At 67.3% G+C, this 43,144-nt stretch carries 45 protein-coding genes and 1 pseudogene; 26 read left to right on the top strand and 20 right to left on the bottom strand.

Going from position 1 to position 43,144, the window contains the following annotated elements:
• The 4 genes and pseudogenes from ACFTWF_RS23675 to ACFTWF_RS23660 form a co-directional block, all read left to right on the top strand.
• A pseudogene (locus ACFTWF_RS23675) lies at positions 1 to 563 on the top strand (hypothetical protein); the annotation flags it as partial.
• The gene (gene gvpJ / locus ACFTWF_RS23670) at positions 560 to 931 is read left to right on the top strand and encodes a gas vesicle protein GvpJ (RefSeq protein ID WP_378463602.1); all 372 of its coding nucleotides are present in this window, start codon (positions 560 to 562) and stop codon (positions 929 to 931) included. The pseudogene ACFTWF_RS23675 and the gene gvpJ, both read left to right, overlap by 4 nt.
• Positions 931 to 1,731, top strand: a complete 801-nt coding sequence (locus tag ACFTWF_RS23665; RefSeq protein ID WP_378463601.1) for a GvpL/GvpF family gas vesicle protein — start codon at positions 931 to 933, stop codon at positions 1,729 to 1,731. Before gvpJ ends, ACFTWF_RS23665 begins: the two co-directional genes overlap by 1 nt.
• A gap of 193 nt (positions 1,732 to 1,924) precedes the next feature.
• Positions 1,925 to 2,413, top strand: a complete 489-nt coding sequence (locus ACFTWF_RS23660) for a hypothetical protein (RefSeq protein ID WP_378463600.1) — start codon at positions 1,925 to 1,927, stop codon at positions 2,411 to 2,413.
• Between the two features lie 155 nt (positions 2,414 to 2,568).
• On the opposite strand, the gene ACFTWF_RS23655 is transcribed toward ACFTWF_RS23660, so the two are convergent.
• Entirely contained in the window at positions 2,569 to 2,787 is a 219-nt protein-coding gene (locus ACFTWF_RS23655; RefSeq protein WP_378463599.1) for a hypothetical protein, read from the bottom strand.
• A gap of 667 nt (positions 2,788 to 3,454) precedes the next feature.
• A complete protein-coding gene (locus ACFTWF_RS23650; protein ID WP_378463598.1) occupies positions 3,455 to 3,712 on the bottom strand; it encodes a Rho termination factor N-terminal domain-containing protein in 258 nt (85 codons plus the stop codon).
• A 597-nt stretch (positions 3,713 to 4,309) separates the two neighbouring features.
• Here ACFTWF_RS23650 and ACFTWF_RS23645 point away from each other — a divergent pair.
• Positions 4,310 to 4,432, top strand: coding sequence for a hypothetical protein (locus ACFTWF_RS23645; protein WP_378463597.1), 123 nt, complete (start codon positions 4,310 to 4,312; stop codon positions 4,430 to 4,432).
• On the opposite strand, the gene ACFTWF_RS23640 is transcribed toward ACFTWF_RS23645, so the two are convergent.
• Positions 4,419 to 5,177 carry a TetR family transcriptional regulator gene (locus ACFTWF_RS23640; RefSeq protein ID WP_378463596.1) on the bottom strand — a complete coding sequence of 253 codons (759 nt, stop codon included), beginning with the start codon at positions 5,175 to 5,177 and terminating at the stop codon, positions 4,419 to 4,421. The two genes, ACFTWF_RS23645 and ACFTWF_RS23640, sit on opposite strands and share 14 nt — an antisense overlap.
• Before the next feature lie 371 nt (positions 5,178 to 5,548).
• Positions 5,549 to 6,196 carry a phosphate signaling complex protein PhoU gene (phoU, locus tag ACFTWF_RS23635; RefSeq protein WP_378463616.1) on the bottom strand — a complete coding sequence of 216 codons (648 nt, stop codon included), beginning with the start codon at positions 6,194 to 6,196 and terminating at the stop codon, positions 5,549 to 5,551.
• A gap of 289 nt (positions 6,197 to 6,485) precedes the next feature.
• On the opposite strand from phoU, the gene ACFTWF_RS23630 reads away from it, so the two are divergent.
• A complete protein-coding gene (locus ACFTWF_RS23630) occupies positions 6,486 to 6,869 on the top strand; it encodes a hypothetical protein (RefSeq protein ID WP_378463615.1) in 384 nt (127 codons plus the stop codon).
• A gap of 15 nt (positions 6,870 to 6,884) precedes the next feature.
• Here ACFTWF_RS23630 and ACFTWF_RS23625 read toward each other — a convergent pair whose 3' ends face one another.
• Positions 6,885 to 7,211: a MerR family transcriptional regulator gene (locus ACFTWF_RS23625; protein ID WP_378463595.1), complete on the bottom strand. Its 327-nt coding sequence runs from the start codon at positions 7,209 to 7,211 to the stop codon at positions 6,885 to 6,887.
• A 275-nt stretch (positions 7,212 to 7,486) separates the two neighbouring features.
• Here ACFTWF_RS23625 and ACFTWF_RS23620 point away from each other — a divergent pair, with 275 nt between their 5' ends.
• From ACFTWF_RS23620 to ACFTWF_RS23600, 5 genes are all read left to right on the top strand, one after another.
• On the top strand, positions 7,487 to 7,630 hold the full coding sequence (locus ACFTWF_RS23620; protein WP_378463594.1) for a hypothetical protein: 144 nt from the start codon (positions 7,487 to 7,489) through the stop codon (positions 7,628 to 7,630).
• 51 nt (positions 7,631 to 7,681) lie between these two features.
• Positions 7,682 to 7,828, top strand: coding sequence for a hypothetical protein (locus tag ACFTWF_RS23615; protein WP_378463593.1), 147 nt, complete (start codon positions 7,682 to 7,684; stop codon positions 7,826 to 7,828).
• 44 nt (positions 7,829 to 7,872) lie between these two features.
• Complete coding sequence (locus ACFTWF_RS23610) at positions 7,873 to 8,787, top strand: SigB/SigF/SigG family RNA polymerase sigma factor (protein ID WP_378463592.1); 915 nt, start codon at positions 7,873 to 7,875, stop codon at positions 8,785 to 8,787.
• An 803-nt stretch (positions 8,788 to 9,590) separates the two neighbouring features.
• Positions 9,591 to 10,097, top strand: coding sequence for a DUF4383 domain-containing protein (locus ACFTWF_RS23605; protein WP_378463591.1), 507 nt, complete (start codon positions 9,591 to 9,593; stop codon positions 10,095 to 10,097).
• A 94-nt stretch (positions 10,098 to 10,191) separates the two neighbouring features.
• The gene (locus ACFTWF_RS23600) at positions 10,192 to 10,818 is read left to right on the top strand and encodes a TetR/AcrR family transcriptional regulator (protein ID WP_378463590.1); all 627 of its coding nucleotides are present in this window, start codon (positions 10,192 to 10,194) and stop codon (positions 10,816 to 10,818) included.
• Here ACFTWF_RS23600 and ACFTWF_RS23595 read toward each other — a convergent pair.
• The 5 genes from ACFTWF_RS23595 to ACFTWF_RS23575 form a co-directional block, all read right to left on the bottom strand.
• A complete protein-coding gene (locus ACFTWF_RS23595) occupies positions 10,768 to 11,847 on the bottom strand; it encodes a PDR/VanB family oxidoreductase (protein WP_378463589.1) in 1,080 nt (359 codons plus the stop codon). The two genes, ACFTWF_RS23600 and ACFTWF_RS23595, sit on opposite strands and share 51 nt — an antisense overlap.
• A complete protein-coding gene (locus ACFTWF_RS23590) occupies positions 11,844 to 12,749 on the bottom strand; it encodes a metal-dependent hydrolase (RefSeq protein ID WP_378463588.1) in 906 nt (301 codons plus the stop codon). The genes ACFTWF_RS23595 and ACFTWF_RS23590 overlap by 4 nt, the downstream gene beginning before the upstream one ends.
• On the bottom strand, positions 12,733 to 13,671 hold the full coding sequence (locus tag ACFTWF_RS23585) for an alpha/beta fold hydrolase (RefSeq protein ID WP_378463587.1): 939 nt from the start codon (positions 13,669 to 13,671) through the stop codon (positions 12,733 to 12,735). The genes ACFTWF_RS23590 and ACFTWF_RS23585 overlap by 17 nt, the downstream gene beginning before the upstream one ends.
• 343 nt (positions 13,672 to 14,014) lie before the next feature.
• Positions 14,015 to 15,682, bottom strand: coding sequence for a SulP family inorganic anion transporter (locus tag ACFTWF_RS23580; protein ID WP_378463586.1), 1,668 nt, complete (start codon positions 15,680 to 15,682; stop codon positions 14,015 to 14,017).
• A 1-nt stretch (position 15,683) separates the two neighbouring features.
• Positions 15,684 to 15,941, bottom strand: a complete 258-nt coding sequence (locus ACFTWF_RS23575) for a hypothetical protein (RefSeq protein ID WP_378463585.1) — start codon at positions 15,939 to 15,941, stop codon at positions 15,684 to 15,686.
• 284 nt (positions 15,942 to 16,225) lie between these two features.
• Here ACFTWF_RS23575 and ACFTWF_RS23570 point away from each other — a divergent pair, with 284 nt between their 5' ends.
• Together ACFTWF_RS23570 and ACFTWF_RS23565 are read left to right on the top strand one after the other, a co-directional pair.
• Positions 16,226 to 18,565: an arylsulfatase gene (locus ACFTWF_RS23570; protein WP_378463584.1), complete on the top strand. Its 2,340-nt coding sequence runs from the start codon at positions 16,226 to 16,228 to the stop codon at positions 18,563 to 18,565.
• Between the two features lie 285 nt (positions 18,566 to 18,850).
• Complete coding sequence (locus tag ACFTWF_RS23565; protein WP_378463583.1) at positions 18,851 to 19,780, top strand: recombinase family protein; 930 nt, start codon at positions 18,851 to 18,853, stop codon at positions 19,778 to 19,780.
• Positions 19,781 to 20,045: 265 nt separating this feature from the next.
• Here ACFTWF_RS23565 and ACFTWF_RS23560 read toward each other — a convergent pair whose 3' ends face one another.
• Positions 20,046 to 20,951, bottom strand: a complete 906-nt coding sequence (locus ACFTWF_RS23560) for a LysR substrate-binding domain-containing protein (RefSeq protein ID WP_378463582.1) — start codon at positions 20,949 to 20,951, stop codon at positions 20,046 to 20,048.
• A 71-nt stretch (positions 20,952 to 21,022) separates the two neighbouring features.
• Between ACFTWF_RS23560 and dapA the strand changes: the two genes are divergently transcribed.
• On the top strand, positions 21,023 to 21,940 hold the full coding sequence (gene dapA / locus ACFTWF_RS23555; RefSeq protein WP_378463581.1) for a 4-hydroxy-tetrahydrodipicolinate synthase: 918 nt from the start codon (positions 21,023 to 21,025) through the stop codon (positions 21,938 to 21,940).
• Positions 21,941 to 22,056: 116 nt separating this feature from the next.
• On the top strand, positions 22,057 to 22,836 hold the full coding sequence (locus ACFTWF_RS23550; protein ID WP_378463614.1) for a GntR family transcriptional regulator: 780 nt from the start codon (positions 22,057 to 22,059) through the stop codon (positions 22,834 to 22,836).
• A gap of 63 nt (positions 22,837 to 22,899) precedes the next feature.
• On the opposite strand, the gene ACFTWF_RS23545 is transcribed toward ACFTWF_RS23550, so the two are convergent.
• The 3 genes from ACFTWF_RS23545 to ACFTWF_RS23535 all read right to left on the bottom strand — a co-directional run bounded on the left by ACFTWF_RS23545 (position 22,900) and on the right by ACFTWF_RS23535 (position 26,416).
• Entirely contained in the window at positions 22,900 to 24,222 is a 1,323-nt protein-coding gene (locus ACFTWF_RS23545; protein WP_378463580.1) for an MFS transporter, read from the bottom strand.
• A 272-nt stretch (positions 24,223 to 24,494) separates the two neighbouring features.
• Positions 24,495 to 25,217 carry a phosphonatase-like hydrolase gene (locus ACFTWF_RS23540; protein ID WP_378463579.1) on the bottom strand — a complete coding sequence of 241 codons (723 nt, stop codon included), beginning with the start codon at positions 25,215 to 25,217 and terminating at the stop codon, positions 24,495 to 24,497.
• A gap of 53 nt (positions 25,218 to 25,270) precedes the next feature.
• Positions 25,271 to 26,416 carry a TIGR03364 family FAD-dependent oxidoreductase gene (locus ACFTWF_RS23535; RefSeq protein ID WP_378463578.1) on the bottom strand — a complete coding sequence of 382 codons (1,146 nt, stop codon included), beginning with the start codon at positions 26,414 to 26,416 and terminating at the stop codon, positions 25,271 to 25,273.
• A gap of 747 nt (positions 26,417 to 27,163) precedes the next feature.
• On the opposite strand from ACFTWF_RS23535, the gene ACFTWF_RS23530 reads away from it, so the two are divergent.
• Entirely contained in the window at positions 27,164 to 27,547 is a 384-nt protein-coding gene (locus tag ACFTWF_RS23530) for a DUF6292 family protein (protein ID WP_378463577.1), read from the top strand.
• Positions 27,548 to 27,973: 426 nt separating this feature from the next.
• On the opposite strand, the gene ACFTWF_RS23525 is transcribed toward ACFTWF_RS23530, so the two are convergent.
• A complete protein-coding gene (locus ACFTWF_RS23525) occupies positions 27,974 to 28,414 on the bottom strand; it encodes a MerR family transcriptional regulator (protein WP_378463576.1) in 441 nt (146 codons plus the stop codon).
• 132 nt (positions 28,415 to 28,546) lie between these two features.
• Here ACFTWF_RS23525 and ACFTWF_RS23520 point away from each other — a divergent pair, with 132 nt between their 5' ends.
• The 9 genes from ACFTWF_RS23520 to ACFTWF_RS23480 all read left to right on the top strand — a co-directional run bounded on the left by ACFTWF_RS23520 (position 28,547) and on the right by ACFTWF_RS23480 (position 34,735).
• Complete coding sequence (locus ACFTWF_RS23520) at positions 28,547 to 28,972, top strand: Hsp20/alpha crystallin family protein (protein WP_378463613.1); 426 nt, start codon at positions 28,547 to 28,549, stop codon at positions 28,970 to 28,972.
• 67 nt (positions 28,973 to 29,039) lie between these two features.
• Positions 29,040 to 29,348 carry a hypothetical protein gene (locus ACFTWF_RS23515; RefSeq protein WP_378463575.1) on the top strand — a complete coding sequence of 103 codons (309 nt, stop codon included), beginning with the start codon at positions 29,040 to 29,042 and terminating at the stop codon, positions 29,346 to 29,348.
• Positions 29,349 to 29,930: 582 nt separating this feature from the next.
• Positions 29,931 to 30,092, top strand: a complete 162-nt coding sequence (locus ACFTWF_RS23510; protein WP_378463574.1) for a DnaJ domain-containing protein — start codon at positions 29,931 to 29,933, stop codon at positions 30,090 to 30,092.
• Positions 30,093 to 30,466: 374 nt separating this feature from the next.
• Positions 30,467 to 31,066: a GAF and ANTAR domain-containing protein gene (locus tag ACFTWF_RS23505; RefSeq protein WP_378463573.1), complete on the top strand. Its 600-nt coding sequence runs from the start codon at positions 30,467 to 30,469 to the stop codon at positions 31,064 to 31,066.
• A 140-nt stretch (positions 31,067 to 31,206) separates the two neighbouring features.
• Entirely contained in the window at positions 31,207 to 31,818 is a 612-nt protein-coding gene (locus ACFTWF_RS23500; protein WP_378463612.1) for a phosphate uptake regulator PhoU, read from the top strand.
• A gap of 44 nt (positions 31,819 to 31,862) precedes the next feature.
• Positions 31,863 to 32,243: a recombinase family protein gene (locus tag ACFTWF_RS23495; protein ID WP_378463572.1), complete on the top strand. Its 381-nt coding sequence runs from the start codon at positions 31,863 to 31,865 to the stop codon at positions 32,241 to 32,243.
• Positions 32,134 to 32,808 carry a recombinase family protein gene (locus ACFTWF_RS23490; RefSeq protein ID WP_378463571.1) on the top strand — a complete coding sequence of 225 codons (675 nt, stop codon included), beginning with the start codon at positions 32,134 to 32,136 and terminating at the stop codon, positions 32,806 to 32,808. The genes ACFTWF_RS23495 and ACFTWF_RS23490 overlap by 110 nt, the downstream gene beginning before the upstream one ends.
• A gap of 330 nt (positions 32,809 to 33,138) precedes the next feature.
• Positions 33,139 to 33,864: a GAF and ANTAR domain-containing protein gene (locus tag ACFTWF_RS23485; RefSeq protein WP_378463570.1), complete on the top strand. Its 726-nt coding sequence runs from the start codon at positions 33,139 to 33,141 to the stop codon at positions 33,862 to 33,864.
• 628 nt (positions 33,865 to 34,492) lie between these two features.
• Positions 34,493 to 34,735, top strand: a complete 243-nt coding sequence (locus ACFTWF_RS23480) for a hypothetical protein (RefSeq protein WP_378463569.1) — start codon at positions 34,493 to 34,495, stop codon at positions 34,733 to 34,735.
• Between the two features lie 48 nt (positions 34,736 to 34,783).
• On the opposite strand, the gene ACFTWF_RS23475 is transcribed toward ACFTWF_RS23480, so the two are convergent.
• The 4 genes from ACFTWF_RS23475 to ACFTWF_RS23460 all read right to left on the bottom strand — a co-directional run bounded on the left by ACFTWF_RS23475 (position 34,784) and on the right by ACFTWF_RS23460 (position 38,630).
• Positions 34,784 to 35,551, bottom strand: a complete 768-nt coding sequence (locus ACFTWF_RS23475) for a GAF domain-containing protein (RefSeq protein WP_378463568.1) — start codon at positions 35,549 to 35,551, stop codon at positions 34,784 to 34,786.
• A 28-nt stretch (positions 35,552 to 35,579) separates the two neighbouring features.
• The gene (locus ACFTWF_RS23470) at positions 35,580 to 36,293 is read right to left on the bottom strand and encodes an ANTAR domain-containing protein (RefSeq protein WP_378463567.1); all 714 of its coding nucleotides are present in this window, start codon (positions 36,291 to 36,293) and stop codon (positions 35,580 to 35,582) included.
• Between the two features lie 786 nt (positions 36,294 to 37,079).
• Positions 37,080 to 37,724 (bottom strand): PAS and ANTAR domain-containing protein, encoded by a 645-nt coding sequence (locus ACFTWF_RS23465; RefSeq protein WP_378463566.1) that lies wholly within the window; start codon positions 37,722 to 37,724, stop codon positions 37,080 to 37,082.
• Between the two features lie 558 nt (positions 37,725 to 38,282).
• Entirely contained in the window at positions 38,283 to 38,630 is a 348-nt protein-coding gene (locus tag ACFTWF_RS23460) for an Lsr2 family protein (protein ID WP_378463565.1), read from the bottom strand.
• Positions 38,631 to 39,237: 607 nt separating this feature from the next.
• Here ACFTWF_RS23460 and ACFTWF_RS23455 point away from each other — a divergent pair.
• Positions 39,238 to 40,665: a zinc-ribbon domain-containing protein gene (locus ACFTWF_RS23455; protein ID WP_378463564.1), complete on the top strand. Its 1,428-nt coding sequence runs from the start codon at positions 39,238 to 39,240 to the stop codon at positions 40,663 to 40,665.
• Between the two features lie 1,704 nt (positions 40,666 to 42,369).
• Here the strand turns inward: ACFTWF_RS23455 and ACFTWF_RS23450 are convergent.
• A complete protein-coding gene (locus ACFTWF_RS23450) occupies positions 42,370 to 42,813 on the bottom strand; it encodes a pyridoxamine 5'-phosphate oxidase family protein (RefSeq protein ID WP_378463563.1) in 444 nt (147 codons plus the stop codon).
• Between the last annotated feature and the right edge of the window lie 331 nt (positions 42,814 to 43,144).

Here is a 43,144-nt window from a genome sequence, read left to right as displayed (position 1 = left end):
ATGAACCGGAGGACGAGGGCGAGAGCGAAGACACCGCCGAGTACGAGGACGAACAACCCGAGGACGAAGAACCGGAGGACGAGGGCGAGAGCGAAGACACCGCCGAGTACGAGGACGAACAACCCGAGGACGAAGAACCGGAGGACGAGGGCGAGAGCGAAGAATCCAGCGACGAGACCGATGAGGGCGAGAGCGGCGAGGAACCCGACGAGGCGGAGGAGGAGCCCGAACCACCTCGGCGTCGTCCCCGTAAGGCCGCCGCGAAGAAGGCCGCCGTGAAGTCGACTCGGACTCCGGCAAAGCGCACCCGGACCGCGTCGAAGTCCACCGGGGCCACGAAGTCGACCCGGGGCGCGGCGAAGTCCACCGGGGCCGCGAAGTCGACTCGGGGCGCGGCGAAGTCCACCGGGGCCGCGAAGTCGACTCGGGGCGCGGCAAAGTCGACTCGGGGCGCGGCAAAGTCGACGCGGACCGCCGCGAAGTCGACCCGTAGCGGGACGAAGTCGACCGGGGCCGCGACGAAGAAGGCACCTGCGCGGCGCAGGAGAGGAGCATCGGCATGACTACGGCAGGTGGACCCAGCTCGAGCAGTCTCGCCGACGTCATCGACACCATCCTCGACAAGGGCCTCGTGATCGACGCGTACGTGCGGGTCTCGCTGGTCGGCATCGAATTGCTGACCATCGACGCCCGCGTCGTCGTCGCGAGCGTCGACACCTACCTGCGGTTCGCGGAGGCGGTGAACCGGCTGGAGATCGGTAGTGAACCGAAGGGGTTGTCCGAAATCGTCTCGGGCGGCTCGGAGCACAAGACGAAGGGGGCACTCGAAGCGGCGGGGGACAAGCTCGGCGGCCTCCTCGGCGGCGACGACGAAGAGGAAGAACCGGAACGGGAACGAGTGTCGCGCAAGTCGACTCGAGGTGACAGGTGATGGCCGCATCGGAGAAGGCCGACAAGGCAGGTGCGGGGGAGAAGAAGAAGACCACCGGGGTGTACGTCTACGGCATCGTCCCCGCAGACCTCGAACCCGAACAGGACGCGACCGGCGTCGCGGACGGCACGGTGAGCGTGGTCGCGCAGGGTGAGATCGCGGCGCTGGTCAGTGAACTGTCGGTCGACCGCGCCCTCGGCACACCCGAGGACCTGCAGGCCCATGCGGACGTGCTGGACGGGACGGCCCGGGTGGCGCCGGTGCTGCCGCTGCGGTTCGGTGCGGTGCTCAGCGACGCCGACGCTGTGAAGGAGGAACTGTTGTCGGCGCATGCGGACGAGTTCGCGTCCGCCCTCGAGCAATTGGAGGGTAAGGCCCAGTACGTCGTCAAGGGTCGGTACGTGGAGAAGGCGATTCTGCGGGAGATCATCGACGAGAGCGACCAGGCCGCGCAACTGCGGGACGCGATCCGCGACAAGTCGGAGGACGCCGGCCGGGACGCGCGGATGGCCCTGGGTGAGCTGGTGAGCAACGCGATCGTCGCCAAACGCGACGAGGACACCCGCAAGACACTCGAGGCGCTCGAGGATCTCGTCGAGTCCGTCAACATGCGCGACCCCACGCACGAGGTGGAGGCGGTGCAGGTGGCGGTGCTCGCCGACGTCGAGCGTCAGGACGAGCTCGAGAAGGCCGTCGGGCAACTCGCCGAGAACTGGGACGGCCGGGTGGAGATGAAGCTGCTCGGACCGCTCGCGGCGTATGACTTCGTGGTGACACAGAAGCCGGACGGGCAGGGCTGACCTCGTCGAACAGGAAGACGCCGATTTCCGTGACCGGGTCACGCGCGACCGTGGGGTCCGGCAACGTGTCGGTCGCGCGCGGCGGGGCGGCCTCGTCCGGCACCGAGTGGGTGGCGGTTCGCGAGAGGTCTGGCTGCAGCGCGGGGCACCGATACCCGGTGTGCTGTGCAGGGTCGCGGGGAATCCGATAGTTATGGGCACAAGCGGCGCCGACGGGGCCACGGCCACGATGGGGGGCAGGTTGCTGCGACTGGCCGCCGACCGCGACATCGACCACCTCTCCCGCGAAATCTCCCTGTTGTGCACCCGGCCCAGCCCGGGCGCCGGCGATACCTCGCCGTCGTATGCGACCGTGCTGGAATGGGTCGTCCGGTCGATCGTCGAGGTGGTGCTCGCGCGTCTCGGCGCGGTCGGTCCGGGGGAGATGTTCATTCTGGAGGTGCGGGGGCAGGACGGCAGCACCGTCGATCTGGACGCGTTACCGGCGTCCGGAAGGTGGGTGCTCTCGATCATGTCGGCGTTTCTGGCCGAGTACACCGCCGAGGGGCGACGGCAACTCGCCGCCGCCACCGCTCATCCCGACCCGTACTGGCGCGCGGAACTCCTCACCGACACCCTGATATGGCTCGACTACGTCCTCGGCCTCGATCTGCCCGACCCACCGGATGTCCCCACCCGGTGAGCATCTGGACCTGTGCCCCGATTCACGCCGCCCGCGGGGGCATCGACACGATGCGTGAGGCCTGCACCGACCCGCGAAACCGCCGTCGAACGGGATGGACGCGATGGCGTCGCCGGACCGGCGATGTCCGCCGTGCCGAAGGATATGGGGTGAGGTCAGTTCAGTCGCCGCATCTCGAGGACGGTCAGCCCGAGGGCGTCGAACCGGGCGAGCATGCCGCGCAGGTCGGTGGGACTGTCGATCCGCCCGTACAGGGTGGTGGTCTCCCCGGTGGTCCGATCGCCGACCTGCAGTTCGGGAAAGGCCGCCACGATCTTCTCCGAGAGGACACCGCCGATCCGGAACGCATACCTGACATTGTCGGCCCGGTCCACGACGTCATGGTGGGCTCCTTGTCCGGTCGAGTCTCCCGCCGGCGACAGCAGCTACCCATGTTCATGAAGGACGGTCGGCGGTGCGTGTTCGTCGGCGCTGTCCACACTGGCCGAACCGACACGCCCGCGCCTCACCCGGCGGGAGTGAACCTCCCACCGCTACCGCATCGGGACGAATCTGTCCCCTGACCGTCCGGAAACCAGTCGGCGCCGCGAGGCAGAAGGGATATGAGGACGGCGACGGTGGAGGTGAAGATCATGCGCTCGAGGCATTGCGGGTGGCGCGCACACCCACAACAAGCGGGCTCGGACCGAGAGGCATTGCGCAGCAACCGGTTCAATCTCCGAATCTTCCGTGGTGACGTGAACGGCAACAGCGTGAAGCCACTGCACCGAGGTGCCGGGCGGGCGCCCGTCATGGCCGGATGTGTCCGGCTTACCGTCCGGGATTACTCCGTCGCCTTCCTGCGGAGACCGGGTGGCGTGGTGTCGAGCCTGAACCGGGCCGGATTCGCATGCTCGCGCCTCCGCACAGGTCACGGTGGCGGCGGGTCACCTGCCGCATCCGGTTCCTCACGGACGGCGGCATGCTCTGGACCGCGGACGGGTCCGGGAGGCTGAGGTGGTGCTGCCGGTAGGGGCGATGGGCGCTGCTGCGGATGCTGACTCAGTGGTTGCGCAGCGCGTCGATCAGTTCACCCTTCCTCTTGGAGGAATACCCCGACAGGCCGACCTCTTTCGCCTTCTTCTTCAACTCGTCGACGGTCCAGTCCTCGTACGACGAGGACTTACCGCCCTTGCGGCCGGTACCGGACCGGCCCCGCTTGGCGGCCGTATTCGCGATCCGCGCCGCCTTCTCCTTCGACGCACCATCCTTCCGTACTTCCTGGTACACCTTTTCGTCCTTGATCGATGACCGCGGCATGGTGTGTCCTCCCTCGCGTGGATCGGCCTGCGTACCGGATACCCGCTTCGTCGCGCCTGTACCTGGCCCGGTTCGCTGACTTCAGTCGTGCCGCAACCAGGAAAAACTGATGCCTCACGCGCTGCCAGCGGATACCCGCCACCCGATATCGGTCCCCGGGGTTCCGGGGACCATGCGCCCGGGCATCCCCTTTTGCGCGAATGTGCTCACATCGCGGGGTCTCGACGAGCGAGGGGCGAGGAACCGCTACCTGTCCCGGACACCGAGCCATTCCGCACCGCGCCGAGGAGCGGCGTGGAGAGTGCGCGCCCCGATATCGTCCGGTCAGCGACGCATCGTGTCCGACGGTGACTCGCCGAACCGTTCCTTGTACTGCTGATCGAAATGCTCCGCCACCAACCGTCGCGGCTACCCGATCGTCGGCACTCCGGAACAGTGCGCCGGAACCACGGAGGGTCGACGCGGCCCGGACCGACCAAGCCTTCCTCTCGAACTGCGGAAACCCGCTCTCGGTGACGGCGGCCACCAGGGCCGTCGCCGGACACGATCCGGCGGCCTGCTCGTCCACGCCAGGTTTGCCTCGACGGGACCGCCGACATGGACATCGACCCCGCCACCTTCACCGAGTTCGTCGCCGGCCGCGTCGGTGTCCTCGACCATCGCGTCAAGGACGACATGAAACGGTTCAAAGACGTGGTGGAGAACCCTAGTGGTGCATGACCGTCGGCGGCTCGCCCTGTCGGCGCGGGCGGGTCAGCGGGGCCGGCCGCTTTCCGTTGTTCGGCTGGCGTGGGCTACACGGTGATGCCGACAGCGGTGATGCCGGGCCGCGGCCGCGAGCCCGCGCCACGTGCCGGGTGACGAGGCGCCGGAAGTGGTCGAGTCTCGTGGGCTCGACCAGGCCGGGCAGCAGCAGTCCCCAGGCCCCGGTCAGACGGGCGGGCAGATCATCGACCCGGCCGGTGACGGCGGACAGCAGGTAAACCCCGACGAAGGTGTCCACCAGCAGCGACGCGATGGTGTCGGGGTCCTCGGCGCGCAGATCGCCCTCGGCGAGGGCGCGGCGGGCGAGTTCGCGGTAGTCGGATAACCAGGTGGCCAGCAGGGTCGGGTTGCCGCCGGGACGGTCCGGGTGTTCGGTGAGCAGGTGGAACGTCGCCTGAAACGTGACGTCGGTGACGGCCGGATCGAGCAACAGACACGAGATGCCGATCAGCGCGTCGAACGCCGGAACCGGTGCCTGGAGAAGGGGTCTGCACGCGATCCGGAAACGGGTGCTGCCCGCCTCGATGACCGCGCGGGCGAGTTCGTCCTTGGAACCGAAATGGTCGTACAACGCGCCCCTGCTGACATTCGCACCGGTGACAATGGTGTCCAGCCGGGCATGCGCGTAACCGACACGGATGAATTCCGTCGCCGCCGCGAAGAGCAGCGCCTCACCGGTGATTTCCGCCCGCTTCTGCAATTTTCCTGGCCTTCGACCCGCGTCCGCCCTCGTCACCGACCCCGTCGGCACACACCCCGCAGTGCACGAGCGAGCCCGGCAGGCGTCGTGATGCACCCCGCACCAGGGGGATACCCGGGCGGGCCCGCGTCAACCGCGCAACCAGACCAGACGGTCGGCTCCCGCGGAGATCGGAGGCTGTCAGTGTGCTCGGGAAGCGCGACGTTCGGGGTGGCGCCGCTCGATCAGCGGCGAGACGGCCTCGAAGCCCGGGGGGTGGACCACCAAAAGTCCGTGCCGCCACCACGAGCCGCCGATCGACGACGACAGAGTCGAACCCTGCTGCCACCGTCGCTCTGCCGGCAGGTTCGGCGCAGCGTCGCCTGGCGGACCTACTGGGGCAGCTGTTGTCCGGTCGCGAGGAAGATGACCCGCCGGCCGACCTCGACGCAGTGGTCGCCGAAACGTTCGAAGAAGCGGCCCAGCAGGGTAGCGTCGACGGCCTCGATGGTGCTGCCGCCCCAGCCCGGTTCCTGGATCAACGTGAGAACGTCGCGATGGAGGTCATCGAGGCCGTTGTCGGTGACATCGAGCGCGAGAGCCAGGGCCGGGTCGCGGGTCTGCAGCACCAGGGCGGCGGCGGTGGCGAGTACGCCGGCGAGGCGTCCCATGGAGATGAGAAGATGCTGCGTCCGGTCCTGCGCTACATAGTGGGGGTGTCTCCGGCGCACGCTGTCGGCGATGTGTTCGGCGAGATCACCCATTCGGCTCAGGTCCGACACCAGGAACACGCCGGTGACGACCTGCCGCAGATCCCGGGCGACGGGCGCCTGCAACGCCAGCAGGGCCATCGCCTGGTCCTCACACGGCCCGCGCAGGGCGCCGATCCGCTCGTTGAGGCCGAAGACCTTCTCGGCCAGGGTCAGGTCGGCCGCGCTGAGGGCGTCGGTGGCCGTCGTGACGGCGTCACCGGCCAGCCGGCACATCGCGGTGAGCTGGTCGAACAGTGCGTCGAGCTGATCGTGAAACTTCGTCCGCATCCACTCATCATCACGCACGATTCCGCGCAGCTTCGCATTGAGCACTGTGGCGGCCGCATCGATGGTCACAACGGGCTCCCTTCTGCTGGTATCACATGAACGAAATGAATCTGCAACGACAGATATAGATTTTGCGGCTCGCGCCCCTCATGCCTGGTCTGCGGCGGCGGGAACGTGCGCGTGACGTAATCTCGGATCCGAACCGAACACGAACGCCGCCCCGGGCCGGGTTCGTGGAGGTGTCGTGGCCTCCCATCGCCACGGCCTCTGCGCGAGAGACGAGAAGACGGTGCCCCGCACGCAGGAACACACCGACCGGTACCGCGACGCGCTGACCGCGCTCGCCGCGGCCACCCAACGGCCGGCGAATGTGGTCAACACCGGTGCGGGCTATGCGATCCGGGTGGACTTCGAGTTCAACCGGTACCTTCTCGCATCCAACGCCGCCGACGGACTCGACGACAGCGCCGAGGACGCGTCCGAGTGGCGGGTCAGCCTGTTCCAGGGCGGTACGGACGGCACGTCCGACGAATTGCTGGCCACCGCCGGGCACGGGTGGCTGGTCGACGCATTCGACCTCGCGTTCGCCGACGTTCGGGCCCAGGGTAAGTGGCAGTCGGCCGACGTCTCGTTCGACGAGTTCACACCCGCCGACGACCAGTCCGCGAGATAACCGGGACTGCGCCGCTCAGGCGCGGTCCGGGACTTCGGATCGGACGAGTTCCTCGAGTTCGGCGTTGCGCGCCGCCAGGGCCGCGTTCTCGGCTTCGAGCCGGAGGATCTGGCCGATGCCGAGGAGATTGACTCCGGCGGCGACGAGTTCGGTGATCTTCTGGAGGCGCGCAACATCGTCCTCGCTGTAGCGGCGGGTTCCGCCGCCCGTCCGGGTGGGCGTGATCAACCCGCGCCGCTCGTACAGGCGCAGCGTTTGCGGTCCGATACCGGTCAGCTCCGACGTGACCGAGATCCCGTACACACCTCGCTGCGAACGAAGCAGCATCGGGGAAGACGTCACCGGGACTCCCTTCTTCTCAGGGCGCATCAACCTTAGCAAGGTGTGGGGGACACAATGTGGCGCGGGGGGCGCAGGTTCTCTCCTGGAATGCGCGCACCGCCGTACCCTCCGCCGTCACTCTTCCTGTGGTCCGGCACTCGATTCGAGTCGACGCTTCGGGCCAGACCCACAATCTTGCCGATTCGGCTTGAACTTCCCGCCCGACCTCTGTAGAACAAATCTATATTCGCCAACGCAGATTAGTTCTCACGCCGAGCTCGCACGAAGGAGAACAGATGTCCACCCACGACCTGCAGACCACTCCCCACGACGGCGACGTCCTCGTTCTCGGCGCCGGCAGCGGCGGAGCGATCGCCGGTGGCCTGATCGCCACGCTGGCCCTGAGCGCGTTGACCCTGCTCTCGTCCCTGCCGACCTGATCGGCCCACGCTCCCGCGACCATTCCCCCTTCACGACAGGACATCGCGTTCATGCCCGCCCACTTCGCATCCCACACCTCCACCACCGGCACTGCCGCGCGAGGCGGAGCAACGATGAGCACCGAGGAGATCAAGGCCCGGATCGAGGCGATGTTCGCCGACGAGGCCACCGACACGTCCCCCGCGCTCGTCGAATAGCGGCGCCTCTAGCCGATGACGGCCGATCCGAGAAGGGTAGAGCCATGACTGCGACCATCCCGCTCGTCGAACCCTCGCTCGACATCCGAGCCATCCCCACGCAGTCGAAGCCGCCGCATCGCCCGAAGCCCGTCGCCGCCCCGCCGCGAGAAGAACGACGGCAGCCGCGACCGAACACCGGACGTCGCGAGCCGGACCACTACCGGGACGTGCCCACGCAATGTGCGGCCCTCGGCAAGCTCGCGGCCACCGACCCCCGCCGCGGAGTACTGCGGCAGCGGCTGATCGAGCGGTGCCTGCCGCTCGCCGAGCACATCGCCCGGCGGTTCCACGGCCGGGGAGAACCGCTCGACGACCTGATCCAGGTGGCCCGGCTCGGCCTGGTCAAAGCGATCGACCGGTTCGACGGCCGGTGCGGGACGAGCTTCCTGTCGTACGCCGTGCCGACGATCACCGGCGAGGTGCGCCGCCACTTCCGGGACACCGGCTGGACCATGCGGGTGCCGCGCAGCATGCAGGAACTGCACCTCTGCCTCGCCAAAGCGACCACCGAACTCACCACCACCCTCGGACGGGCGCCCACCGCAAGCGAATTGGCGGAGACTCTGGGAATCGACAAAGACGACGTGGCGCAGGGACTCCGGGTCTCCGACGCCTACAGCACCCTGTCGGTCGACTTCCCGCTCGGCGAGAACGAGCGTCCGTTGTCGGAGACGATCGGCGAACTCGACCCGTCCCTCGCCCACGTCGAGGACCACGTGATCCTCGAGCCCCTCCTGAGATCCCTTCCCGACCTCGAGCGGACCGTCCTCGTCCTGCGCTTCTTCGGCGACATGACCCAGTCGCAGATCGCCGCGCGGGTGGGAGTCTCGCAGATGACGGTGTCCCGGCTACTGACCAAGACCCTGGCGGACCTGCGCGGCAAACTCGCCGACGCCGACGGCCAGATGCTCGGGTAGCCGGACAGGGAGTCCGAATTGAGCGGATTGAGGACCTTCCAGTCTCCCGGCTGGACGAGAATCGATCCTTTGAGATCACGCATCCTGACAGCTGTCCTGCCGCATTGAACATGAGGGACGACCTGCCGGTTCTGCGTCCAGGTCCTGGCGCCGCAATCGGACTCGGGTTGGTCGGGACGCTGGTGTGGACCGCCGTGAGCGTTCTCGGCGCGGCACCGCCCCCGACCCGAGAGCGAAGCGTGAACGAGAAAGCCACCGAGCGGACGCGCGCGCTCGCGGCGGCGATGAAGAAGCAGGAGGGTGATCTGTCCGGAGAACCAGGAACGGGCGGCCGCATACCCGATCCCGGATCGGGCGACACACGAGGACCCGGCTGAGCTTCGCACCATCGCCTCGACAACGCGTGTCGAAAAACCCTCCTTCAGGGGCATTGTCGACACATGCCGCACGGCCCTGCACCGCGTGTCCAGCGCAGGCCAGAACCCGGCCACGACTGCGGCACTGCGAGATCCACACCCCTGACGTGGACTGCGGACTCGTGTTCGAGGTGTGTGTCGCGATCGCTTCGAGATGGCGAGGGATTCATCGCGTCGTGTTCATCGAACTGTGTTGATACCCGGCACGTCCTCGGATTGTGGCGTTCGGGTCGTGGTGTCTGATTCGTCAAGGTCTTGCCACCCTCGCCGATGAATGACAGTATATGTAACTAATAGTTACATATATGGAAAGGCATCCAGCTATGACGATCGCTGCTCGCTCCCGGGTGGAATTGTTCCGGGCGCAACCCGAGAGGCGGTCGTGACGTGCTGTTCGTTCCTTTTCGTGCCGGGGCGCTGCGATATGTTCACGCGGTCTTCGACACCCCTGTGCAGTTCGTGGCGTTTTTGTTCGGGGCGTGGTTCACCGCGAACGGGGTGATTGCCTTCGGCATCTACCCGGACATGGCGTTCGGCGGGTCGATGCACTCGTGCACCATTGATTTCCTCGGGTTCATCCCGGTCACGGTGAACGGCTGGCATGCCTTGTTCCATCTACTCACCGGCCTGGCCGGGCTCGTCCTCGCGACCCGCCGTGTGCGCGCAGTGACCTATCTGCGGCTGTGCGGGCCGTTCTACCTGATCGTCGCCGCACTCGGTTTCACCGGCGGCTATCACGTGCTGGGCATGATGGCCGTCGACACTTTCGGCAACGTCGTCCACACCGTCGAGGGCATCGTGATGCTCACCGCGGGCGCACTCGCCACACTCGGGCCGACACCGTCGTCGGCCGCACGTGCACAGTCCGCCGCGGGCCAACGCGACCGGGGCTGAACGGACGGCTTGATCGGACGGTCGTCCGCGTGCAGAGTGGCTCGGTGTGACGACGAGTACCGGCAGGGCGCGTGACCCGCAGCAGGAGCGGGGCGTGGCGACGCGGTTGAAGCTGCTCGACGCGGCGGTGCAGTGTCTGGCCGAGCTGGGGTGGCGCGACACGACGGTCACGGTGGTCACCGACCGGGCCGGGGTGAGCCGGGGCACGGTCCAGCACTACTTCGGTGACCGGAACGGGTTGTTCGAGGCCGCGATCGAGCATGTCGCACAGACGCGGTTGGTCGAATTACGTAGCCGCGCGGCAACATTCCCTACCGGTACGGGGCGAACCCGGGCGGTGGTGGAGGGTTTCGTCGAGCTGCATCTGGGACCACTGTTCGGGGCCACGCTGCAGTTGTGCGTCGCCGCGTCGGCCGATCCCGTGCTGCGGCCGAAGGTCGCGGCGATGGAGGAACAGATGGGCAGGCAAGCGTTCTTCGCCGCCGCCGAGTTGCTCGGTGTCGATCCGCGTGACGAGGCGGTGCGGACGACGATTCAGGCGTTCCTGGATTCGGCGCGGGGACTGGGCCTGGCGAGTTTCCTCGGCGACGACGCCGCACGACGCGCCGGGGTGGTCGCCCGGTGGGCCGAGTTGTTCGACACCACCCTGCGCCGGCCCGACGGCGACCGGTCAGAGGTCGAGGACGAGCCGACCGGCGGCGCTGCGGGACACACAGGGTAGAAACGCTCCCTCTTCGAGGTCCCGGTCCGACAGTGCCCGGCCGCGGTGATCCGGGGTCCCGGCGACCACCCGGACGCGGCAACTGCCGCAGAAGCCCTGCCGGCACGAGTAGGTGACGTCGCGGCGCACTTCCCGGAGCACGTCGAGGGCGCTGCGATCGGCGGGGACGTCGAGCACGGTGCCGTCGGCCAGTTGAACCTCGAACGGGGCGCCGTCGACGATCGGTGGGGGTGAGAATCGTTCGTAGTGCAGCCCGATCGTGCGGCGCGGGGCGAGGACGGTGCGCAGCGACTCGATCATCGGGGCCGGACCGCAGCAGTAGACGCTGGACGAGTCCGGGAGGTCGCCGAGGAGGTCGGCGGCGGAGGGGATGCCGTCGTCCTCGTCGCAGCGCACCCGCACCCGGTTGCCGAAGTCGGTAAGCCGATCGAGGAACGCGAGTGAGTCGCGGGTGCGGCCGGTGTAGAGCAGCGACCACTCGACGCCGAGCCGGTCGGCGGCGGTGACCATCGGCAGGATCGGTGTGATGCCGATGCCACCGGCGACGAACCGGACCGCGCGGGGCCGGAAGGTGTGACCGCCGAGGGCGAGGGGGAAGGCGTTGCGGGGTGGGCGGGTGCGCAGCTCGGTGCCGACCCGGACACCGTCGCGGATTTCCTGGGACCCACCGCCGTCGGGGATGCGCCGGACCGCGATGCGGTAATGGCTCGGGTCGGCGGGGTCCCCGCACAGCGAGTATTGGCGGACCCGCCCCGACGGCAGCGTCAGGTCGAGGTGGGCACCGGGATACCAGGCCGGAAGCCGTTGGCCCGCTGTCGGTTCGAGGCGCAGGCTGACGACGTCGCCGTCCGCGGTGACGACCGTGCGGTCGGTCACCACGACGGGGACGACGGTCGGCGTTGCGGGCGCGCGACGGTCCGGGACGGGGATGCGGTGCAGGAGTTGCACATACCGGTCCGAGAGTCGATCGATCGCCTTCACCAGCCGATCCTCGCGGTGGTGTCGGATGCCGGTGGGCAGGCGCGTCACGGCGTCACCGTCCGGGTGTCGATCTGCGCGAGGTACGCCAGCGCCTGGCTCATGGACCCGGTCTGTTCGGGGGTGTAGGACGGACGGAGGTATCCGGTCATCGCGCCCAGGACCTCCCGCCAGGTCGGTAGCAGGCCCAGTCGGCCGCCGCGCAGGATGTCGCGGACGGTCCTCAGCCGCGAGCGCGGGGCGCGTGGGTCGGAGGTGATCAGGAACCACATGCACCGTGCCGACAGCAGCACGGTGACCGGCACCGTGACCGCCATGGCACGCAGCCGACGCCGGTACGAGGGGTCGAAATACAGCGCGACGTCATGGGCGACGTTGCGGTGTTCCATCTCCTCCGCCCCGTGCCAGCGCAGCAGGTCGGTGAGGTTCGGGTCGGCGCCGAACTCGTCCCACGTGTTGTTCAGTGCGTAGTGGCCGAGGAACGCGGTGACGTTCTCCAGTGCCGCGACGATCGCCAGGCGCTCGATCAGGTATTGCCGTTGCGCGGTGGGGTCGGCCAGCGCGCGTGGTCCCATCGACTTCCGCAGGATCCACTGTGTCTGGGCGACAACGGGTGTGGCGTCGATCCCGTGGGTGAGCAGGAAGTCGCGGATGGCACGGTCGTGGGCGTCGGCGTGAATGGACTCCTGTCCGATGAATCCGAGGATGTCTTCGCGCAGCCGGTCGTCCTCGACGAGGGGGAGTGCCTCCTCGAAAGCGGTGATGAAGAACCGCTCCACCTCCGGGAACAGCAGATGGTAGGCGCTGACCGCGTGGGAGGCGACGGGGTGCCCGGGGATCCAGTGGAGCGGGCTGGCAGACAGGTCGAACTCGACGTGCCTGGCGCGCAGGGCAATCGGGCCGGGGTCGATCACGTCGACCGGTGGGCTGGATTTCCTAGAGGCGAAGGCCATGGGTGCTCCTGGTGTCGAGAGGCGCGGTGCCGATGAAGTCGGTGACGAGTGCGCCCACGGTGTCGGGGTCTTCGAGGTGGAGGAAGTGCCCGGTCGCGGGCACGATGTGGGTGCGACTGCCGGCGGGCAGGACGGCGCCGGCCCGCGCTCCGAGGTCGACCACCCCGCAGGTGTCCGTCGCGCCGTGCAGGTACAGGGTGCGCACCCGTGCCCGGCCGAACGCGGACCGTTGCTCCTCGGCGTACTTGCCGATGCGGTAGAACGGATTCCACAGGGCGCGGTAATACGCGAACACGGCCCGGCGATGATCGGCGTCGGGTATCGCCGCGAGTGCGGCCGTCAGATCGGACCGGTGGTCGTATCCCGGCGCCCACAGCCGCCACAGGATGCGGATCAGTCGTTCCCCGAAGCGGCGGGGGAGTCCCGGAATCTGTGCGGCGGCCATGTACCAGCTGCGCGGCAACTGGCGGAAGATCAAGGGGGCGTTGCGTGGCCGCGGCGGCCAGAACACCGCGCGTACCGCGGGCAACGGGGGCACCGCCAGCAGCACGACCGCCGCGAATCGGTCCGGGGCGCGGTGCGCGACCCCGCTCGCGATCGCCGCACCCCAGTCGTGCCCGACCACGACCGCCCGGTCGTCGCCGCCGAGCGCGTCGTGCAGGTCGGTGACGTCCCCGATGAGCCCGCCCAGCTGGTAACTGTCGTCGGCCGGGACCTCGGTGGGGGCGTATCCACGGTTGTACGGGGCGACCACCCGCCATCCCCGGTCGGCGAGCTGCGGCCCGAGGTGGCGCCAGGTACCGGCCGAATCCGGAAAGCCGTGAAGGAGAAGGGCGAGCGGGCCGTCGTTCGGTCCCCAAGTCAGTGCGCCGAACGTCAGCTCCGGGGTCCGGATCGTGATCGTCTCGGGGTGGCGGGTCATCGGTACTCAGGCATCGGCGCGGTGACGCCGGCGCCGAAAGCTGCGTCTGCCATGGGTTTACTCCTCGCGTCGGTCCCACATCAACGAACCATGCATGGGTGAATGGTTTTGCCGAAGTGTAGTGCACTCGGAGTTACATGTAAATTGGGCGGAGTGGCTCGCTCGGGCGCCCGTAAGTCGTTTCTGTACCGTGAGGGAAATGCCGCACCCCGAGGCCAAGAGCGCACAGGTGCCTGCCGTTTTCAACAGCCATCTCGTCGGCATCGACCTCGGTGACAACCGACTCGTCTCCATCGCCGAGTAACAAACCCAGGCGTGGCTCGCGTCGACCTGACCGAACGCATCACGGGTGTGCCGCCGCGACGGCCTCGTCGATCGTGGCGAAGATTCGGCCCTGCGCCTCGAATGACGTTCCCTGTCCGGTGCGTCGCACGGTGTCGAGGTTCGAGGGCGGCAGTTCCGCGTAGTACGTGCTCACCCCGGCGTCGGACAGTTCCCGGTCGAGGTCGAGGAAGTTGCGCATGACGGTGACCGAGAGCTTCTGCAGTCGTGAACAGTCGAGGATCAGGGTGCGAGGAACTACCGTCGGGTCGCCGCCCTCGACCACGCCGAGGCGCTGACGGATGGCGATCGTGTTCGCCCGTACGTTCGCCGTGTAGAGGCCGACGTTCACTCGCAGCACCAGCGGGTCGGCGGGCGCCGTCGGGGCGTCCTCGTCCCCTGCCCGCCATTGCCCGTGCGCATCCTTTTGCAGTTGCACCACGTGTGGTCGGTTCAACTCGCGGAGCACGAGATACAGCGTGAACGCCACTCCGACCGCGACCGCGGGCAGGAGCCCGGCCCCGAGGCCGACCAGTGCCGTCGCCAGCGCCACCCAGAATTCGGTGCGATCGATCTTCCAGAACCGGACGAAGGCCTGGAGGTCGACTAGGCCGAGCGTGGCTACGACCACCATCGCGCCGAGGGTCGCCTGTGGGAGATCGCTGAGCACCGGGGCGAAGAACAGGGCGACGAGCACGGCCAGTGCCGCGGTCACCAGCCCCGCCAGCTGTGTGCGCCCACCCGCCCGCACCGCGACCGCGGTCTGCGAGAAACCGCCCGCCGGCGGCAGCGTGTGGAAGAAGGCGCCGGCGACGGATGCGGCGCCGTTGGCGAGCAGTTCGCGGTCGCTGTCGATCGGCGGTTCGTTCTCCCGGCGCACCCCGCGTGCGACGGATACCGTCTCGAGGAACGCCATGACCGCGATTGCCAGCGCCCCCGGGAGCAGGGCGGCGACCTCGGCGAGCGGTGGGATACCGGGAACGGGAATCCCGCGCGGCACCTCCGGAATCAGTGCCACTCCGCGATCGTCGATGCCGGCGAACGCGACCAGAAGAATTCCGGCGGCGGCGACGACCAGCGGCCCGGGCACCCGCGGTACGAATTTCGCCATCGCGTACAGCGCCGCGATCGATGCGATCGACAGGATGACCGTCGCCGGATCCGTGTCGCCGAGCTGCCGCAGCACCGACCTCACGACTGCGAGGAACCCGGTGGCGTCCGGGTCGGACGCCACCCCGAGAAGCTTCGGAAGCTGGCTCGCTGCCACCGTCAACCCGACGCCGGCCTTGATCCCGGACAGCGTGGCCTCACTGATGTTCTCGATGATGGCACCGAGCCGGAAGGCTCTGGCCGACAACAGGATCACACCGACGAGGAGGGTTAGGGTCATCAGTGCGGACTGGGCGTCGTCGGAGCCGGCAGCGATCCCCGCGCCGACCAGGGTGGACGCGGTCAGGGTGGCGATCGTCGAGGTCGTGGTGACGCTCGCGGTCCGCGACCCGCCGAGTAACGCGTAGACGACCACCGGAACCATGCACGTGTAGAGGCCGATCTGCACCGGCATGTTCGCGATCGTCGCGTACGCCATCGCCTGCGGTACGACTACCGCACCCGCGCTCAGGCCCGCGACGACATCGGCGCGCAACCACTGCTTCCGGTAACCGACCAGAGTCGGTGCGAGGACCGCCACACTAATCCGAACGTTCGGACGCGACCACCACCAGGCACGCGCCGTCGGAGTTACCGGCCGCCAGCAATGCCTTGCCACCGTAACGACCCCACACCCCGCCGAAGCCTCTTCCTGCGCTCCGTCTCCGAGGAGGGCCGTTCAGATCTGCACTGACGGGGAGCGCGACCAGCCAAATGTCACCCACCGCGATGCGCATCGCCGGGTGACGTCCCGGCGCCGACTCGATGTCCAGGTGGGTCCGGCGATTCTGTTGATTCATGACACCCTCCAACCGGATCGGAGACGTCGCCTGGCAGATGTCCCGCACCCCATCGTCGTATCTCGGGCCCATCACAGGGTGCCCTCTCCAGCATTGAGCGGCCTTTCCTTCGACACCTCACCCTCACCAGGTGAAGTCACCGTGGCGTGCAGGTGGGGAGTGATGCGTTGCCCGGTTCACCCGTGGCGGGTGATTCGAGGTTCATGTGCGGAGGGAAACGTGGCAGGTACGCGTCCGGTGGGACACGTCATGGGTGGGTTGCCTGCGGTCGAGGGGACAAGGTGATGAGTCATCAGTTCAAGGGCACGATCAATCTCGACGTCAAGGATTCGACCGAGGACTGGGGCGCATTTCTCGCGAAGAAGGCTCCGCAGGGAGCGCCGAACGTCCTCGTCGTGCTATACGACGACACCGGGTGTGCTGCCTGGTCCCCGTACGGTGGCCGCGTGCAGATGCCGACGATGGATCGTCTCGCGCAAAACGGGCTGACCTACACCCAGTGGCATACCACCGCGCTGTGTTCGCCGACGCGGTCGACATTCTTGACCGGCCGCAATCATCACCAGAACGGATTCGCGTCGATCTCCGAGACCGCGCTCGGCTTCCCCGGCTACAGCTCGCACATTCCGCCGGAGAACGCGCCGATGGCGACGGTGCTCCGTGACGCCGGCTGGAGCACGTTCTGGGTCGGGAAGAACCACAACGTGCCGGTGGACGAGTGGACGATGGGGGCATCGAAGAAGAACTGGCCGCTGGGGATGGGGTACGACCGGTTCTACGGATTCATCGGCGGAGAGACCAACCAGTGGTATCCGGATCTGGCCGAGGACAACCACTACACAGCTCAGCCGTATCAGCCTGAGGACGGGTACCACCTGTCGAAGGATCTGGCCGACAAGGCTCTGGAGTTCATCCGCGACAGCAAGCAGACCGAACCGGACAAGCCGTGGTACCTGTGGTTCTGCCCGGGTGCCAACCATGCACCGCACCACGCTCCACAGGACTACATCGACAAGTACAAAGGCGTCTTCGACGACGGCTACGAGGCGTATCGGGAGTGGGTGCTGCCGCGGATGATCGAGCGCGGGATCCTGCCCGACGGAACGGAACTCACCCCGCTCAATCCGATGCCGGAGGGCACCTTCACCCCCGGGGACCTGGTCCGCCCGTGGGATTCGCTGTCGGAGGAGGAGAAGTCCCTGTTCTGCCGGATGGCGGAGGTGTTCGCCGGGTATTCCGAGTACACCGACGCCCAAGTGGGGCGAATCATCGACTACCTGGACAAGTCCGGACAACTCGACAACACGATCGTCTTCTACTGCGCCGACAACGGTGCCTCGGGTGAGGGCAGCCCCAACGGTTCGGTCAACGAGAACAAGATCTTCAACTCCTATCCCGACCGAATGGAGGACAACCTGCCGCTGCTCGACAAACTGGGCAGCCCGGACACATACAACCACTACCCGACGGGGTGGGCGGCAGCGTTCTCCACGCCGTACCGGATGTTCAAGCGCTACACCTACCAGGGCGGGATCGCCGATCCCCTAGTGATCTCCTGGCCGGCCGGCATCTCCGCCCGCGGACAGGTGCGCCACCAGTACCACCACTGCACCGACATCGTCCCGACCATCCTCGACTGCTGCGGCGTCCCGATGCCGAAATTCGTGGCCGGTGCCGAGCAGACTCCGCTGCCGGGGATATCGATGAAATACAGCTTCGACGCCGATCCGGACACACCGACGCGCAAGGTCACGCAGTACTACGAGATGTTCGGCCAGCGGGGAATCTGGCACAAGGGATGGAAAGCAGTCACCGAGCACGGTCCGATGAGCGGTCGAGGCGATTTCGGCACCGACACCTGGCAGCTGTTCCACACCGACGCCGACCGCTCGGAAGCACACGATCTCGCGGCCCGACACCCCGACAAGGTCGAAGAGATGAAGGCCCTGTGGTACGCCGAGGCGGGACGCTTCGATGTGCTCCCCCTCAATAGCTATCCCATGACCGGACCCGGCGTACTGGAGTTCTTCTCCCGCCAATACCACGTGGCCACACCGAAAACCGGAACCTACACCTACTACCCAGGTACCTCCGAAGTTCCCGAACACTCCGCCGCCAACACCCATCTCGGGTCGTTCAAGATCCTCGCCGAGGTCACCATCGCCGACGCCGCCGCGCAGGGGGTGATCTTCGCTCAGGGATCGCGGTTCGGTGGCCACGCGATGTTCCTCAAAGACGGCAAGCTCGTCTACACCTACAACTTCCTCGGCATCGGTGATGAGCAACAATTCGTTGCCGATGCCCCCGCGCCCGGGACTTACATCCTCGGAATGGAATTCATCAAACAGGGTGTCGGTACGTATCAAGAGCCGACCGGCACCACCAGGCTCTATATCAACGACACCATGGTCGCCGAGGGTCCCATGAAGACGATGCCCATCCAATTCTCCCTGTGTGGTGAAGGACTGTGCATCGGCTACGACGGCGGTGACGCCGTCAGCCGGGCCTACACAACGAAATTCGACTTCACCGGAGGCGAGATCGCCCACGTAACGTTCGATGTCGCCGACGAAACCTACCTCGACGCCGAAACGCGGCTCGCAGCACTACTCTCCCGCGACTAACCCCGCTCACGCCTACGCCACACCGCCCGCCCACGAGCACTTGCCCCATAGCGCGCGCCAGCACAGCTGACATCGCAGTGCTGTGGGTTTGATCCCGATCCGGGATCACCGCAGAACGGTCCACACTCACGGACTCGACGAGCCGGCCCCTCCTGTCCACAACTTGTCGAGAATCGATCATTTCTCGACACCCGCACTGAGCAGTGGTTTCGCCACCAAAAGTGCGTCGACAACTCGTGTCGAGAAAGTATGTCGAAAAACCTCCGAAAGAAGTATTTTCGACACATGTTGATCGGCTACGCACGCGTGTCCACCGCAGACCAGAACCCCGACCACCAGGTCGACGCGCTGCGCCGCGCCGGGGTGGCTACCGCGGACATTCACGTCGACCACGCGGGCGGGGCGAAGGCCTCACGTCCGCAACTGGATCTGGTGTTGCGGCGGCTCCGCGAGGGCGACGTCCTCGTGATCACCCGGTTGGACCGGCTGGGGCGGTCGATGCTGCACCTGATCACCCTTGGCGCCGACCTGCGCGAGCGCGGCATCGGCCTGCAGGTGCTCGAGCAGGGCATCGACACCGCCACCGCCGAGGGCCGCGCCATGTTCGGGATGCTGTCGGTCCTGGCAGAATTCCAGCGCGAGCTCATCGTCGCGAACACCCGCGACGGCCTGGCTGCCGCCCGGGCCCGCGGCCGCAAGGGCGGCCGGCCCTCGAAGCTCAGCAGCGACCAGATCGCACTCGCGCAACGCCTCTACGCCGCCGGTGAGCACACCGTCGCGCAGATCGCCGCCATGCTGAAAGTGCCGCGCACCACCGTGTACGGGCATCTGAACACGCGGCGTGCACCCGCACCGACCGAACCGGAACCCGCAGCGGTGCCGGCGACGCGGTCCTCCCGCGCCTGTCCGACGTGTGGGCACGAACCGACGACCCGCGCCGAGGCCGCGCACCAGCGCGTCGACCTCGCGGTGGACTGGTTGCATCCCGATCCGGATGGTCAGGGCACACCGATCGGCCGACACCACTGTCGGCATTGCGAACCCACGGATTCGGCCTTTGACGTCGCCTGCTCGATCTGCGGCGACGGTCCCATCCTCACCGGATCCCTCGCCGATAGCGCATCCACCGGCGGCATTCCGGATTCGGTGCTGCACTGGTTAACCAACTCCGGGTGGGCCACAACCCCGGTGCTCCGGTGTCCCGATCACATCTGACGTGGGCTTCGGGCCAAATTCAACAAGCGTGTACTGATACCGCTGCCGACCTGACGGTCTCGATCCGGTTCTCGACAACGGTGAGGGCGACCTCGTGCAGGGGTGTGTTGGCGTGCTGGGGACCGCTGGGGTGGGGATGGTCATGGCCTGATCTGCTCCCGCCGTTCGTCAGCTTCACCGAGGTCGCGCCGGTGACGATGTTTGATCGGCGCGGGTGGAGGGGCCAGAGGAAAGCCGCCGGCACCTTCCCCGGTGCCAGCGCTCCTTATCCCGCCCGTGAACGCTGGTGGAGGTGGTGGGTTGCGTGGTGTAGTTCGGCGCTGACGGCGGCGTATGCCGGGTGGGAGCGACTTCCGTCGCGGTAGGCGATCCGGGTTCGTCTGCCGATGGGGAGGGGGGTGAGTGCAACGTCGATGGGGGCGTCGGTTGCACCGAGTTGGGGGATCAGCGCCACGCCGGCTCCGGCGGCGACGAGGTGCAGGGTCGTGGGGTAGTCGTCGATGTGGTGGGTGATGTGCGGTTCGAATCCGTGGGATTGGCAGCTGCGGATGGTCATGGTGTGGCAGAGGGTGCCGGGGTTGCCGACGATCCAGTGGCTGCGGGAGTGGCTGCGGATCGCGGCGTCTTCTGCTGCTGTTGCCGGGGTGGACGCCAGGTACACGTGTTCGTCGAGGAGTGGTTCGAGGTCGATGCCAGACCCCATGGTGGAGGGGACGTTGTCGTATTCGTGCACCAGAGCGATGTCCAGATGGCCTCCGCGGAGCAGGTCCGGCACGTCGGCGGGGTCGACCTCGGTCACCGTCACCGCCACGTTCGGTGCGGTGCGGCCGATTTCCCGGAGTGCGGGGAGCACGATCGGCCGCAGGGCGCTCGGGAAGGCGCCCAGGCGAACGGGTCCGGACGGGTGTGCATCACTGCCGGCGAGTGCGGCTTCGGCTCGTTCGAGGTCGGCGAGCACCTGCTCGGTGTGTTCGACGAGGACAGTCCCGGCCGGGGTGAGATGGACCCGGCCTCCGGTGCGGGTGAGGAGGGCGCGGCCGGCCTCGCGTTCGAGTGCGGAAATCTGTTGCGACACCGCGGATGGGGTGTACGAAAGTGCTTCTGCCACTGCGGCGAGGGTGCCGCGGTGGGCGAGTTCGCGGAGAAGTCTGAGCTTGCGAATGTCGAGCATCAGAACAGCTTACGGGCGGCATCATAAAGAGTAACTGGATCTTTGATGGAATGGCCGGAGAGACTGGGTGCATGACCTTCGCTCCGTCAGGAATTTTCGTCCCCGTCATCACGCCCTTTTCTGCCAGTGGTGAACTCGTCGCCGTCGACTTGGAACGCCTTGCGCACCAGGTGATCGAGGAGGGGGCGGCCGGGGTCGTCGCGTTGGGGACGACGTCGGAGTCGTCCACCCTGAGCCCGCGGGAACGTCGGGAGGTGGTGCGGATCTGCGGTCGGGTGTGCCGGGAGCACGGTGTCCCTTTGGTGGTGGGGGCGGGTTCGAATGACACGGTCGGCACGGTCCGTGCGATCGAGGAGCTCGGTGAGAGCGCCGATGTTGCGGCTGTTTTGGTGGTGGTCCCGTACTACACCCGTCCGTCCGAGGCGGGGGTGGTGGCGCATTTCGAGTATGTTGCGCAGCGGAGCCCGCTCCCGCTGATTGTGTACAACGTTCCGTACCGCACCGGCCGGCAGTTGGGCTGGCGGTCGATCCTGAGTCTGTCGGAGCATCCACGGATTGTCGGCATCAAGCAGGCGGTCGGCTCGGTGGACACCGACACCGCCCGGCTGCTCGCCGGGTCTGCGGATACGTTCGCGGTGCTCGCGGGGGAAGACGCCCTGGTCGCGCCTTTGCTGGCGATGGGCGCGGCGGGAGCGATCCTGGCGACGGCGAACGTGTGTACACGGGAGTTCGTCGAATTGTTTCAGTTGTGGCGCAGCGGGAGCCTCGCGGAGGCGCGGGCTCTGGGGAACCAGCTGGTCGCTCCCGCGTGTGCGCTGATGTCCGAGCCCAATCCCACCGTCATCAAGGCCGTTCTGCATGCCCAGGGCCGGATATCGAGTGCGACCGTCCGGTTGCCGTTGCTGCCGTCGGGAGAGTGCTCGGCGATTGTCGGCGCGCTCGACCAGCTCCGCCGCAGATCGGCGGAGCGCACTGCCGCGGCGCGGTAGAAGCCGGTGGGGGCCGGCGGCCGGTGTGTGTTCGGCACGGGCGCTGAGCGTGTCGATACACTCTGGGGCACGGGTCGGGCGGGTGCCCGTGCGGCGGAGGGGAGGGATTTGCTGTGGTGGTTCCCTCTCGTCACGAGTACGTCGCGGGGGAGCTGCGGGCCCAGATCTTGCGTCGGGAGTTCGCGGTGGGGGATTCGTTGCCCAGCGAGAGCGCGTTGGGTGTCCGGTTCGGGGTGTCGAGGGGGCCGGTGCGGCAGGCGTTGGGGACACTGAAGAACGAGGGCCTGATCGAGCTCAGCCGGGGTAAGCCGGCAATTGTGCGCAGCGGGGATGTCATGCAGACGCTCGATACGTTCACCCCGTTTTCGCAGTGGGCGCGCCGGACGGGCCGTGCGGCGGGGAGCAGGACCGTCGAGGTGTCCCGGCGCCGGGCGACCGGTGCGGCGGCGGCCGCGCTGAATCTGACCGGGGACGATTTCGTGGTCGAGGTACTCCGGGTTCGGCTGCTGGACGGCGAGCCGACGATGGTCGAGCGCAGCAACTTCACCGATGCGGCCGGCTCTCTGTTGTTCGAGTTCGATACCGATTCCGGGTCGATCACAGATTTTCTGGCGTCGCGGGGGGTGCGATTCGAGTCGATGCGGCACGTGCTCGATGCCGTCGCCGCCGATCGTGGCGATGCCGAGAACCTCGGCATCGACGAGGGCGCTCCGTTGCTGCGTGAGCGTCGGACGTCGTTCGACGAGCACGGTGTCCCGTTCGAGTATGCGGACGATCGGTATCGTCCGGACCTGGTGGCGTTCAGCATCGTCAATGCTCGCACGATCGATCCCCGCACGGTGGATGTGGATGTGGCGGAGTGGGATCCCGCTGCCGAGGACACGGTCCGAACCTGAGGTGTGACTCGACGGTCAGGATCGCCGAGGCGGTGGCCTCGGCGATCCGATGGCGTTCGGGTGTCACTCGGCGGCGGGCATCCGGTTCCAGTGCGGCAGCAGCAGGAGCATCGCGAGGAATGCGGCGACCGCGAATCCGTAGAACAGTGTCGACGTCGTGAGGTAGCCGGGGAGCAGGCCGCCGAGGATCGCCCCGACCGAACCGCAGCCGTTGATGATGCCGCTGGCGGCGCCGGCGTGCTTGGAGGTACCGAAGTCGACCGCCGACACGCAGGAGATCATCGCGTCGGCGCTGTAGATGGTCAGGCCGATGACGGCGAGGACCGCGACCATGACCCACGCCTTTCCGGTGCCGGTCAGGGGAGTGAACAGGGCCAGGATCGTGACCAGCGCGGCCAGGCTCAGCACACACGCCGGGATGCGCCGGGCGTGGAACAATTTGTCGGAGATGCGGCCGATCACCACCGGGGCGATGACCCCGGCGACGCCGAAGGCGATCGGGATGACGACCGCCTGGAGGTGGCCGGTGTTGTGCAGCCGTTCGGCGACGATTACCGGACCCCACAGCAGGATCGCGTAGCGGGCCGGCTTGAGGAGGAAGTAGGCGGCGCCCAACGTCACGACCATCCGGTCCTGGATCACGGTCAGGAAGGTTTGTCGTACCGATCGTGCGGGTTCGGCGATGGCCTCGGAGGAGGACTTCTCGTCGACGAGCTGCGCGGCATCCTGCGCGTGATATTCCTCGATCGGGGGCAGCCCGACATCCTCGGGACGGTTCCGCTGCAGGAAGAACACGAGCAGGAACACGATCAGCACGGTGAGTGATCCGGTGAAGAACGCGGACCGCCAGTTCCCGAACACGCTGTACGCGACCCAGCCGAGCACCGGAGCGGCGACGAGGCCCCCGAAGGCGTAGTTGGTGCTCCAGATGCCGAGGATGCGGCCACGTTCTCCGATGGAGAAGAACTGGGCCATGTTGTTCAGCGTCCCCGACCACCCGGTGGACTGGGCGAGGCCCTGGACGATCATCAGCGGAAGGAGGAAGAGCAGGGTCGGGGCGAGGCCCATGAACATGGTGGCGATCGCCGAGATGGCCAGGCCGCCGAGCAGTACGACCCGCGGGCCGTACCGGTCCGAGACCGAGCCCCAGGCGAATTGCCCGCAGGCGTAGGCGGCGAGATATACCGCATCCAGATTCGCGAGGGCGCCCTTGGTCAGCGTGGTGTTGACCAGGGGGTCTTCGAGGATGCCGAGTTTGGCGACGGAGAACGCCTGGCGGCTGAAATAGAAACCGGCGTAAGCGATCCAGGTGATGGCGAAGATCTGAATGCGCCAGCGCCGATAGAGGGGGACGGTCTCTTGTGGGGTCACGAGTGTTGGCGTCATGATGTGCACCTCGAGGTGAAGGTGAACCGGCCCGGACGAGGCCGGTGCACGCGTGTATGACCTGCCGAGAGGGAACCGATCAGGGGCGGTAGGTGGCAGGTTGCCGCCGGATCGGGTGGTGCCCGTGATGGGACGGGCGGCCATCGAGGGATGGCGGGTGCGGGGTCCGCTGGCGCAGGTGGGGCCATCGGAGGGACGAGGACCGTGCCGTCGGGACGGGCTGGGTGCCGGCGGCACGGTCGTCGTCAAGGGGAGGGGAAGTACCTGGCAGATCAGGAACGCATCGACAGCAGCAGGCGGGGAAGGTCCGCCACGCTGTCGAGGATGTGAGTGGCGCCGGCGGCGGAGAGCTGCGCGGCGTCGTGGGCCCCGGTGAGCACACCGATCGAGGCGCGGGCACCGGCCCTCAGCCCGCTGGTCACGTCCGAGGCGGTATCCCCGAGAACGACCATGGACTGCACCGATTCGGTGCCGGTGCGCATCAGGGCGGCCAGCGGCATGTCCGGATGCGGGCGTCCCCGGAGCCCGCCGTCCGGGCAGAGGACGACGTCCGCGAGGTCCTCCCATCCCAGGGCGGTGATGATCGCCGTCTGCGTCGTGTGCGCGAAACCTGTGGTCAGCGCGGTCTTGATGCCACGCTCGCGGAGCCGGGTGATGACGTCGACCGCGCCGGGGATGGCGGAGCAGTTGCCGTCCTCGACCAGTTCGGCGTAGCACCGCTCGAACTCCTTGTTCGCGGCCTGGGCCTGCTCCTCGTGTCCGCCGCTGAGGTGGCGGAACACCACGATCTTGGACTGGCCCATGGTGTCGGACACGTACTGCATCATCCGCGCCTGGTCCTCGGGGGTCTTCGACAGCCCCGCGTACCGGTCGGCGGCCTGGAAGGAGCGTTCCACCAGCCCGCTGTCTTCGACCGTGGTGCCGGCCATGTCGAAGACGACGAGGGTCACCTCCGGCTTGGTCGGTGCTGCGGCGTCGGTTGTGCGTGTAGTCATCGGTACAGTCCTCTCGGGGTTATGTGATGAGTTGTGTTGTTTAACAGGTGATTTCATGCCGGGACCGCGGCTCCATCGGATGCGAACGCGCGCTCGACGCTGGCCTCGGCCAGGCCCATGCTGGTGGTCATGCCGATTCCCGTGGTGACGGTGACGACGTGGACTCCGTCCATCGGCTCCTCGAGGAGGAATTCGGACTCGGGGGCCGAGCAGTACACCCCCTGCCACCGTTCGATGACCTCGATGTTGCTGACCCCGAACAGGTCCCGTGCCCGCTCGAGGAGGGCATCGAATCCGGCCTCCGACTGGAACGGGGAGGTGGAGACTTCGCGGACGTGGGTGTCGCCGATCAGGATCGAGCCGTCGGGCTGGGGGGTGTACATCTGGTGCAGGTCGAGATCGACGTACTCGGGATATTCCTGCTGCAATCGGTGCGCCACCGCCGCCGTGCCGGCGAGTCCCTCGAAGCCGGAGTACCGCAGCAGCGACCACCCGGTGAACAACGGCGCCGGCAGGGTGGACGACGGGGGGAGTACCGCCCGGAGCATGTGCAGCCGGCACCGCAGCAGGCCGTCGCGACTGGCGGGTTCGGGGAAGAGCCGGTCGATGTCGTAGTTGACGGTGACGAACGTGGTGCCGGCGCGCAGATCACCCCGCGTCGTGTGCACCACCCCGGGCTCGAAGCCGGATGCCGCAGTGCGCCAGAAGAAGTCGACCCCGCACGACTCCAGCCAGCGGGCAATCGAGGGGGCGGCCTGCCGGGGATCGACTTGCAGGTCCGTGGGAAGGTACATCCCACCGGTGACGCCGCCGGGTGCGATGGGTAGCCGGGCAAGGGTCTGCTCCCGGGACAATATCTCGACCTGGCTGGGGCCGCGCAGGTCGGCGAACTCCCGCATCACCGCCAACTCGTCGTCGTGGCGGGCGACGCAGAAGGTGCCCGATTCGGCGGACCAGAACCCCGCCTTTCTGGACAGGTCGAGCCAGTGCCGCCGCCCGGCTCGGGCGTAGTCGTAGGCGACCCCGGACTGGGCGGTGATGCAGGCGTGCCCGAAATTCTGGACGGACGCGCCGGAGACCCGGTCCGCGTGATCGACGACGGCGACCGAGAGGCCGCGGTTCAGAGCATGGTAGGCGTGGGCGAGTCCGACGATGCCGGCTCCGACCACGACCACGTCGTAGGTGTGTGGATTTCCCATGTCGATACTGTGATCCACACAACACCAACTTGTCAATACAAGTCGATAGTTTTCTTGACCTATCTATATAAGAAGGGTCGCTTCAGCTCGCTGCGGTTCGCTCGGATTCCTGGTACCCCGTCGTGACCGCCACCGGGTGCGGGCCGGTGGACACAGGAAACCGACAACATCCCTGTGCGTGCCTCCGTCCTGGAGGCCGCGCACCAGCGCGCCGACCTCGCTGTGGACTGGTTGCATCCCGATCCGGCCCCGGAATCCTGAAGCTGTCAGGAAGTGCAAAGTGCAGCGCTACGTCAAACCCGGACTGGCCGCCGTGCACCAGCCACAGAAACACTGTCCACCCCACGGCGCCGAGAGTAGCCACACGCCGCTGGCAACACGCAGCCATCCGGTCCCCGGCCACCCTGCCTGGCCACTACCGGACCCCCAGACGCCACGTGACCAGCACTTTCGGGTCCACTTTGCACTTTATGACAGCTTCAGGAGATCAGGGCCCTCACGGGAGGTACACACGGTCCGGTGCACCGCGCAACCCCCTCGGAGCGGCGAGCACCTCTCGCGGCACGATTTGTCCTGTATGCCCGGAGGTACGCAGCGCGGCAGTAGCAGACCCGAGGACGACCACCGGGTACCCATCCCCACCGAGGCACACGCCGTCACGGAACCGGTCGATTCGGACTTGACCAGCACCGAGGGGTACTTTCGACGTCACCGCGGGGTACGTGTTCCGCGACGGAGGTGTTCACGATGAGCGTCGGCGTCGGCGCCGGCAACGATCCGGACAGCAGCGCATATGTGTTCGCGGTCGCGCGGGCAGTGAACGCCGAGACGATCCGCCGATGGGACGAGGTCAGCTTCGATGCGGTGATCGTGGTGTCGAAGCAGTTCCGGTACTACGGCGGGCGCCGCATCCTTCTCGCCTGGAACCGGCACTTCGGGTGGTCGTTGGGCATCGAGGGACAGTGCCCCGATCGAGTCCTGATCATCTGCGGGCTCGGGCTCGGCCGGCAGCCGCAACCTGAGTGCATTGCGGATCGAACCGATGAGGTGATCGCCGATCTGCTACACCTCGAATGCCGGTCTCCGGACCGTTTTCCGGTCCCGACCGTGGTCCACCGGCGCGGCGCTTAGGGCGCTTCCGCATATCCGGGTCGGCGTAGCCGCACCGGGGCAGCGGCGCTCGTCGGCCGCATGGGTGTGGGGGCGGTGGGGACAGCTCGCCGATGCGCGACACCGCCTGCTGCCGAACACCGCCCGTCAATCGCCCGCCCCTCGTGGCTGCATCGTCGTCGGGCAGTGGGGTCGGTTCGGGCAACAGCTCATGGTTGAGCGCCTCCACCGCACATGACTCCCCGTCCCGGTCATCTCTCACGCGCTCACGCTGTTCCTCGACAGCCCCTCCGAGTCCGGTTTTCGAGGAACCGGGCCACGAGGTGGTGGGTGCACTCGGTTGCGACCCGGCCGACCGTTCGCGGCTGCCGTCTTTCAGATGCCGGTTTCACTTCAGCGGGGGTCGCCGTCGGGTCGTTTCGGGGCGGGGGCGTCCCCCGATCCGGTTCAGCCGCGGGCTGCCGGGCGCCGGCGCCGCCCGCGTCGGGTGGTCTCCGGTGCCGGTGCCGCCTGCTCGGCGGGTTCGCGGACGGGTGCGGGGGCGGCGGTGGGGTCCTGTTCGGCGCGCAGTTGCGCGTTGTCCGCTTCCAGGCGGAGGTTGTCGCGTTCGAGTTCGCCGGTACGGGTCTCGAGGTCGAGAACCCGGCCGATGCCGACGAGGTTGACTCCGGCGTCGATGAGTTCGGCGATGCGCCGCAGCCGGGCCAGGTCGAAGTCGCTGTAGCGGCGGGTGCCGCCGCCGGTGCGGCCGGGGGTGATCAGTCCGTAGTCCTCGTACAGGCGCAGCGCCGCGACCCCGAAACCGGACAGCTCGGCAGCCACAGAAATTCCGTAAACTCCACGCACCGATGGCGATTCGGAATCCCGACGATCGGAGTCTTCCGGCATCTTGTCGCTCCGATCGGGATTTTTCTCGCACATTCTCTTGCCATAGTCTACGGCAGATGCTATAACGAATCTACAGCATCTGTAGGAAGTTTACCTGATGGGATGAAAGGATTCTGGAGGTAGGTGGACATGATGTTGATGCGCACGGATCCGTTCCGCGATCTGGACCGACTCACCCAGCAGATCCTCGGTACCGCGGCCCGTCCGGCGGTGATGCCGATGGACGCCTGGCGGGAAGAGGACCGATTGGTGGTGGAGTTCGATCTGCCCGGAGTCGACGCCGACTCGCTGGATCTGGACGTCGAGAAGAACACCCTGACGGTGCACGCCGAACGGGCCGCACTGAACGAGAACCGGGAGATGGTCGCCGCCGAACGCCCGCGCGGGGTGTTCAGCCGGCAGCTGTTCCTGGGGGAGAACCTCGACGTCGACAAGATCGAGGCGAACTACGAGGCCGGGGTGCTGCGGGTGACGATCCCGATCGCGGAGCGGGCCAAGCCCCGCAAGATCGAAATCAGCAGCAACGGTCGTTCCGAACAGAAGGCCGTCACCGCCTGACCCGACTGGATGACACGACCGGCTGCACCTGACCGAGGTCGACGGTGTGGGAGGGGGTGAACAGACGATGACATCGACACATATGGTCGCCGAGGTGAACGCCACCGACCCAGGGGAGCCCGCCGAACGCGAGACGGTGTGGCCGTGGCACGAGCTGGACTACGCACTGCTCGTAGCTGATTCGGACCGCATCCTCGCCGACGCGCTCACGCCGCAGGCCGTGGTCCTGCTCCGCCGGGTGGCCACCGCACCGGCCGGACCGCCGCGTTCGTCTCCTCCCGCTCCGGTGTGGTGGACGGCGCTCGCCCCGCCGCTGCCCGAGATCCGCGCCACCCAGCGCTCACCACCGACACCGGAAAGGCCGAGCACCGTCTGAGATGGCGAAAGGAGTGAGAAACCAGAGAAGGAACCAACGGACGGGGTTCCGCCGCCGCCTCCCTCACCTGTCACTGTTTCGCGGTGCGGCGCGGCGGACCCCCGGGGGCACATCCGCCCGCCGCCGATCCCCGAGACGAAAAGTGAGGGCGCCGACCGAGAATCCGAGCATGCGTTCGGGAGCGGATTCGACCGGGGCGCAGCGCCAGTGACTGGCACCCGCAGTCTCGTCGGCCGTCCGGGCGGGCAGTGCCCACCCCCAGTGAACCCAGCGCCGGCGACGGCGTGAGAACGCGACCGGAGGATACCGCGGATGGAATTGAGGACTCCGTCGCGCGAGTGTCTTAACTGACCTGATCGGAAGTCCTTCGCGCCCTTCCGAACCCGACCTCCGTATCGAGATCGCATGCGCCGCCGGGATTGCACGAGTCCGACGATGGCGCGCGACGCCTGCCGGCGGGCCGTACAGCCGACCAGCGGGGGCGGGTCCCCCTGGTGCGGGCCGGGCCCGCCCCGCCCTGGTGGTTCCGGCATCCCGAGCCCGGAACCACCGGTTCTCGTGTCCCCCGAATGAGGCGAGGTGATGGCCACCGAACGCGATCCCTACCGGGTGCTGGGCCTGTCCCCGTCGGCATCCCAGGCCGACATCGCCAGCGCCTACCGGCGGCTGCTGCGCCGCCGCCACCCCACCCGCACCCCCATCGGGCCGACCCGGCGGCGGACGAGCACCTCCAACACATCCTGACCGCCTACGCCCAGCTCCGCGACACCGCACACCGCACACCGCGCCGACCACGACCAGGCAGAAGCCCACCGGCAAGACCCCGAGGCGGTAGTACCCGAACCCGGGGACGGCCCGGGCGAACACCTCCGGCCGCGGCTACAGCTGTCATTCACGTGCACCCCGGCGCGGCGACAATAGGAGACCGCCGGGCTCGGTGAACGGACGATCCCCGTACCTGATCATCGTGGGTTGTCCTTTCGGCCCGTGGGTACACCGCCCACGGGAAAGGAAGTGGCGACTGTGAGTGAACCTGCCGATCCGGAGGACCTGACCCGCCAGATGGCGCAACTCGCCCGCGAGTCGTCCCCCACGACCTCGATCGCACCCTGCGCGGGGTGACGGCCGCCGCCGTCGCCTCGGTGTCCGGCGCCGACAGCGCCGGCATCCTCGTCGTCAAATCGAAGAAAACCTTCGCCTCGCACGCGGGCACGTCGGAACTGCCCGAACAACTCGACGCTGTCCAGGAAAAGCTCGGCGAAGGCCCCTGCGTGGAGGCCGCACTCAACGCCATGGTGGTCCGCTCCGACGACTTCCGCACCGAACCACGGTGGCCGAACTTCGCCCGCGCCGCCGTCGACGCCGGCGTGCACAGCAGCATGTCGTTCCAGCTCTACACCCAACGCGACAGCATGGGCGCACTCAACCTCTTCTCATTCACCCCGCACGGATTCGGCGTCGAGGACGAGGCGATCGCCGAAGCCCTCGCCGCCCACGCCGCGATGGCCCTGAGCGCCGCACGCCACCACGAACAATTCCGGTCCGCCCTCGCCTCCCGCGACATCATCGGTCAGGCCAAGGGCATGATCATGGAACGCTTCGCCGTGGACGCGGTCCGCGCGTTCGAGATGCTCGCCACACTCTCCCAGGACAGCAACACATCGCTGACGGTGGTGGCCGAGAAACTGGTCGCACTCGGCCCCGAACCACGCTCCTGACCTGCGCACCACACTACGGTCCCGAACGAGGGTCGAAGTCGGTGTGCGGGTCCGGGTTCCGCTGCCGGCTCGCGTGCCGTCGCTGATCCCGTCCCACCCGCAGAGGTACCACCCCCGTGCTCATGGGTGATGGTGAGCAGATGCGGACGAAGTTTCACGACCAGCTCGACACCCTCTTCGACCAGCTCACCACGATGCGCCGGCTGGCCGGTGACGCCATCACCACGGCCACCGACGCCTTCGGCGCTGCCGATCTGACCGCCGCGGAGAAGGTCTTCGCCGTCACCGAGCGGATCGGTGCCGTGCGAGGGCCGTGTGAGGACCAGGCGATGGCCCTGCTGGCGTTGCAGGCACCCGTCGCCCGGGACCTGCGGCAGGTCGTCACCGGTGTGTTCCTGGTGTCGGACCTGAGCCGGATGGGCGGTCTCGCCGAACACATCGCCGAGAGCGTACGCCGACGCCACCCCCACCCGGTAGCCCACGGCCGGACGCAGCACCTTTCTCATCCAGATGGGACGCCTCGCCTGCGAACTCGCCACCGCCGCCTGGCTCTCGCGCTCGACGTCACCGACAACCGCCTCGACGACCTGCATCGCGACCTTCCTGGACTGGCACCGATCCTTCGCATCCCCCTCAGGCGAAGTCACCGGTGCAGTGGCCCCCGCCAGCCGAACATCTCAGATCCCCCTGACGGGGGCTCCCACGTGCGGTTCCGACGGAGAATATTGCCCCTGTTCTCGGCCTGCCAATGACACGCGGAATGTCGGAAACCCTCATCTAAGGGTATTTTCGACACATGTTGATCGGCTACGCCCGTGTCTCCAGCGCAGACCAGAATCCCGACCATCAGGTCGACGCGCTGCGTCGCGCAGGGGTGGCCGCCGCGGACATCCACGTCGACCACGCGGGCGGGGCGAAGGCGTCACGGCCGCAGCTGGACCTGGTGCTGCAGCTGCTCCGCGACGGGGACATTTTGGTGATCACCCGGCTGGACCGGCTGGGGCGGTCGATGCTGCACCTGATCACCCTCGGCGCCGACCTGCGTGAGCGGGGGATGGGCCCTGCAGGTGCTCGAGCAGGGCATCGACACCGCCACCGCCGAGGGCCGCGCCATGTTCGGGATGCTGTCGGTCCTGGCAGAATTCCAGCGCGAGCTCATCGTCGCGAACACCCGTGACGGCCTGGCCGCGGCGCGGGCCCGCGGCCGGAAGGGCGGCCGACCGTCGAAGCTCAGCTCCGCTCAGATCGCCCTCGCGCAACGCCTGTACGACGCGGGGGAGCACACCGTCGCGCAGATCGCCGGCATGCTGAAGGTGCCGCGCACCACCGTGTATGGGCATCTGAACACACGGCGCGTGGACATCGCCCCGGTCACGCAGGAGACCGTCGTGGCCGCCGATCCGCCTGCGCCGGTGCTGACGCCGCGTACGTGCCCGACCTGCGGGCACGAGCCCACCACACGCGCCGAGGCAGCGCACCAGCGCGCGGACCTCGCCGTGCTGTGGCTCCACCCCGACCCGGAGCAGCGCGAGACGGTGATCAGTCGACAGCACTGCCGTCATTGCGAACCCGGACAACCAGCGTTCGACGTTGCGTGCGCCGTGTGTGGCGACGGGCCCATCCTCGCCGGCCGTTTCGCTGAGCTGGCCGAGACCGGTGAGCTGGCCGGGCCGGTTCGACACTGGCTCGCCGGCGCCGGATGGACCATCACGCCCGATCTCTTCTGCCCGGATCACGCATGAGACGTCACAGGTCCCCAGCACGATGACGAGCCGGATCCGAAGACCCCGCAATACTGCAGGTTTCGAATATCGCCCTACGGCCGGTCACATGGGGCCTATGTGCAGTAGCGGAAACAGCACCCTCCCGGATCGGACGCCGGTACTCGCGGAGCCCCGATGACGATTCGCGTGCGGTCCGGGGGAGTTCCCGGTGGGGTGCTCGACGTCGGCGTAGGACGATTCCCCCGAACCGGACGTTGCCCGGAGGATCACCCTTCCGAGGGCTCGGAGTAGCGGTGTTCTGCGGTGTTCAGGGCTTGAATCCTGATCCGGTAGTGCGACGATAGGGGTATGGACGGGTCCGCCCGCGGTGGTGCGGAGAGTGGGACGTTCGAGAGGCGGCTGAGGGACGAACTCGAGCAGATCGCCCGTGAGCTGCGGGCCGAGCACGCCAGCATCCAGGGCACCCTGGAGGTGATCACCCGGGCGGCGGTGGAGGTGGTGCCCGGCGCCGAACACGCCGGGATCACCCTGGTGCGGAAGGGGCGGCGGTTCGAGTCGCGGGCGGCGACCTCGCCGCTGCCGCACACCATCGACGACCTGCAGCACCGGCTCCGGGACGGCCCGTGTCTGCAGGCGATCTGGGAACACGAAACCGTGCTGGTGCCGGACATGAGCGCCGAATCGCGGTGGCCGCGGTTCGCCCCGGCGGCCGCGGCGGCCGGGGCGCGGTCGATGCTGGCGTTCCGGCTCTACACCACCGAGAACACGATGGGCGCGTTGAATCTGCACGCCAGCCGGGTCGGCGCGTTCGACGACGCCTCGATCAGTGTGGGGGGAACCCTGGCGACGCATGCGGCGATCGCGTTGATCGCCACCCTGCGTGAGCAGCAGTTCCGGGATGCGCTGGCATCGCGGGATGTGATCGGTCAGGCCAAGGGGATGCTGATGGAACGCCACGGCATCGACGCCGATCAGGCGTTCGCCCGGCTGACCGCGCAGTCGCAGCGTGCGAACTTGCCGCTCAACGAAGTCGCGTTGAAGACGGTCGAGAACGAGCACGCCGCCCACCAGTAAGAAGATCGTCGCCGATCCGTGAGCGTGGTGTTCGCTTTCGGTGAAGCGTCAAGTGAGCGGAAGCGGGTTCCGCGACCGGGTCGCGCGCGAGGCGTGGGGGACGACGAGTTGCCGGTCGCGCGCGGCGGGGCGGCCCCTTCCGGGAACCGAGTGGGTGCGGTTCACGGAGAGGGTCCGGCTGCAGCGCGGGGGCACCAGTATCCGGGCTGCACCGGTAGGACGCGAGTACCCGCCGCGCCCATCGAGTATGCAGTCGCGCGACCATCTGCACGGTGGGCCCTCGGTGATGCCTGCCCCCTTCGTGCCACCGCTCGTCGTACCCGGTCACCGGCTCTGCAATCGCGCCTGCGGTGTGCTGTGCACGGTCGCGGGGAACTCGGGCGGCTATGGGCCCCCACGCCGCCGACGACGCCACGGCCACGGTGGGTGGGAGGTTGCTGCGACTTGCCTCCGACCGCGACATCGACCACCTCTCCCGGGAAATCTCCTGGTTGTGCAGCCGGCCCAGCCACGGCGAGGGCGACACGTCGCCGTCGTACGCGACCGTGCTGGAATGGGTCGTTGCGTCGATCGTCGAGGTGGTGCTCGCGCGTCTCGGCGGGGTCGGGCCGGGCGAGATGTTCTGGAGGTGCGAGGGCAGGACGGCAGCACCATCGACCTGGACGCGTTGCCGGCGTCGGGACGGTGGGTGCTCTCGATCGTGGCGGCGTTCTTGGCCGAGTACACCTTCGAGGGGCGGCGGCAACTCGCCGCCGCCACCGCACATCCCGACCCGTACCGGCGCGCGGAACTGCTCACCGACACCCTGATATGGCTCGACTATGTCCTGCGGCTCGATCTGCTCGACCCACCGGATGTTCCCACCCGGTGAGCAGCAGGAGGGGTATGTGGTCCATGGCGGGCGCCGCCCGGCGAGGTGTCAGTCCGCGCCCTGAGCGGGTGTCTCGGCTCCGCGTAGTTCGGTGGGGTGGATCGCTCCGTCGGTGATCGACCGGACCAGCGCCCGCAGCGGAACCCCTGCAAGCCGGGCATGGTCGTCGATCATCGCCCGCGCCTGCCCGGGGGTGATGTCGAGGGTGCCGGCGACGATCCCGGTGGCCTGGCCCACGTGCACACGGTCGTTGAGCAGGGCCAGTGTCCGCTCCGACAACCGGCCGGCGCGATGCTCGCCGCGCTCCTGCGTCAACTCCAGCACCGCCAGATCCGCGAGCACACCGGCCCGCCGGTGCTGTTCCGGGTCGAACGTGGTGGGTTCGGTGAACAGGATGTTGAGCCCGCCGACCGTGTGCCGGTCGAGGATCATCGGCACCGCGAGGATGGCCCGGTAGCCGATCTCGGTTGCCACGGTGCGGAATTCGGGCCACCGGTCGGCGTCGCCGGTCGCCAGATCGGGGACGGCGATCACCTCGGAGGTGCGGATGGCGTCGGCGCAGGGTCCGCTCTCGCTCTGGGACTGCAGCAGCTCCACCAGGCGGGCCCGCTCGTCCGAGGCCGCCACCACCGCCAGGCCCCCGCGGGGGTCGACGATCATGATTCCGGCCGCGGCCGCCGACAACAGGTCGGCGCTGATCTCGGTGATGCGGTAGAGCACCGCGCCGATGTCGGTGTGCCCGTCCACGAGCGCACCGGTGATCTCCGAGACGGCGTCGATCAACGGTGACGGCGTTGCCGATGTGTTCTCGGGCATGCGATCACCTTCCTTCGTATCCATGTTCTCACTCACCCGGTTCGGTGACGTCGATGCGACGAGCGATGACGTCGCGGGCACTGTCGAGGACCGACGCGCCGCGTCCGAAGGCGTGGGCGCGCAGCCGGACGAAGGCGTCGGCCAGACTGATGCTGTGGCGGGCGGCCAGGATGCCGGTGGCGATGTGCACGTCGTGGTAGGAACCGGTGCGGCGGAGCCAGTCCTGCCCGGTGGCCTCGGCCCGGTCCGCCCGTGCCAGCAGCGCCAGGGCGATCAGGTCGGCGAGGGTGGCGGCCTCGGCGACGGTGCCCGCCGGCAGTGCCCCCGGGGTGCGCCGATACAGATCCAGGGTGCCCAGTGCGATGGCGCCGAGTTGCAGCGGAAACGCGAACATCGCCGCCGCCCCCGCCGCCTGCGCCGCTTCGGCGAAGATCGGCCACCGGGAATCCGCGGCCGGAAGGTCGTCGACCAGCACCGGGGTGCCCTGGGTGAAGGCCTGTATCCCGGGTCCTTCGCCGAGGGTGTACTGCTGGTCCTCGAGCAGGCCCGCCCATTCGGCGCTGGCCCCGAGCATGTCCTGGGCGGACGCGGTCGCGCGCAATGTCACTGTCGCCGCGTCGATTCCGTCCAGGATGTCCACACAGTTGCGGCACACCGACCGCCCCCAGGTTCCCTGTCCGGGGGTGCCGGCGGCGTCCGCGACCGCCCGCCACAGCGCACTGCGCCGATCCTCGTCCACCACCACCCCTGTCCTGTTGTCGTCACCGCCGCGCGTCCCCTGGGCCCACCGTTCTCGTGGGGTCGCTGCTTGTCGAACTGCAGCCGCGAGAAGAACCTCGGCCTGTCACTGGCGAGTGCCCTGCCGGCGTGCCACCTACACGCGCCCACACCCTCCACCGGTGGTCGTCGACCCGAGTCGCCGATTCGACGGGACGCGGACAGTCGTCGGGCTCAGTGCGCATGGTCGGCGCCGTCCCCAGACCCTCACGGCTGGCTCTCCGTCGAGTCCACGGAAGCATCGGGTGCCGGGCAGGGCCCAGGGAGTGAGTCCGCGCCGGGGACTGCCGGCGGGAGGTCGATCTGCTCGAGTTGCCCTCCGGCGCTCTCGTATACCCCTGCGTCGTACCCCTGCCCGCGTATCCCGGCGCAGACCCGGAACGCCTCGTCCCGGTCCGTGTACACGCCGAATTCGACGAGAGCTTTGTGTTGTCGGTAGCAGACGTGGTAACGCGCGGACATGGATCGATTGTGTCACTCTCGCAGGGGTGTTCGTCACCGCTGGTCGTCCGTGGGGCCGTCGGCCTCGACCGGCAGCGATCGAGTGGGGTGCCCCACGGCACCGGAGGAGGGGCGCGACGAGATCACCCGGCTCACACGAGTTGCCGAGATGTCCACGCCCCGGCTGGGACCCGGTCGGATCCGAATCTCGGCGGGCGTGTCCTCGCCCCACACACCCCTTCTCGCGAAACACCTCTGACCGGCAGTGGGATCGGGGTGGTCGGTTCGCACCTGCATGCAGAACCGACCGCTACCGGGGGGTGCGATGGGTGGTGAGCAGCAGGTGGTCGAACCGGGCCCGCACCTGATCGGGCAGCAACGCGGCGGTCGCCACGGCGGCGACCAGACGTTCGGCGACGACGCGGAGTTTGGTGTTGGTCTGCTGCGAATGCCAGGTCAGGACGTCGAAGGCGCGGTCGGCGCAGATGCCGTAGGCGAACATCAGCATGCCCTTGGCCTGCTCGATCACCGCCCGGGACTTCTCCAGTTCGGCGACCACCCCGTCCACCGACTCCTGCACATCCTGCTCGACGGCCGCGGTGACGTCGATGTAAAACCCGGACGTGCCGATCACCTGACCGTGCTCGCCCAGCATCCGGTCGCCGACGACGACGATGTGACGGACGCGGCCACTGGTGTCGAGGATGCGGTGTTTGCTGCTGAACGGCTCACCGTCCCGGGTGGTGCGCTCGAGGAGCGCGGTGACCGCCATCTTGTCGTCCGGATGTTTGTGCGAGAGCAGCAGTTCGGTGGTCGGGGTGACCTCGCCGGGGGTGTAGCCGTGCATGACGGCGACGGTGTCGGACCATTCCCAGCGGTGCCCGTCGAGGAAGAACCGGAAACTGCCCACCCGCTGCGGAGCACCGGTCTCGACGACCGCGTCGAGTTCACACATTGCGATACCTCCCCGGCCCAGCGCATCTGAGCCATCGACATCCATGGCTGCCGCGCGGGCTCGGCGGACACCGAAAAGTCTGCCACACCCGCTCCGAGCGGCCGCGACGCTGCCCGAACCACACCGGGCGGCGGCGGTGCCCCATCAGCACGCTGCATTCACCCACCGGTCGATACAACGATGGTTCACGGGCTGGCCGACTGGTCTTCTATGCCGGGACTACGCATCAACGACGGCGGGCGGCATCCGCGTGTCGCTACCATCACCTGCCAGTTCGAGTGGCGTCACCGAAGGAAAGCCGCCGACACCTTCCCCGATGTCAGCGGCTCCTCATCCCTTCCCGAGCACGCTTCGCAATGAAGGTCTGACCCGGTTCGGGGTGACAGTGACGCCATATCGCCTCTCGGCAAGTGGTCGCTCGCAGCGACTTTTCTGGTGTGGTACCCGGGGTATGCGCGCCACCGTCAGCTCCCTCAACGAAAGACCATCCGGGGATATTCCGCGCGCGGCAGGTGATCCCCGCGCGGGCACGGACCAGGTGCGGGCCCCCGAGGGTGGTCAGTGGGCGTCGCGGAAGGCCTGCTCGACCTCGGCGGGGATGCGGCCGCGGGCGGACAGCTCGTAGCCCTGCTCGATCGCCCAGGCGCGGATCTTCGTGGCCTCACCCCGCGGCCGCTTCGCAGCAGGAGAGGTGGCCGACCGGTCCACGCGATGGTTACGGCCGCCGACCCGGGTCGAATAGGCGATGTAGTAGTCGAAGATCTCGCGGAGCTCCCTGGCATGCTCGTCCTTCAGGTCGATCACGTACTCCACCCCGTCGACCGCATAGCTGATGCTCTCGCCGTCCTCACCGAAAACGGTGCCGTCGATGTCGTCGACCAGCTCCACTACAACCTTGCGTGCCACAGCTTTCACCCCTCGAGGTCTTCGATACGGACCACATGACAGTACTGACCGGCTTCCCGCGCCTGCGGTACCGGAGGTCACGGAAAACATCCGCGGCCAGGAGAGGGGAGTGCGTCGGCGACACTCCGCAGGACCTGCGGCGACACGCCCGAGGTTCGGCGGTGTTGTTAGGCTCAGCGATGCCCGCGCGGGCATCGCTGCTGGTCACGACCCTTACAGCCGCACGTGCGTCCTCGGAATCTGATCTACCGTGCGCAGTCATGACGAACTTCCTCGCCCGGTACGGCGACGCCCGGGAAGCCGCCCCTGCCGAGGCGGGGATACCGCTGCCGAGATCGACGTGTCCTCGAAGTTCCTCGGCCCGGTCGCCGGCGTTCTGATGCTGCTGGGCGCGGGCGTCGCCGTGGTCGGGTCCCTCTCGTCCGGGTGGTCGGCCGGATGACCGTGCGCCCTGAAGGCACGGTGCTTCTCGGCGGCGTGGGAGCGTTCGTCAGCGGGTTCATGGGCTTGCTGACGTAAACGCCCCGGGCACGCGATCAGAAGTGAGGCGGGTGCCGGTGATGCCCGAGAAGTGCTGTTACCGAAGAGCGAGTCTCGAGGGGGGCGTGTGCGTTTCAAAGACAAACACCCAGAACTGTTCCGCCAGCTACATCCGACCCGCAACACCGGGGTCGATCTCGACTCCACCACGAACTCGTCCCACGAGATGCTGTGGTGGCGCTGCCCCGCCGGGCACGAGTGGCGGGAAACCCCGCTGCAACGCCGATCACCCGCCGCGTGGAAGAACGGGGACCTGCACGCCTGCCTGTACTGCGTCGCCCCGGGCTGTCTTGTCTACAGTTGCGGCCATCGGCGGTTCCAGCCCTCCGAATCGACCTTCCGGGTGCTCGCCGACCCGTGCCGCAAATGCGAGGTCACCGAGCACGCACGCCTGATCCTCGACAGGCTCGACGAGTCCGCGGCCGCCGCGGTCCACCTCCTCGACACCAGTGCCCACTACGCCCTGTTCCGCGCCACAGCCGCCGACACCGCCCCGTGGTGGGAAAAGATCTTTCCGCTGGTGGAGGCGTACTTCGTGCGGATGGTCAGCGTGTACGTCGCCCTCGCGGCCGTCGAGCACCGCCCTACGCTGAGCTGTTCGACCTCACACCTGCTCGGCGCGTGCATGCTGCGGATCCTCGACGCGCTGCCACCGGCCTGCCGGGAGGAGATGCACAGGGCGGTGCCGGACGATGCCGGCCACTTCCGGTCCACGTATCTTCCCGGCTGGCACGACAGCGAGATCGGGTGGGCGCTGACGAAGCTCGGCTTCGACATCCGAGATACATCCCTGGACGACGATATCGAGCGGCGCCTGCAGTTCTGCGAGCAACAACGCTTCACCGCGACCGGGGAGCTGCCCCCGGTCCACCTCGCCGACAGGCACTATCCCCCGTTAACCCACCTTCCCCGGGACCGGGAGAACGGGGCCTCATCCGAGCTGAGAGGCTTTCGTCCGAAGCAGCCCGCACCGCGCATCACCGCGGTCCGGGTCAGGCTCGGCGACTCCGCCCCAGCCGACCCCGACGACCCCCTGGGCCGCACCCACGTCGGGTACGCCCCCGAGCTTCCGCCGCAGGAGTTGTGGGAGCGCGGACGTGGGGTGTGGAAACTGCGGGCCGATCACGTCGCCGCCTCGTCGATCGTCCTCGTCGTGTTCGACAGGACCGTGGTGCTGGTCGCGTCGATTGCCGGGCTGACCGTGCACCGCGGCGGCCTGGCCATTCTCGGTGAACCACTCACCGATCACTTTCTTCTCGGCACACACGACCCGCTGCACACCCCGAATCAGGGCTCATGGCGTCATCCATCGCGAGGCCCGGGCACCACAGCCGTTCGGCACCGTGGCGACCCGCGCCAAATCGGAAGTAGGTCTAACTCCGTCTCGGTTGCGGACTTTGTGCACGCCAAAATGATTCGCCAGTCAACGCGTTACCCCCCAGTCCCCACGCCAAGCGAGTGGGCAACAAAAGACCGGATGAGGCGGACAGGGTGACGAACTCGTCGATCTCGACTTCACGGTGCGGGGGCTCCCCTTGGAGGACACGAAAAGGTAGGTACCCACCAGCGCAGGCACCTGACTTCGCAACGGCGTCAATCATCACCCCCTCGTTTCGCGCCGGACTTAACAAGGGAGGTACGTGTGCGCCATCAGGCGTCTGCTGGAAAGGTGCCATCCACGCTTCACCGACCATCACGACGGCATCTGCGTCAACTTCCAAAGCCGTTCGCGATATTGCCGCAGATATCGCATGCTTGCCCTGACTGTCGAGGGCCACATGGGTTTGTGCGTCCACGCGGAATCCCTTACGGAAGTAAAAGCTGAACCAGCCATGATCCTGTCCAGACTGGAGAATTGCTCGTGCTAATTCAGCGTAGTACGCGACCAACTTGTTAAGTTGCTCGCTACTTTGGAGCTCTTCCATCGCTTGTGGAGCCTCGGGGAGGACCCCATATACGCCAGTTTCATGGACCATTTCAGCGATTTCCGGATCATATTCTGTTTTCCAGTTTCGATACTCCTTCACCTCACTACCATCCGATAACCGAACTCGGGTGATTCGGTGATCTCGCGTGGACGCCATGCACGGCAACCGTCCATCCAGTGGCAAGACGTCAAGCTCTTCGCGTTTCCACTCAGACCCTTCGCCCCCAGTTGCTCGCGACAACCGAACAGTTCTCATCTCCATGAGAGCGTGACATCTTGAAAGTACGGAGTTTAGACGCCCATACGAGTGCGCCAAGAGGGAGAGGAGTTCGTATTCCGGCATCTTCTCGTCTACCCATCGGTGCTCGAAAAGCACGCTAGCGTTCTGGCGAACACTCATCGGGAGATCCAACTCGTGGAGTTCTTCCAGTACCTTCTGGATTGTCAGTTCGACGGGTACATCCACCGGGGTTTGGGCATCAGAAGTGGGGCTGGAGTCAAGAAGCTTTTCCCAGGTAATCTGCTCTACAGCAACCGCGGCTGCTTCCGCCTCATAGGAAGGAATCAGGGTCACCTTGAATCGAGACAACGTTTTCAGATCGCCCTGTTTAACAATCGTGTTCCTCGCGTTGAGGCTCCAACGCAGGACTGGATCCGTCCTCATTTGTTCTTGTTCTTTTAAGTACCATCCCTCAAAATCTTTGATTCGCGATTTTGCGGATTGAAGTGCGAATGTGACATTTCGAAGGGCCTGGATAGCGGAATTTAAACCATCTCGAAAGTCATCGGGGTTGTGATATGAATCGGCACATTCATGCCAGCGACGGTGCGCTTCGCGGAGTCTATTTTCCGCAGCTTCAATAGGGCATCCCTCTGGGCAATGCCTATATTCGTGCTCACACCATGAGGCGCGTTTGATGATGTGCTCGGGCATTCCGTGAATGTACCGCCTGGCAGTGGCGTCACCCGATGGCGTTACCCAATTGCGAGCTGCTTACTTTCAGCGTTTCTCACGCCGCGACGTTGCGGACGTGGACTTGGTGCGCCTTCGTCAGCCGTCACCGACTGCCTCCAAGAGGCAAAACAGTAGGCTGAGCGCCGTTCTGCGGTCACCAGGGATCGTTTTGGCCATGGCTTATACCGGAAACTTCCAACTCGACGGCGGGAATCACACGTTCGCCTCACACCGGGTGGATCAGACTGACACCGCACCCGGTTGCGGTGCCCGGCGATGTCTGTCCTTGAGCGACCCGCGCTCGGACCGGAGCACAGTCAACGCTGGTCTCCCTCCGGACGAAGCAAAGTCGTTCTCTGCCCCTGCAGCGATGCGATATCGATCACCAGGTAATAGTCCGTGGAAGCAACCGTCCAGGGCGCGTATGCGGGGTCGTCGAAACCGTCCAGGCCGACCGTGCCCGACACCAACCGGGATTGACCGATCGCGAGAACCGTCCACCCCGACCGCGTCAGCGACGCGAACGACCCGGCCTCGAACGCCACCACGATGCCCTCGAAGCGTTCGAACCACGGATTTCCACCGGTCGGGATCACGATCTCCCCGTCCGGGGCGGCGAAGGTCACCGGCCGCACCGCCGGCAATGCGTCCTCGGTGTAGACCAGCTGGCCAATCGGAACCGACCGCAGAAGGCGCAGGCACTCCCCAAGGGTGAGAGGCCCATCCGTGGTGATGTGCGCCGCCTCCTCGCGAGGATCCATGGTCGCCTGTCCTCACCCCCCTCCGACGGATCCAGCATCATCCGCCTGCACTCCGCCAAGACAGGGGACAAAGTCATCACTTCGTCTCAGGTGCGCAGCCGGTGGGGGAGTGGACCGTCATGGACGGCTGATGTTCCTGCGGCGGCTCACTCTGGCGGCCCGGGGGACGGGATGTGAACGGGCTTCCCTCATCCGGCGGCGCGGCAGCGTCGGTGTTGATCAGGTGCCCGGCGCGTTGACTGTCCTGCCTCCCGCACCTCTGGCGAATCATCAGCGGTATGTCGCAGGTCAGCGCGATGCTGCGTCCGGACGATGATGCGCGCGGACGGCG

It is taken from the genome of Rhodococcus sp. NPDC056960, from assembly GCF_042674125.1.
Taxonomy (GTDB): domain Bacteria; phylum Actinomycetota; class Actinomycetes; order Mycobacteriales; family Mycobacteriaceae; genus Rhodococcus_F.
Note: the sequence above shows the minus strand (reverse complement) of the source record. Positions and strands in the feature narration are given on the sequence as shown.

Excerpts from the sequence above, each read along its gene's own strand:
- gvpJ (WP_378463602.1), top strand. The coding sequence starts at position 560 with ATGACTACGGCAGGTGGACCCAGCTCGAGCAGTCTCGCCGACGTCATC.
- ACFTWF_RS23665 (WP_378463601.1), top strand. The coding sequence starts at position 931 with ATGGCCGCATCGGAGAAGGCCGACAAGGCAGGTGCGGGGGAGAAGAAG.
- ACFTWF_RS23660 (WP_378463600.1), top strand. The coding sequence starts at position 1,925 with ATGGGCACAAGCGGCGCCGACGGGGCCACGGCCACGATGGGGGGCAGG.
- ACFTWF_RS23650 (WP_378463598.1), bottom strand. The coding sequence starts at position 3,712 with ATGCCGCGGTCATCGATCAAGGACGAAAAGGTGTACCAGGAAGTACGG.
- ACFTWF_RS23645 (WP_378463597.1), top strand. The coding sequence starts at position 4,310 with ATGGACATCGACCCCGCCACCTTCACCGAGTTCGTCGCCGGCCGCGTC.
- phoU (WP_378463616.1), bottom strand. The coding sequence starts at position 6,196 with ATGCGGACGAAGTTTCACGATCAGCTCGACGCACTGTTCGACCAGCTC.
- ACFTWF_RS23620 (WP_378463594.1), top strand. The coding sequence starts at position 7,487 with ATGTCCACCCACGACCTGCAGACCACTCCCCACGACGGCGACGTCCTC.
- ACFTWF_RS23615 (WP_378463593.1), top strand. The coding sequence starts at position 7,682 with ATGCCCGCCCACTTCGCATCCCACACCTCCACCACCGGCACTGCCGCG.
- ACFTWF_RS23610 (WP_378463592.1), top strand. The coding sequence starts at position 7,873 with ATGACTGCGACCATCCCGCTCGTCGAACCCTCGCTCGACATCCGAGCC.
- ACFTWF_RS23590 (WP_378463588.1), bottom strand. The coding sequence starts at position 12,749 with ATGGCCTTCGCCTCTAGGAAATCCAGCCCACCGGTCGACGTGATCGAC.
- ACFTWF_RS23585 (WP_378463587.1), bottom strand. The coding sequence starts at position 13,671 with ATGACCCGCCACCCCGAGACGATCACGATCCGGACCCCGGAGCTGACG.
- ACFTWF_RS23575 (WP_378463585.1), bottom strand. The coding sequence starts at position 15,941 with ATGAATCAACAGAATCGCCGGACCCACCTGGACATCGAGTCGGCGCCG.
- ACFTWF_RS23570 (WP_378463584.1), top strand. The coding sequence starts at position 16,226 with ATGAGTCATCAGTTCAAGGGCACGATCAATCTCGACGTCAAGGATTCG.
- ACFTWF_RS23565 (WP_378463583.1), top strand. The coding sequence starts at position 18,851 with ATGTTGATCGGCTACGCACGCGTGTCCACCGCAGACCAGAACCCCGAC.
- ACFTWF_RS23560 (WP_378463582.1), bottom strand. The coding sequence starts at position 20,951 with ATGCTCGACATTCGCAAGCTCAGACTTCTCCGCGAACTCGCCCACCGC.
- dapA (WP_378463581.1), top strand. The coding sequence starts at position 21,023 with ATGACCTTCGCTCCGTCAGGAATTTTCGTCCCCGTCATCACGCCCTTT.
- ACFTWF_RS23545 (WP_378463580.1), bottom strand. The coding sequence starts at position 24,222 with ATGACGCCAACACTCGTGACCCCACAAGAGACCGTCCCCCTCTATCGG.
- ACFTWF_RS23540 (WP_378463579.1), bottom strand. The coding sequence starts at position 25,217 with ATGACTACACGCACAACCGACGCCGCAGCACCGACCAAGCCGGAGGTG.
- ACFTWF_RS23535 (WP_378463578.1), bottom strand. The coding sequence starts at position 26,416 with ATGGGAAATCCACACACCTACGACGTGGTCGTGGTCGGAGCCGGCATC.
- ACFTWF_RS23530 (WP_378463577.1), top strand. The coding sequence starts at position 27,164 with ATGAGCGTCGGCGTCGGCGCCGGCAACGATCCGGACAGCAGCGCATAT.
- ACFTWF_RS23525 (WP_378463576.1), bottom strand. The coding sequence starts at position 28,414 with ATGCCGGAAGACTCCGATCGTCGGGATTCCGAATCGCCATCGGTGCGT.
- ACFTWF_RS23520 (WP_378463613.1), top strand. The coding sequence starts at position 28,547 with ATGTTGATGCGCACGGATCCGTTCCGCGATCTGGACCGACTCACCCAG.
- ACFTWF_RS23515 (WP_378463575.1), top strand. The coding sequence starts at position 29,040 with ATGACATCGACACATATGGTCGCCGAGGTGAACGCCACCGACCCAGGG.
- ACFTWF_RS23510 (WP_378463574.1), top strand. The coding sequence starts at position 29,931 with ATGGCCACCGAACGCGATCCCTACCGGGTGCTGGGCCTGTCCCCGTCG.
- ACFTWF_RS23500 (WP_378463612.1), top strand. The coding sequence starts at position 31,207 with ATGCGGACGAAGTTTCACGACCAGCTCGACACCCTCTTCGACCAGCTC.
- ACFTWF_RS23495 (WP_378463572.1), top strand. The coding sequence starts at position 31,863 with ATGTTGATCGGCTACGCCCGTGTCTCCAGCGCAGACCAGAATCCCGAC.
- ACFTWF_RS23485 (WP_378463570.1), top strand. The coding sequence starts at position 33,139 with ATGGACGGGTCCGCCCGCGGTGGTGCGGAGAGTGGGACGTTCGAGAGG.
- ACFTWF_RS23475 (WP_378463568.1), bottom strand. The coding sequence starts at position 35,551 with ATGCCCGAGAACACATCGGCAACGCCGTCACCGTTGATCGACGCCGTC.
- ACFTWF_RS23465 (WP_378463566.1), bottom strand. The coding sequence starts at position 37,724 with ATGTGTGAACTCGACGCGGTCGTCGAGACCGGTGCTCCGCAGCGGGTG.
- ACFTWF_RS23450 (WP_378463563.1), bottom strand. The coding sequence starts at position 42,813 with ATGGATCCTCGCGAGGAGGCGGCGCACATCACCACGGATGGGCCTCTC.